The 55,187-nt window shown below is 57.7% G+C and carries 59 protein-coding genes, 1 tRNA gene and 2 pseudogenes (1 of these 62 running past the window's edge); 38 read left to right on the top strand and 24 right to left on the bottom strand.

Annotated elements, in window-relative coordinates:
* The first annotated feature begins 229 nt into the window (after positions 1-229).
* Positions 230-520, top strand: a complete 291-nt coding sequence (locus A7Q00_RS13520; RefSeq protein ID WP_064089825.1) for a hypothetical protein — start codon at positions 230-232, stop codon at positions 518-520.
* A gap of 67 nt (positions 521-587) precedes the next feature.
* Here A7Q00_RS13520 and A7Q00_RS06720 read toward each other — a convergent pair whose 3' ends face one another.
* The 3 genes from A7Q00_RS06720 to A7Q00_RS06725 form a co-directional block, all read right to left on the bottom strand.
* A complete protein-coding gene (locus A7Q00_RS06720; protein ID WP_064089826.1) occupies positions 588-1,268 on the bottom strand; it encodes an ACP-like domain-containing protein in 681 nt (226 codons plus the stop codon).
* 122 nt (positions 1,269-1,390) lie between these two features.
* Positions 1,391-1,567 (bottom strand): hypothetical protein, encoded by a 177-nt coding sequence (locus tag A7Q00_RS13870; protein WP_179946210.1) that lies wholly within the window; start codon positions 1,565-1,567, stop codon positions 1,391-1,393.
* Entirely contained in the window at positions 1,564-1,908 is a 345-nt protein-coding gene (locus A7Q00_RS06725; RefSeq protein WP_064089827.1) for a cupin domain-containing protein, read from the bottom strand. The genes A7Q00_RS13870 and A7Q00_RS06725 overlap by 4 nt, the downstream gene beginning before the upstream one ends.
* Before the next feature lie 253 nt (positions 1,909-2,161).
* Between A7Q00_RS06725 and A7Q00_RS06730 the strand changes: the two genes are divergently transcribed.
* The 5 genes from A7Q00_RS06730 (at position 2,162) to A7Q00_RS06750 (ending at position 6,255) form a co-directional block, all read left to right on the top strand.
* Entirely contained in the window at positions 2,162-2,491 is a 330-nt protein-coding gene (locus A7Q00_RS06730; protein ID WP_064089828.1) for a LapA family protein, read from the top strand.
* 4 nt (positions 2,492-2,495) lie between these two features.
* Positions 2,496-3,674 (top strand): lipopolysaccharide assembly protein LapB, encoded by a 1,179-nt coding sequence (gene lapB, locus A7Q00_RS06735; protein WP_064089829.1) that lies wholly within the window; start codon positions 2,496-2,498, stop codon positions 3,672-3,674.
* A gap of 18 nt (positions 3,675-3,692) precedes the next feature.
* Positions 3,693-4,202 carry a DMP19 family protein gene (locus tag A7Q00_RS06740; protein WP_082887780.1) on the top strand — a complete coding sequence of 170 codons (510 nt, stop codon included), beginning with the start codon at positions 3,693-3,695 and terminating at the stop codon, positions 4,200-4,202.
* 85 nt (positions 4,203-4,287) lie between these two features.
* Complete coding sequence (gene pyrF / locus A7Q00_RS06745; protein WP_064089893.1) at positions 4,288-5,025, top strand: orotidine-5'-phosphate decarboxylase; 738 nt, start codon at positions 4,288-4,290, stop codon at positions 5,023-5,025.
* A 450-nt stretch (positions 5,026-5,475) separates the two neighbouring features.
* Positions 5,476-6,255, top strand: a complete 780-nt coding sequence (locus A7Q00_RS06750) for an amino acid ABC transporter permease (RefSeq protein ID WP_064089830.1) — start codon at positions 5,476-5,478, stop codon at positions 6,253-6,255.
* 67 nt (positions 6,256-6,322) lie between these two features.
* Here A7Q00_RS06750 and A7Q00_RS06755 read toward each other — a convergent pair whose 3' ends face one another.
* From A7Q00_RS06755 to A7Q00_RS06765, 4 genes are all read right to left on the bottom strand, one after another.
* Complete coding sequence (locus A7Q00_RS06755; RefSeq protein ID WP_064089831.1) at positions 6,323-7,900, bottom strand: glycosyltransferase family 2 protein; 1,578 nt, start codon at positions 7,898-7,900, stop codon at positions 6,323-6,325.
* 167 nt (positions 7,901-8,067) lie between these two features.
* Positions 8,068-8,811, bottom strand: coding sequence for an SAM-dependent methyltransferase (locus tag A7Q00_RS06760; protein WP_064089832.1), 744 nt, complete (start codon positions 8,809-8,811; stop codon positions 8,068-8,070).
* Positions 8,812-8,869: 58 nt separating this feature from the next.
* Complete coding sequence (locus tag A7Q00_RS13525; protein WP_179946211.1) at positions 8,870-9,094, bottom strand: hypothetical protein; 225 nt, start codon at positions 9,092-9,094, stop codon at positions 8,870-8,872.
* A gap of 269 nt (positions 9,095-9,363) precedes the next feature.
* The gene (locus A7Q00_RS06765) at positions 9,364-9,954 is read right to left on the bottom strand and encodes a Maf family protein (RefSeq protein ID WP_064089833.1); all 591 of its coding nucleotides are present in this window, start codon (positions 9,952-9,954) and stop codon (positions 9,364-9,366) included.
* A gap of 54 nt (positions 9,955-10,008) precedes the next feature.
* Between A7Q00_RS06765 and A7Q00_RS06770 the strand changes: the two genes are divergently transcribed.
* The 10 genes and pseudogenes from A7Q00_RS06770 to A7Q00_RS06815 all read left to right on the top strand — a co-directional run bounded on the left by A7Q00_RS06770 (position 10,009) and on the right by A7Q00_RS06815 (position 16,157).
* Positions 10,009-10,512: a YceD family protein gene (locus A7Q00_RS06770; protein WP_064089834.1), complete on the top strand. Its 504-nt coding sequence runs from the start codon at positions 10,009-10,011 to the stop codon at positions 10,510-10,512.
* 35 nt (positions 10,513-10,547) lie between these two features.
* A complete protein-coding gene (gene rpmF / locus A7Q00_RS06775; RefSeq protein WP_003824258.1) occupies positions 10,548-10,727 on the top strand; it encodes a 50S ribosomal protein L32 in 180 nt (59 codons plus the stop codon).
* Positions 10,728-10,952: 225 nt separating this feature from the next.
* Positions 10,953-11,486, top strand: a complete 534-nt coding sequence (locus tag A7Q00_RS06780) for a phosphoribosyltransferase (protein WP_064089835.1) — start codon at positions 10,953-10,955, stop codon at positions 11,484-11,486.
* A 96-nt stretch (positions 11,487-11,582) separates the two neighbouring features.
* The gene (gene plsX / locus A7Q00_RS06785) at positions 11,583-12,638 is read left to right on the top strand and encodes a phosphate acyltransferase PlsX (RefSeq protein ID WP_064089836.1); all 1,056 of its coding nucleotides are present in this window, start codon (positions 11,583-11,585) and stop codon (positions 12,636-12,638) included.
* 36 nt (positions 12,639-12,674) lie between these two features.
* Positions 12,675-13,418 carry a triose-phosphate isomerase gene (gene tpiA / locus A7Q00_RS06790; protein ID WP_064089837.1) on the top strand — a complete coding sequence of 248 codons (744 nt, stop codon included), beginning with the start codon at positions 12,675-12,677 and terminating at the stop codon, positions 13,416-13,418.
* A gap of 14 nt (positions 13,419-13,432) precedes the next feature.
* The gene (secG, locus tag A7Q00_RS06795; protein WP_064089838.1) at positions 13,433-13,771 is read left to right on the top strand and encodes a preprotein translocase subunit SecG; all 339 of its coding nucleotides are present in this window, start codon (positions 13,433-13,435) and stop codon (positions 13,769-13,771) included.
* Between the two features lie 19 nt (positions 13,772-13,790).
* Positions 13,791-13,876 (top strand) — tRNA-Leu (locus A7Q00_RS06800).
* Between the two features lie 223 nt (positions 13,877-14,099).
* A pseudogene (locus A7Q00_RS06805) lies at positions 14,100-15,316 on the top strand (tyrosine-type recombinase/integrase).
* A 143-nt stretch (positions 15,317-15,459) separates the two neighbouring features.
* A complete protein-coding gene (locus A7Q00_RS06810; protein WP_064089839.1) occupies positions 15,460-15,732 on the top strand; it encodes a type II toxin-antitoxin system Phd/YefM family antitoxin in 273 nt (90 codons plus the stop codon).
* Positions 15,733-15,734: 2 nt separating this feature from the next.
* Positions 15,735-16,157 (top strand): type II toxin-antitoxin system VapC family toxin, encoded by a 423-nt coding sequence (locus tag A7Q00_RS06815; protein ID WP_064089840.1) that lies wholly within the window; start codon positions 15,735-15,737, stop codon positions 16,155-16,157.
* A gap of 576 nt (positions 16,158-16,733) precedes the next feature.
* Here the strand turns inward: A7Q00_RS06815 and A7Q00_RS06820 are convergent.
* Positions 16,734-17,624, bottom strand: coding sequence for an NAD(+) kinase (locus A7Q00_RS06820; RefSeq protein WP_064089841.1), 891 nt, complete (start codon positions 17,622-17,624; stop codon positions 16,734-16,736).
* Between the two features lie 238 nt (positions 17,625-17,862).
* On the opposite strand from A7Q00_RS06820, the gene miaA reads away from it, so the two are divergent.
* Positions 17,863-18,816 (top strand): tRNA (adenosine(37)-N6)-dimethylallyltransferase MiaA, encoded by a 954-nt coding sequence (gene miaA / locus A7Q00_RS06825; RefSeq protein WP_064089842.1) that lies wholly within the window; start codon positions 17,863-17,865, stop codon positions 18,814-18,816.
* Positions 18,813-19,337, top strand: coding sequence for an RDD family protein (locus tag A7Q00_RS06830; protein ID WP_064089843.1), 525 nt, complete (start codon positions 18,813-18,815; stop codon positions 19,335-19,337). The genes miaA and A7Q00_RS06830 overlap by 4 nt, the downstream gene beginning before the upstream one ends.
* Before the next feature lie 346 nt (positions 19,338-19,683).
* On the opposite strand, the gene A7Q00_RS06835 is transcribed toward A7Q00_RS06830, so the two are convergent.
* Positions 19,684-21,897, bottom strand: a complete 2,214-nt coding sequence (locus tag A7Q00_RS06835; RefSeq protein WP_156503767.1) for a RelA/SpoT family protein — start codon at positions 21,895-21,897, stop codon at positions 19,684-19,686.
* A 152-nt stretch (positions 21,898-22,049) separates the two neighbouring features.
* On the opposite strand from A7Q00_RS06835, the gene A7Q00_RS06840 reads away from it, so the two are divergent.
* Positions 22,050-22,640 (top strand): adenine phosphoribosyltransferase, encoded by a 591-nt coding sequence (locus tag A7Q00_RS06840; protein WP_064089844.1) that lies wholly within the window; start codon positions 22,050-22,052, stop codon positions 22,638-22,640.
* A gap of 176 nt (positions 22,641-22,816) precedes the next feature.
* The gene (azu, locus tag A7Q00_RS06845; protein ID WP_064089845.1) at positions 22,817-23,386 is read left to right on the top strand and encodes an azurin; all 570 of its coding nucleotides are present in this window, start codon (positions 22,817-22,819) and stop codon (positions 23,384-23,386) included.
* A gap of 126 nt (positions 23,387-23,512) precedes the next feature.
* On the opposite strand, the gene A7Q00_RS06850 is transcribed toward azu, so the two are convergent.
* On the bottom strand, positions 23,513-24,238 hold the full coding sequence (locus A7Q00_RS06850; RefSeq protein WP_064089846.1) for a phosphatidylserine decarboxylase: 726 nt from the start codon (positions 24,236-24,238) through the stop codon (positions 23,513-23,515).
* Between the two features lie 592 nt (positions 24,239-24,830).
* Positions 24,831-25,391, bottom strand: a complete 561-nt coding sequence (locus A7Q00_RS06855; protein ID WP_064089847.1) for a hypothetical protein — start codon at positions 25,389-25,391, stop codon at positions 24,831-24,833.
* Between the two features lie 182 nt (positions 25,392-25,573).
* Between A7Q00_RS06855 and argG the strand changes: the two genes are divergently transcribed.
* The 8 genes from argG to A7Q00_RS06890 all read left to right on the top strand — a co-directional run bounded on the left by argG (position 25,574) and on the right by A7Q00_RS06890 (position 35,655).
* The gene (gene argG / locus A7Q00_RS06860) at positions 25,574-26,920 is read left to right on the top strand and encodes an argininosuccinate synthase (RefSeq protein WP_064089848.1); all 1,347 of its coding nucleotides are present in this window, start codon (positions 25,574-25,576) and stop codon (positions 26,918-26,920) included.
* A 173-nt stretch (positions 26,921-27,093) separates the two neighbouring features.
* Positions 27,094-28,278: a GTPase HflX gene (gene hflX / locus A7Q00_RS06865; protein ID WP_064089895.1), complete on the top strand. Its 1,185-nt coding sequence runs from the start codon at positions 27,094-27,096 to the stop codon at positions 28,276-28,278.
* 150 nt (positions 28,279-28,428) lie between these two features.
* The gene (glnD, locus tag A7Q00_RS06870) at positions 28,429-30,987 is read left to right on the top strand and encodes a [protein-PII] uridylyltransferase (RefSeq protein WP_179946212.1); all 2,559 of its coding nucleotides are present in this window, start codon (positions 28,429-28,431) and stop codon (positions 30,985-30,987) included.
* An 89-nt stretch (positions 30,988-31,076) separates the two neighbouring features.
* The gene (locus A7Q00_RS14160; RefSeq protein WP_281179005.1) at positions 31,077-31,202 is read left to right on the top strand and encodes a hypothetical protein; all 126 of its coding nucleotides are present in this window, start codon (positions 31,077-31,079) and stop codon (positions 31,200-31,202) included.
* A 33-nt stretch (positions 31,203-31,235) separates the two neighbouring features.
* Positions 31,236-32,351, top strand: a complete 1,116-nt coding sequence (locus tag A7Q00_RS06875) for an NUDIX domain-containing protein (RefSeq protein ID WP_342668420.1) — start codon at positions 31,236-31,238, stop codon at positions 32,349-32,351.
* Between the two features lie 79 nt (positions 32,352-32,430).
* On the top strand, positions 32,431-34,014 hold the full coding sequence (purH, locus tag A7Q00_RS06880) for a bifunctional phosphoribosylaminoimidazolecarboxamide formyltransferase/IMP cyclohydrolase (protein WP_064089849.1): 1,584 nt from the start codon (positions 32,431-32,433) through the stop codon (positions 34,012-34,014).
* Between the two features lie 80 nt (positions 34,015-34,094).
* On the top strand, positions 34,095-34,823 hold the full coding sequence (locus A7Q00_RS06885; RefSeq protein ID WP_179946213.1) for an HNH endonuclease: 729 nt from the start codon (positions 34,095-34,097) through the stop codon (positions 34,821-34,823).
* Positions 34,824-34,938: 115 nt separating this feature from the next.
* Positions 34,939-35,655, top strand: a complete 717-nt coding sequence (locus A7Q00_RS06890) for a DUF6348 family protein (RefSeq protein WP_064089851.1) — start codon at positions 34,939-34,941, stop codon at positions 35,653-35,655.
* A gap of 79 nt (positions 35,656-35,734) precedes the next feature.
* Here A7Q00_RS06890 and A7Q00_RS06895 read toward each other — a convergent pair whose 3' ends face one another.
* Complete coding sequence (locus A7Q00_RS06895) at positions 35,735-36,430, bottom strand: Bax inhibitor-1 family protein (protein WP_064089852.1); 696 nt, start codon at positions 36,428-36,430, stop codon at positions 35,735-35,737.
* A gap of 204 nt (positions 36,431-36,634) precedes the next feature.
* Between A7Q00_RS06895 and aroE the strand changes: the two genes are divergently transcribed.
* The 7 genes from aroE (at position 36,635) to A7Q00_RS06925 (ending at position 41,254) form a co-directional block, all read left to right on the top strand.
* Positions 36,635-37,450 carry a shikimate dehydrogenase gene (gene aroE, locus A7Q00_RS06900; protein ID WP_064089853.1) on the top strand — a complete coding sequence of 272 codons (816 nt, stop codon included), beginning with the start codon at positions 36,635-36,637 and terminating at the stop codon, positions 37,448-37,450.
* A gap of 180 nt (positions 37,451-37,630) precedes the next feature.
* Entirely contained in the window at positions 37,631-38,101 is a 471-nt protein-coding gene (gene queF / locus A7Q00_RS06905) for a preQ(1) synthase (protein ID WP_064089854.1), read from the top strand.
* 22 nt (positions 38,102-38,123) lie between these two features.
* Positions 38,124-38,252, top strand: coding sequence for a hypothetical protein (locus A7Q00_RS14165; RefSeq protein WP_281179006.1), 129 nt, complete (start codon positions 38,124-38,126; stop codon positions 38,250-38,252).
* 174 nt (positions 38,253-38,426) lie between these two features.
* Positions 38,427-38,849 carry a hypothetical protein gene (locus A7Q00_RS06910; protein WP_064089855.1) on the top strand — a complete coding sequence of 141 codons (423 nt, stop codon included), beginning with the start codon at positions 38,427-38,429 and terminating at the stop codon, positions 38,847-38,849.
* Between the two features lie 80 nt (positions 38,850-38,929).
* Positions 38,930-39,550, top strand: a complete 621-nt coding sequence (locus tag A7Q00_RS06915; protein ID WP_064089856.1) for a hypothetical protein — start codon at positions 38,930-38,932, stop codon at positions 39,548-39,550.
* 102 nt (positions 39,551-39,652) lie between these two features.
* Complete coding sequence (locus A7Q00_RS06920) at positions 39,653-40,372, top strand: 7-cyano-7-deazaguanine/7-aminomethyl-7-deazaguanine transporter (RefSeq protein WP_064089857.1); 720 nt, start codon at positions 39,653-39,655, stop codon at positions 40,370-40,372.
* Positions 40,373-40,576: 204 nt separating this feature from the next.
* Entirely contained in the window at positions 40,577-41,254 is a 678-nt protein-coding gene (locus A7Q00_RS06925) for a M48 family metallopeptidase (RefSeq protein ID WP_064089858.1), read from the top strand.
* A gap of 262 nt (positions 41,255-41,516) precedes the next feature.
* On the opposite strand, the gene A7Q00_RS06930 is transcribed toward A7Q00_RS06925, so the two are convergent.
* The 7 genes from A7Q00_RS06930 to A7Q00_RS06960 all read right to left on the bottom strand — a co-directional run bounded on the left by A7Q00_RS06930 (position 41,517) and on the right by A7Q00_RS06960 (position 47,296).
* Complete coding sequence (locus tag A7Q00_RS06930; protein ID WP_064089859.1) at positions 41,517-42,503, bottom strand: IS110 family RNA-guided transposase; 987 nt, start codon at positions 42,501-42,503, stop codon at positions 41,517-41,519.
* A 213-nt stretch (positions 42,504-42,716) separates the two neighbouring features.
* Positions 42,717-43,217 (bottom strand): DUF3592 domain-containing protein, encoded by a 501-nt coding sequence (locus A7Q00_RS06935; RefSeq protein WP_064089860.1) that lies wholly within the window; start codon positions 43,215-43,217, stop codon positions 42,717-42,719.
* 148 nt (positions 43,218-43,365) lie between these two features.
* Positions 43,366-43,980 (bottom strand): peptide chain release factor H, encoded by a 615-nt coding sequence (gene prfH, locus A7Q00_RS06940; RefSeq protein WP_064089861.1) that lies wholly within the window; start codon positions 43,978-43,980, stop codon positions 43,366-43,368.
* 3 nt (positions 43,981-43,983) lie between these two features.
* Positions 43,984-44,649 (bottom strand): hypothetical protein, encoded by a 666-nt coding sequence (locus A7Q00_RS06945; RefSeq protein WP_064089862.1) that lies wholly within the window; start codon positions 44,647-44,649, stop codon positions 43,984-43,986.
* Positions 44,650-44,653: 4 nt separating this feature from the next.
* The gene (locus A7Q00_RS06950) at positions 44,654-45,349 is read right to left on the bottom strand and encodes a hypothetical protein (protein ID WP_064089863.1); all 696 of its coding nucleotides are present in this window, start codon (positions 45,347-45,349) and stop codon (positions 44,654-44,656) included.
* A 4-nt stretch (positions 45,350-45,353) separates the two neighbouring features.
* Positions 45,354-46,493 (bottom strand): RNA ligase RtcB family protein, encoded by a 1,140-nt coding sequence (locus A7Q00_RS06955; RefSeq protein WP_064089864.1) that lies wholly within the window; start codon positions 46,491-46,493, stop codon positions 45,354-45,356.
* Between the two features lie 446 nt (positions 46,494-46,939).
* Positions 46,940-47,296, bottom strand: a complete 357-nt coding sequence (locus A7Q00_RS06960) for a hypothetical protein (protein ID WP_064089865.1) — start codon at positions 47,294-47,296, stop codon at positions 46,940-46,942.
* 512 nt (positions 47,297-47,808) lie between these two features.
* Between A7Q00_RS06960 and folP the strand changes: the two genes are divergently transcribed.
* Positions 47,809-48,651, top strand: a complete 843-nt coding sequence (folP, locus tag A7Q00_RS06965) for a dihydropteroate synthase (RefSeq protein ID WP_064089866.1) — start codon at positions 47,809-47,811, stop codon at positions 48,649-48,651.
* A 183-nt stretch (positions 48,652-48,834) separates the two neighbouring features.
* Here the strand turns inward: folP and A7Q00_RS06970 are convergent, their stop codons facing one another.
* The 4 genes and pseudogenes from A7Q00_RS06970 to A7Q00_RS06980 form a co-directional block, all read right to left on the bottom strand.
* Positions 48,835-50,082, bottom strand: coding sequence for an MFS transporter (locus tag A7Q00_RS06970; RefSeq protein WP_064089867.1), 1,248 nt, complete (start codon positions 50,080-50,082; stop codon positions 48,835-48,837).
* 11 nt (positions 50,083-50,093) lie between these two features.
* A complete protein-coding gene (locus tag A7Q00_RS06975; protein ID WP_064089868.1) occupies positions 50,094-50,501 on the bottom strand; it encodes a hypothetical protein in 408 nt (135 codons plus the stop codon).
* 125 nt (positions 50,502-50,626) lie between these two features.
* Positions 50,627-50,742, bottom strand: a pseudogene (locus tag A7Q00_RS14295) (IS5/IS1182 family transposase); the annotation flags it as partial.
* Positions 50,743-51,078: 336 nt separating this feature from the next.
* Positions 51,079-53,079 (bottom strand): TonB-dependent receptor, encoded by a 2,001-nt coding sequence (locus tag A7Q00_RS06980; protein ID WP_064089898.1) that lies wholly within the window; start codon positions 53,077-53,079, stop codon positions 51,079-51,081.
* 177 nt (positions 53,080-53,256) lie between these two features.
* Here A7Q00_RS06980 and A7Q00_RS06985 point away from each other — a divergent pair, with 177 nt between their 5' ends.
* Positions 53,257-53,844, top strand: coding sequence for a TetR/AcrR family transcriptional regulator (locus tag A7Q00_RS06985; RefSeq protein ID WP_064089869.1), 588 nt, complete (start codon positions 53,257-53,259; stop codon positions 53,842-53,844).
* A gap of 92 nt (positions 53,845-53,936) precedes the next feature.
* Here A7Q00_RS06985 and A7Q00_RS06990 read toward each other — a convergent pair whose 3' ends face one another.
* Entirely contained in the window at positions 53,937-54,512 is a 576-nt protein-coding gene (locus tag A7Q00_RS06990) for a TetR/AcrR family transcriptional regulator (RefSeq protein WP_064089870.1), read from the bottom strand.
* 173 nt (positions 54,513-54,685) lie between these two features.
* Between A7Q00_RS06990 and A7Q00_RS06995 the strand changes: the two genes are divergently transcribed.
* Positions 54,686-55,187 carry the 5' portion of an HlyD family secretion protein gene (locus A7Q00_RS06995; RefSeq protein WP_064089871.1) on the top strand. The gene runs 482 nt beyond the window's last position, so 502 of the gene's 984 nt are visible here — the first part of the coding sequence; it begins with the start codon at positions 54,686-54,688; its stop codon lies beyond the right edge, outside the window.

Below are 55,187 nucleotides of genomic sequence, written 5' to 3' on the forward strand. Positions count from 1 at the left end.
TGCGGTTTGGCTGATGTTTTTGCATTGTTCGTAATAGTTTAAAGCTTTGTTCCTTAAGTCCGCAGAGTATGCCATGGTTAGACCTTCAAAGTTGAATATTGTACTATTTTGTTTTTAATTTACTATAACAAAAATCAGGACAAGGCGGCGAGCCGCAGACAGTACAGATAGTACGGCAAGGCGAGACAACGCTGTACTGGTTTAAATTTAATTCACTATACTTACTGCCATGCGTACACCCTTCAAACTCAATGCTTCCCTGTGGGAGCTGCCGTCTGCTCACATCGGCGATATTCCCAGCAAGCACATCGACACTACCCTCCGGCAGCATCCGTGCATCCACTTATCCGACTACACCCTGGCGCCGAATGCGGATATGTGGACGCTTATGTTTCAAGGTAACGATTTTATCGTGATCAACGATCTAGCCGAAGGCTTGAGCATCCGCTTTACCGATTCCGCACAAACCGATTTGGCAGAAAAGCTGCTGGCCATCATTGAGCCCCCAAAGGCTACCTGAAACACCATAGCCAAACAAAACAGGCACAACCGCAAAGTTGTGCCTGCTTGTTTATCCGCCACTCCGATTAACGGGCAGGAGAACAATCTTTATACAGCATTTGGCCATTGGGCGCGCTCACGATGATGTCTTGGCTGCGGTAGTTGGCCGAATCCATGGCATTGGTGGTCAGGCGGTAGCCGTTGGCGCTGAATACAGTGTCCACATTGTCGGAAGCCGACAGGTTGTACGGCAGGCGCAGATTGCGGTTGTTCACGCGCAGTTCGGCGCTGGTGGGCACACCGGCAGAGTTGAAGCGGTAATTCACATTCAAACGACGGCCTTGTTGGCAAACATAGGCCACGCTGCCGCTGCGGGCTGAAGCGGGCGGAGCTTGGCGGGCAGGCTCGTTTTGGCGCGGATTACAGTCTTTATACAGGAATTCGCTGCGCGGCGAGAGGATGCTGATGCCTTCTTCGCTACGGTAGTTGCGGGCGGTAAGCACCGGGCCGGTCAGGTTGTAGCCGGCACGGTCTTTAAACGCAGTGCCTGTGCTGTCAGAGCGGCGCGCATCGAAAGCCATGTTGCGGTTGCTGCCGTTGAGGCGGGCGCGCGCAGACACGGGTTTGCCGCGGCTGTTGAACTGATAGCTCACATCCACCTGTTTGCCTTGTTGGCAGACATAAGACACGGTGCCGCCGGCGGCGAATGCCGGGGCAGCGATGCCCACAGCCAAAGCAGCTAATACAGTTGATTGCCAAAATTTCATTTTCAAACTCCCTTCATGTTGGAATGTCATTAGCGTTCTCTAGGCGGGTCGGCCTTTTTCGTGGCCAAAACCCGATGCAGAACAACGGATGCATTGTAACAGACTGTTTTTTTAAACTACGGTTAGCCCCAAGTTAAAGTATGTAGCGGCTTTATGGGCAATTCATTTTTCAGGTAGCCTGAAATCAAAGCAAAGGCTACTTGAAAACAGCCGTATCCAGCCGCCATTTTATTTTCAGGCAGCCTCAACAAAACAGGCGCGGTTCGGCATACCGCGCCTGCTGCTTTATCCAAACTCAATCCACGTTCACCATCACCAGCAACATCCGGCAAGTGCTCACGGCGCTCAGCGCATGGCGCTCGTTCGGGGCGAGATACACCACATCACCCGCATGCAGGATTTCGTGGCGCGCGCCGATGGAGAAATCCATCTCGCCTTCCAGCAGGGTAACCACCACGGCCTTGGTGGAAGTATGCTCGGTAAGCACTTGGCCGGCATCCAGCGTAAAAGCCACCACGCGCAGCAAATCGTTGTTCAGCACGGTGCGCGAAGTGGTGGCCTGCTCGCTCACAGGCAGCGCCTGGTTCAGGCCGAGTTTGAATAGGGATTCGGATACGGGGGTTACAGCAGTTGCAGACATCAGATTGCTCCTTATTTGTTAACGGGTGGGAGAAAAATCCGGCCGGCAGGGTTTGATTGGATATTTTATTATTGTTTGAAATGGTTAGCCGCCTAATGCAGGCCAGCTGGCGGCAAACTTAATAAGTTGAAACCATCATAACATATTTTCAGGTAGCCTTCCCGCTGCCCGGCAGGCTACCTGAAAACCCCCAAATAGTTTACACTTCGCCATTGATATCCATTCCCGCCCGCAAGACGAAAGGCCTAGCCTCATGAAACTGTTTTCGCTCATCATCAAACTGCTGCTTTTGGCGGTTTTTATCATTTTAGCTGCATTCAACACCCATATCGTCAGCTTCAGCTACCTGCCCGGCAGCGAAATCCGAATGCCGCTAATCCTGCTGCTCTTGGCGTTTTTCGTTATCGGCGCGGTGTTCGGCGTATTTTCCATGTTCGGCCGCCTGCTCGCTTTGCGCCATGAAAACAACCGCCTGCGCAACGAAGTGCGCAAAAACGCCCGCATCGCGCAGGAGCAACTGCAAACGCCCGCGCCTGCCGATGCCGCCCAGCCTGTGCCCGACGCCGCCCCAGTGAAGGAATAGGCGCATGGACGGCAATATTTGGTGGTGGCTCACCCCGATTATCCTGCTGCCAGTCTTCTTTGCCATGGGCTGGTTTGCCGCCCGGGTAGACATGAAAGCCGTGCTCAAGCAGGCCAAATCCGTGCCCACCGCGTTTTATGCCAGCCTGGATGCCCTGGTAGACCGCAATCTCGGCAGCGCCGCCCGCCACCTGGCCGACATGACCGAGCTGCTGCCCGCCGGCGACAATGCCCACGAGCTGCACCTCACCCTGGGCAAACTCTACCGCCAGCGCGGCGAAAACGACAAAGCCATCCGCCTGCACCAAGCTCTGCTCGAAGCGCCCGAAACCGTGGGCGAAAAGCGCAACCAAGTGCTGTTTGAGCTTGGGCAAGACTACCAAAGCGCCGGTCTGGTAGACCGTGCCGAGCAGATTTTCCTCGGCCTGCAGCAAGGCAATATGGCCGCCCAAGCCCGCCAAGTGCTGCTGAATATCTACCAACAAGACCGCGACTGGGCCAAAGCCATCGACACCGCCCAGCTGCTCAGCCACGACGAACAAACCTACCGCTTCGAAATCGCCCAATTCTATTGCGAGCTGGCGCAAGCCGCCCTGTTCAAATCCGACTTCGAGCAAGCCCGTGCCAATATTGCCAAAGCGCTGGATGCTAACCGCAAATGCGCCCGCGCCAACATGATTCTCGGCGATTTGGAGCAAAAACTGGGCAACTACCCCGCCGCCGTGGCCGCCTACACCGCCATCGAAAAACAAAACTATGCCTACTTGAGCATGGTGGGCGAAAAACTGTATGACGCCTACGATGCCCAAGGTGAAGCCGCCGCCGGCCTCGCCGTGCTCACAGGCTACCTGAAAACCTTTCCCCAGCTTGATTTAATCAATGTGGTGTACGAAAAATCACTGCTGCTCTACGGTGAAGAAAAAGCGGCCGAAACCGCCGTCGAACTCGTGCGCCAAAAGCCCGACCTCGGCGGCGTATACCGCCTGCTCGGCCTGCGCCTGAACAACCTCGACCCCGCCTGGAAGAGCGATGCCGACATGATGCGCGGCGTAATCGGGCGCACCCTGCAGAAAAACGTGATGTACCGCTGCCGCCACTGCCACTTCAAATCGCAAGTATTCTTCTGGCACTGCCCCGCCTGCAACAAGTGGGAAACCTTCACCCCCAACAAAATCGAAGTTTAGCCCCGAACGGAAAACAAAATGCCCGATAACATGATGACCATCAACCAAATGTACCGCATGCTCAACGTGTGGACACACCGCATCCGCCACAGCGACCGTTTCATCGAACGCTACAGCGGCGCCCAACGCGCCCTGCTGGCCTACCTCAGCCTCGACCTCCTGATGGAAGACGACGGCTTAGTGCTGCTGATTGCCAATGGCCGTGGCAAACACGCCCTCGCCCCCGAAACCGCCGAATACCTGCGCCAATGGGGCGTTCGCGACACCCCCGACATCATCGACCGCGCCCGCATCCTTTACCAACAGCATGGCGAGGCCATCCAAGCCGCCACCCGAAACGGCAGCAGCATTGAAGAGCTGCGCGCACAATTCCCCCAGTTCGACGAACTCGATGCCGACTACTGCCTCGTGTGCGAAGACGACTTCTGCACCGTCTGCCCCTATGTCCGCCGCCACCCCGCAGAATTTGCCGAGCTGACCGCCGCCGCAGGCGAAATCGGCAGCCCCATGCCCCCGCTTGATGCTTAATTTCAAAGGCTACCTGAAACCTATTCCCCAGCAACACGGCTTTCAGGTAGCCTTTTCCATTCCAATCCCATCCGCCCCCATCCCCATGAACCCTCTTATCCTCGATTCCGCCGCACCCGCCCGCCGCATCCCCGTTATCGTCGCCCTCGATTTTGCCAACGAAGCCGATACCCTCGCCTTCGTGCGCCGCCTCAGCCCCGATTTGTGCCGCCTCAAAATCGGCAAAGAGCTGTTTACCGCCACCGGCCGCCGTCTGGCCGAAGCCCTAATCAACCAAGGCTTCCAACTCTTCCTCGACCTCAAATACCACGACATCCCCAACACCGTGGCCGCCGCCTGCCGCGTGGCCGCCGACATGGGCGTGTGGATGGTGGATATGCACACCGCCGGCGGCCGCCGCATGATGGAAGCCGCCGCCGAAGCCGTGGCCAACCACCGCCAACGCCCCCTGCTCATCGGCGTAACTGTGCTCACCAGCATGGAACAGGCCGACCTCAACGAACTCGGCCTCAATGCCCCCATTGCCGATTGGGCATCCCGCTGGGCCGCCCTGGCGCAGCAATCCGGCCTCGACGGCGTGGTCTGCTCCCCGCACGAAGCCGCCACCCTGCGCCGGCAGCGCGGCAGCGAATTTGTGCTGGTTACGCCCGGCATCCGCCCCAACCCCGGCGGCAACCAAGACGACCAGCGCCGCATCATGACCCCCGCCCAAGCCCTCGAGGCCGGCAGCAGCTACCTCGTAATGGGACGCCCCATCACCCAAGCGCCCGACCCCGCCGCCGTGCTGGCCGAAATCAACCGCCTGGCCAATCCTGCCGACTAAGCAGCCAATTGCAATCAGGCTACCTGAAAATGAAGCCCAAAGAAGCCTGGATTTATAGTGAATTAAATTTAAATCAGGACAAGGCGGCGAGCCGAAGACAGTACAGATAGTACGGCAAGGCGAGCCAACGCTGTACTGGTTTAAATTTAATTCACTATAACAAACCCGCTTCGTTCGTTTGAACTGCGTTGAAGCTTCGTTTTCAGGTAGCCTTTATAGTGGATTAAAATAAGAATGGGACAAGGCGGCGAGCCGCAGACAGTATGAGCAATACGGCAAGGCGAGCCAACGCCGTAGCATTCTTATTTTAATCCACTATATTCATTTTGCCGCCAACCATCCCCTTTCCGGCCACTTGCCGCCAACTGACAAGCCCGCCGTTTTCTTGTACAATCCGCCCCTTATTTCGTCAAAATCCGTAAACAATTCTGCAACTGAGCTAAGATTTCTATGAGCAGCGAAACCGGCCTTATTCAACTGTTTTCCCAACATTTTCCGATTATCTACGAATATCGCCAAATGTTCTTCTTCGGCGTGCTGGCCACCATCGGCATCGCCGCCATCGCCACATTTTTCGGCGTTATCCTAGGCCTATGCAATGCGCTGATCCGTGTAATTAAAATCGAAAAAGGCAATGCAGTTACCCGTGGCATATTATGGCTGCTGCAGCAATGCTCACGCCTATACGTGACATTTTTCCGGGGTACGCCGCTGTTTGTACAGATTCTCGTGTGGTATTTCGTTTGGTCGCCGATACTGGTACACCCGCAGCACGGCCTTCTTATTGACGGGGATTTGGCCCGACAGTTGCGACAAAATTACGGCGCATTGATTGCCGGTGTACTTGCCTTATCAGTCAACTCCGGCGCATACATTACCGAAATCTTCCGCTCCGGCATCAAATCCATCGACCGCGGCCAAATGGAAGCCGCCCGCTCGCTCGGTTTGAGCTACGGCCAAGCCATGCGCTACATCATCCTGCCACAAACCGTCCGGCGTATGCTCGGCCCTTTGGGCAACGAATTCATCACCCTGCTCAAAGACAGCTCGCTCTTGGCCGTCATTGCTGTGCCCGAACTGGCTTATGCCGCCAAAAGTGCGGCCGGACGCTTCTCGACAATGGAAGAACCGTATTACTTTATCTCCCTGATATATCTACTGCTGACTATCGTATTGGCCTGGTTCTTCGCCCGCTTGGAGAAAAAATACAATACCGACGGCAACCGCTAACCACCTGTTTCCAGCAACCAAAAGGCTACCTGAAAATTTCAGGTAGCCTTTTTATCATCTGCAGTGCTTACTCTGCGGGCAAAAACTGATCCACGCCATTCTCGCACCACACCAACTTCTGCTCCTGAGCAGCGGCCAGCAGGCGGTCGTTTTCCGGCAGGGCGGCGCGTTCGGCTTCGGGGTGGTAGAGGTGATAGGCTACGGCGGCGAATTTCAGGTTGGCGCGTTGGCCGCCGTTGTTGAAAAAGCGGGCGACAAATTCGCTGTCTTCACGCCCCCAGCCGACAAAATCGCTGTTGAAGCCGTTGATTTTCAGCGCATCTTCACGGAAGAAAGCCATATTGCAGCCGCGGATGCCGTGGAAATCGTCGCAGGTTTCGCGGCGCAGGATGCACTGGGAAAGCCATGGCAGGCGACAGGCGGAGAAGCGTTTTTCAAAACGTTTTTCCAAGCCCTTTTCATACCATTTGAGCACGCGGTAGTTGGCAGGATTGGCCAGCAGCTCGTTGGTTTTCTCGGGCGTGAGGATCACACGGCTGCCCTGCACAAACAGGCCTTTCTTGGCGGCGCGTTTGTGGTCGGCGATAAATTCGGGATGCAGCAGCATATCGCCGTCGATAATCACGATATAGTCACTACCCGCCTGCGCCAAGGCGCGGTTGCGCGATTCGGCCAGGCGGAAGCCGTCGTCGGGCTGCCAGGCGTGCAACAGCGGCACGGGAAACTGCGCCCGATAGCGTTCGACCACGGCACGGGTATCGTCGCGCGAGCCGTCGTCGGCCACAATCACTTCCTGCGGCAGCACGCGCTGCGCCTGCACCGAGCGCAGCACGGCTTCCAGCGCGTCGGGGCGGTTATAGGTGGTGATGATGAGCGACACGGTAAGCCGCTGGTTGGCTTCGTGCAGCTTGATGTATTTGTAGTAGGCGCCGCTGGCGTTGGCAAAGGCAATCGTCCAGCCGTCTCCGCCGTCGAGCATGCCGCGTTTCAAAATATAGTTTTTGAAAAACGCCGCCGCGCCGTGCCCTACTGCGCCGAGCACGGAAGCGCGCCGTTTGAATTGCTGCTGCGCGGCAAACAAATCGGTGTAGTGCTGCATTTTGCTGATGAGGGCGGCGGCGCCGTCGAACGAATAATGCAGAAGCGGATGTTTTTCAGGTAGCCTAACCACGCTGCTGCCAGCCGGTTCGATCAGGGATTCGTGCACTTGGTTGTCGTTGAAGCGCACGGTTTGGCGGTGGTAGAGACGTTTCACCCAATCCGGATACCAGCCGCAGCTTTTGATGGGGCGGCCGCGATAATGGTTCAGGCGCGGCAGGGCGTAGATTTTGCCGCTGTCGCTCCAATCAAGCGCGCAGATGGCTTCCACTTGCTCGGGCGGCAGGATTTCGTCGCTGTCGATATTGAGCACCCAATCGTTGCGCGCCAAACCGGCGGCCAGGTTTTTCATCAGGCCGAAGCCGATAAAGTCGTGATGGTGCACGGCCACATTGGGGCAGCGGCGGGCAATGTCGAGCGTGCGGTCGGTGGAGCCGTTGTCGAGCACGATGATTTCGTCAAACGCGGCCAGCGCGGCCAGGCAGGCTTCCAAGTGCCGCTCGGCATTTTTCACCAGCATGGTGATGCTCACGGGGATGGGGGTCATAAGGCCTCTTCTATTGAATACGATTGGATGGCAAAGGCTACCTCAAAGCGAAGCCTTAACACCGTTAAAACAAACGAAATGAGTTTCTGCGAAGCTAAAACGAGCAAATCGGGTTTCGCCAAAAACAAGGCGTTCAAAAGCAGCCGAGCCAAGGTTTCAGGTAGCCTCTACCGCCGTTTGCGGGCAGGCGCAGGCATTTGCCTGGCAGCGTACACCACAAATACGGTCGGCTGCTTGTGCAGGTCGGGCAGTTGCGGCTGTTTGCGCCATTCACCCGCCGTCATGCTGATGATGCGCTGTTCCGGCAGGGTGAGGTTGCTGGCGGCGCACAGCAGGGTATCGGCTTGCAACGTGGTTACGGCATCGGCCAGCAGGGCGTTGTTGCGATAGGGAGTTTCGATAAAGATTTGGCTTTCGTTGCGGTGCTGCGAATCCTGCTCGATGGTTTTCAGGTAGCCCACCCGCCCGGCAGAATCGGCGGGCAGATAGCCGCGAAAGGCAAACTGCTGGCCGTTGGCGCCGGAAGCCATCAGGGCCAGCATCAGGCTAGACGGCCCCACCAGCGGCCACACGGCAAATCCGGCGCGATGCGCCAGCGCCACCAGTGCCGCGCCGGGGTCAGCCACCGCGGGGCAACCGGCTTCGCTGAGCAAACCCATGCTGCGGCCTTGGTGCAGCGGTTGCAGCAAATCGGGCAATTCGGCGGGTTCGGTGTGTTTGTTTAACGTGCGCAAGTTCAGCTCTTGCAGCGGGGCGTTCAAGCCGAAATGGCGCAGGCAGGCGCGGGCGGTTTTCTCGCCTTCAACCACGAAATCGGTGAGCCCGGCCAGAAGCTTTTGCTCGTGCGGCAGCAGGCAGGGGGTGTCGGGGCTGCCTAGCGGGGTGGGGATAAGGAATAAAGTGGGTTGCATAGTTTTGTTGCTGGCTTAGAAAAGGTTACCTGAAAAATCAGCATTTTTCGGGGTCTGCCTATTCATGCAGACTTAAAATAAATTCATCAAAAGAATTGGCGATTCTGTCTATAAAACCATCTGCATAAACAATACACACTGAGCTATCGGCAGGGTTGAAACTAATAAACCCTGTATCGTACATGCCAAAAGCACGCATCCCTCTTACTTCATTCGGTGAAAACACATCAGGTGCATTAAAGCAGATATCCACCTCGTTGCATGCCAAATGATCGGCAATCACGGAAGGCATCAGATAATTGGGAGAATCGGAAAAATCTTGTTGGAATATAGTGTTGCTGTCCCATTATCGAGACAAACAAATATTCATCGTTATCTGTTCTATTGTCAGGCTTAAATTGGGCATCAGCCAAACCTTTTGGATACCGTGCTAAAAACTCCATGTATGCACCGGGAAATAGATTCTCTACCTTATCCATCATGCCACTCCACTCTGAAACCGATACAGTTCCTTCAAATCTATTAAAGTTAAAATTTCAGCTAGCCCCAAGCTTACAAAACTGCCACTCCTTCGGCCTGCAAAAAATCAATCAGCCGAAAAATCGGCAGGCCGATGAGGGCATTGGGATCGCTGCTGTCGATGCGTTCAATCAGCGCACCGCCCAAACCTTCGCTTTTCGCGCTGCCGGCGCAATAAACCGCATCCGGTTCGCGCTCCAGATAACGGGCGATTTGCTGCGCGGTAAGCGGACGCATCTTTACCGTGGTGGTATCCACATGGCGGTGCAGGCTACCTGAAAACGTATTGAACACACACAATGCGCTGTAAAAATGCAGCTCTCGGCCAGCAGTTTCAGCCAGCATTTGTTGTGCTTTCGCCACGTCCATCGGCTTGCCCAACTGCCGCCCGTTGCAGCAGGCCACTTGGTCGGCACCGATAATCAAATGCCGCGGGAAACGCACGGCCAGCGCACGGGCTTTGGCCTCGGCCAAGCGTTGGGCAGTTTGGCAGGGCGTTTCTCCGGGCAGCGGCGTTTCATTGCAATCAGGCGCGGCGGTGTCAAATTGCAGGCCGAGCTTGGCCAGCTGCTGCCGTCGGAACAGCGAAGAAGAAGCGAGGACAATCGGCGGAGCTGTGTTCATAAACCGTATTAAAATATTGACGTTTCAGACGGCTGATTATATCATGACGCGTTTATGTCAGACCCTATTTTGATTGATCCGAAAGCGCTGGCCAAACAGGCGCAGCATCTGGCCGGCCAAATCCGGCTGAGCGAGATGGATGAGCGCGTGAGCCGGCACGAGTTTTTGGCCGAACGGCAAACGCCGGTGTCTTTTGCCTTACAGGGTGGTTGCGACAAACGGCAGCGCCTGTATTTGGATTTGTCGGTTTCGGCGCAGTTGTCGCTGGTTTGCCAACGCTGCATGCAGCCGCTGCCCTTTGCTTTAAACGAACAGGCGCGTATCGTTTTGTTCGACAGCGAAGAAGCGCTGGATGAAGCCATGGCGGCCGAAGAAGAGCTCGAAGGCATGCTGCCGGAGGCGCAGTTGGATGTCGGCACGCTGGTGGAGGAGCAGATTTTGATGGCGCTGCCGTATGCCCCCTGCCACGAAAGCTGCCATTCTGATAAGCTCGATGCCGTCAATCAAGATCGCCCCAATCCGTTTGCTGCTTTGGCGGCGTTGAAAAGTGGTCGTTAATTATTTTATTCAGGTTTATCTCAGGAGTTTGCAACATGGCTGTTCAACAAAACAAAAAGTCCCCCTCCCGCCGCGGCATGCACCGCGCCCACGACGCGCTGACCGCTCCCGCCCTGTCTGTAGACAGCGCCACCGGTGAAGTACACCGCCCGCACCACATTTCTGCCAACGGCATGTACCGTGGCCGCAAAGTGGTGAAGGCCAAAGACGAGTAAATCAGCCATAGGCCGATTCCAAGCCAGCAGATTGCCCTTAGCAATTACTGGCTTTTTTGCATTGCAAACATAGGGCGGCAAAGCAAACTGAATTTTCAGGTAGCCTGAAACGGCCACTGCCTTGCCGATTAGTTGCCCTCCATTCAGCAGCTGTTTACAATCTGCCGTTACGCAGATGCTTCAACAACGACAGTCCCACTGCGCCGACCCAACAAAGGATTAAACATGCCGGAAAAAATCTGGTACACCTACGACGAAATTCATCAAGCCATCCGCCAATTGGCACAAAAAATCCAAGCTTCCGGCACCCGCTACGATGCGATGATCGCCATCGGCGGCGGCGGTTTTATCCCCGCACGGATACTGCGCAGCTTCCTCAATATTCCAATCTACGCCATCACCACCGCCTATTACTGCAACGACCAAGGCCACGCCACCCGCGATTCCGTGCAGAAAATCCAATGGCTCGACCCCATGCCGGAAAGCCTGAAAGGCAAACACGTTTTGGTGGTAGACGAAGTGGACGACAGCCGCGTTACCCTGCAATTCTGCCTCGAGCAGCTGCAACAAGAAGACTTTGCCTCGATGGGCGTGGCCGTATTGCACGAGAAAATCAAAGAGAAAAAGGGCATCCTCCCGCCCGGTATCGCCTATTTCAGCGGCTTGGTTACGCCCGATTGGTGGATCAACTACCCCTGGGATGCCGACGACATCACCGAGCACAACGCACTGGCCGCCCAAAAACCGCAACTGCCCTAAGGGCTACCTGAAACCATCCGTCCGCCGCTATCCCATTCTATTTTTCAGGTAGCCTCACGGCACGGCACACGGAATACAACGGAAGCACAGAATCCAATGATTACTTTAGCCATAGACGCAATGGGCGGCGATGCCGGCCTCACGGTTACCATTCCCGCAGCCTTGGCCTTCCTGCAAGAAAAAAGCGATGTCAAACTCATTCTGGTGGGCAATGAAGAAGCCGTCCGCGGCGCGCTGGGCGAGCACGCTTCACACGATCGGTTGCAAATCATACATGCCAGCGAAGTGGTGGGCATGGACGAAGCCCCGCAGTCGGCCTTGAAAAACAAAAAAGACTCCTCCATGCGCGTAGCCATCGGCCAGGTGAAAGAAGGAGCGGCGCAGGCCGCCGTATCCGCCGGCAACACCGGCGCACTGATGGCTACTGCCCGCTTCGTGCTCAAAACCCTGCCCGGCATCGACCGGCCGGCGATTGCCAAATTCATGCCCTCCAAAGGCGGCGGTCTCGCCCTGATGCTGGATTTGGGCGCCAACGTGGATTGCTCCGCCGCCCAACTGCTGCAATTTGCCGTGATGGGTGGCGAACTGTTCGGCGCCATGTATCCGCGCAACAGCCAACCGCGTATCGGCCTGCTGAATGTCGGCACTGAAGACATCAAAGGCGGCAGCGTGATTAAAGAAGCACACCACCTGTTGCAACAAAGCCCGCTGAATTTTGTCGGCAACGTAGAAGGCAACGCCGTGTTCAGCGGCGAAGTCGATGTTGTGGTGGCCGACGGCTTCACCGGCAACGCCGTATTGAAAGCCATTGAAGGCGCGGTTAAATTCATCGGCGGCATTATCCGCGAAGAATTCAGCCGCAACTGGCTGAACAAACTGGCCGCCCTGCTGGCACTGCCCACCCTGCGCGGCTTCAAAAACCGTCTCGACCCGCGCAAATTCAACGGCGCCATCTTCCTCGGCCTGCGCGGCATCGTAATCAAAAGCCACGGTGGCGCAGACGTAGAAGCCTTCAAATATGCTCTGCTCGAGGCCTACCACGAAGTCGAATCCGGCTCCATGGCCAAAATCGAACAAGGCATCGCCACCCAAATGGCACGCCTGGCTGCCGCCGCAGAACAAACCCAACCCGCAACCGGCCCTGCAGAGTAAGCCCAGACCATCCCGCAACCGAAAGGACGGCACAGCATGAATTGGCAACAACCTTGGATTATCGGCAACTGGAAAATGAACGGCCGCCGCAGCTCGACAGCGGCATTCGCCCAAGCATGGGCGACACAAAGGCTACCTGAAAACGTCAGCACCGGCATTGCCGCCCCCCTGCCCTATCTTCTCGATTTAAAACAAGCCGCCCCCTCCCTGCCCGTCGGCGCACAAGATGTCAGCCGCTTCGATAAAGACGGCGCGTTTACCGGCGAAACCTCCGCTGCCATGCTGGCCGACCTTGGCGCACAATTCGTGCTGCTCGGCCACTCCGAACGCCGCCAGTATTTCGGTGAAAACAACGAAACCCTCTCCGCCAAATTAAACAACGCCTTAGCCGCCGGCCTCATCCCGATTCTGTGCGTGGGCGAAACTCTGGCCCAACGCCAAGCTGCGCAGGAACAGGCCGTAGTGGCCGAGCAACTCTCCGTATTGCGCGGCAAAGCCATGCCCCACATCGCCGTTGCCTACGAGCCGGTGTGGGCCATCGGCACCGGCCAAGTGGCTTCAGCCGAACAAATTGCCGATATGCACGCTTTTATTTACGCAGAACTCTTGTCTTTCGCCAACAAGAGTGCTAATATCCGCGCTCTTTACGGCGGCAGTGTCAATGCACAAAATGCACAAACCATCCTGACCCTGCCAAATGTAGACGGTGCCTTAGTCGGCGGCGCATCCTTGCAGGCCGACAGTTTTGCCGCCATCGTTCAAGCTGCAGCAAAACAATAAATAGCGAAACAAACATGGAAGCTTTCAAAACCCTTATTATGATTATCGGCGGCTTTGCCTCGATTGCCGTCATCGGCTTGGTGCTGATGCAGCAAGGCAAGGGGGCTGATGCTGGTGCCGCTTTTGGCACGGGTAGCGCGCAAGGCGTATTTGGTTCTGGCGGCAGCGCCAACTTTCTCAGCCGCAGCACCGCTATCGCCGCTACTGTATTTTTCTGCTGTTGCTTGGCACTCAGCATTATTTCATCCAAGCATGGCAGCAGCAAACTTGGTTTGGATGCACCCGCTGCACAACATCACGCTCCGGCTGCTCCTCAACCTGCAGCAGCCAGCCAGCCGGTTATTCCGGAGTAAAAACGAATTCTGATTTTCAGCCGACATGGTGGAATTGGTAGACACGCTATCTTGAGGGGGTAGTGACCGTAGGTCGTATGAGTTCAAGTCTCATTGTCGGCACCATCAAGCAAAAACAGCCCAAATTTTCGGGCTGTTTTTTTACGTCTATCGCCATCCAATGCAATTAGCCAAATTCAATACAGGCAAGGCTTTCAGGCTGATTCAGCCTATCCTTTCCCCCTCCCTATTCAGCTAATCCCGTCTAATGCCGTCTAATTGAATTGCCCCTTTTATGGGGGTATGATTGGGGGTATCCAGAAAATACCCTCAAAAATATACCCCCAGAATGCCCCTGAACGACCGCCAAATCAAGAACGCGAAACCTACCGGCACAGGAAAAAAGCCAAGCTGTTTGACGGTGGTGGTCTGTATCTGGAAGTTACCCCGGCAGGCGGTAAAATCTTCCGCCTGAAATACCGTATCGACGGCAAGAAAAAAACGCTGACTATCGGCAAGTATCCTGCCGTTTCCCTCTCCGAAGCACGGCAGACTGCCGAAAACGCCCGCCGTCTGCTGTCAGACGGGCAAGACCCCGCTGCCGCCAAGCAACAGGAAAAACAAGAGCGAAAAGCTGCCGCCCTAAATACCTTTGAAGCCCTTGCCCGCCGTTGGCATGCCGACAACCTGCACCGCTGGCAGCCCATCCATGCCGAACGCATCCTTACCAACATGCAAAAAGACGTGTTTCCCTATATCGGGCAAATACCGCTGGCCGAAGTGAGCGTTTCCGACGTGAAAAACGTTATTGCCGCCATTGTGGCACGCGGCGTCAATGTAACCGCCGAGAAAGTGCGGCAATGGATAGGCGCGGTGTACACCTATGCCGCCATGCTGGAGATAACCGACCGCAACCCCGCCGTACCGCTACACGGCCACTTCGAGAAAAAGACTACCCGCCATATGCCCGCCCTACCCCGTGAAGAGCTGGCCGAGTTTTACCGCCGCTTGATACTGGCCGATATTGACCCGGCAGATAAAATTGCCTTGCTGCTGACTATGCTGGTGTTTGTGCGCAATACCGAACTGCGCGGTGGACAATGGGTGGAAGTAGATTTTACAGCGGCGCAATGGATTATTCCCGCCGAACGCATGAAGATGAAACGTAGCCATACTGTGCCGCTTTCCGATTGGGCGCTGGAGCTACTGCAGGAACTGCACGGCCTAACCGGCAATACTCCCTATCTATTTCCCAGCCGCACCAAAACCACCGGCTTTATCAGCGATGCCACCCTAACCCGCATCATTGAGCGCCTAGGCTACAAAGGCATAGCCACCCCTCACGGCTTCCGCAGTTTGGCAAGCAGCATCCTGAACGAGCAAGGCTACAACCCAGATGCCATAGAACGCCAGTTAGCGCATGAAAAAAGCAACCGGATTAGAGCCGCCTATAACCGGGCGGAGTATCTGGCCGAGCGGCGGAAAATGATGCAATGGTATTCGGACTATCTGCGGGAGCGATACCGCCAAGCCCAAGCCATGATTGCAACAGACGGGGCTACCTGAAAAACAAAACACCAGCGAGTGGGCTGGTGTTTTATTTGCTTCGCATTATCCTTAACCCCGCCTAACGCCGTATAACGCCGTATTGCGACCAATAGCACATAGTAGTAACATCACGGCAAGAAAAGCTATAGGAGGGAAATATCATGCCCGCCATTATGACCAGCCGGGAGTTTAATCAGCACACCTACCGCGCCCAGCAAGAGGCAGAAAAAAGCCCTGTTGTGATTACCAACAGGGGCAGGCCGGCGCATGTACTGTTGAGCTATGCCGACTATCAAAAATTGACCGGAGGCCGCCGGAGCGCACTAGAGGCGCTGCAAAGCCTGAATTATCCCGATACCGCCGCCGATATAGAGCTGGAAATTCCCCCGCGCAGCAAAGCGCAACGCCAACCAGTGAATTTTACGGAGGATTAGCCGTGTATCTGCTGGATACAAATGCCATTAGCGAAATGCGGAAAATCCGACACGGTACGGCAAACAAGGGTTTTACCGCTTGGCTGGCCGCCACCGATAGCGGCACCTTCTACACCAGCGCTATTGTTGTAATGGAACTTGAGCGTGGCATATTGCGTATGGAGCGCAAAGACCCTGCACAAGAGCAGGTATTGCGGGCGTGGTATAGCGCCATCATGGCGGGGCTATTTGCCGGCCGCATTCTGCCGATAGATGAGCGAACCGCCGCTGTTTGTGCTGCCCTGCATATTCCAGACCCCGCCCCGGAAAATGATGCGTGGATAGCCGCCACGGCCAAACAATACGGGCTGGTATTGGTAACACGCAATACCGCCGATTTCCAAGGCAGCGGGGTAAGGCTGCTTAACCCATTTGAGGCTACCTGAAAACCACTACCCACAGCACCAGCCCCCGCGCTGGTGTTTTTCTTTGTCTAGCCTTGGCTCCGCCATGCCCTCCAGCCGACCGCCTGCCTATTTTCTCCCGCTTCTCTATCCAAAATTACCCAAAATCTGCCCAAATTTGCCCATTTTTTAACCAGTTTTAAGCTGTTTTGAGCAAAATGCCGTGAGGCCGCCTTATGCCGGGCTAGTCCGCCTTACACCGGTTTTATTCGTTCCAAAATGGGCATCCCCTTACCTTTTTCAGCTGCCGGCACGCCAGAAAACAGTATTTCAAGCCTGCCTGTTGCCAAACGAGCAAAATATAGAACCCTACAAACATTATTCAGACCGTTTCAATATTCGGCAAACGCCCTACAGCGCCTCTTCCTGAAGCCCGCCAAACTGCTGAAAGTGCCTGGTAGATACTTTTTGGCAATTAAGGCCTAACCCCAACCGCCTCCAACAAACCAAATAGGCAAAACTAAAGGACAAATAGGATAGTTTTATCTCATTTATCCTTTAGTTAACCCTAAATATCAGCAAAGCAGTTATGGATTGGGCAAACACCACCGCCATCTGCTAAACCAACTGTTCGCCCCAATGCAGTTTCTGGCGCAGGGTTTTGTAGTATTGGTAATCGGTGGGGTGCAGCACGCGCAAGGTGTTGCGGTAGCGGCGGATGGTGAGCCGGTTCATGCTGTGCAGGTCGATGTGGGATTGGCCGTCGCAATGCACGCGGGCGTTGTCGGCTTTGGTGATGAGGATTTCGATTTCGCAGCTGTCGGGCACCACGATGGGGCGGTTGGTCATGGATTGCGGGCAGATGGGCACGAGGGTGAGGGCGCGCAGGGTGGATTGCAGAATCGGCCCGCCGGCGGCCAGGGCGTAGGCGGTGGAGCCGGTGGGAGTGGACACAATCAGCCCGTCGGAGCGTTGGGTGTAGACAAACTCTTGGTTGATAAACACTTCAAATTCAATCATCTGCCCTAATCCGCCACGACTAATGACTACTTCGTTGAGGGCCAGTTCGGTGCAGTCGGATTCGTCGTGGCGCTGTACGGTGCATTCGAGCATGATGCGCTCTTCAGACAAATATTGGCCGGCGAGCATGCGCGAAATATCGGCAATCATGTTTTGGCGCGGCACTTGGGTGAGAAAGCCTAAATGCCCCAAATGCACGCCCATGATGGGGATGCGGTAGGGGGCAAGCTGGCGGGCTACGGATAAGAATGTGCCGTCGCCGCCGAGCACCAGCACCAAATCGCAGCAAGTGCCCATGTCTTCTTTGGCTACCCGTCGGCAGCTTTCGGCCAGCGGATTGGCAGACAAATCGTTACCGCATTCTTCGTCCAGCAACACTTCGATGTTGTTTTCCAGAAAGAAGGCCACCAGCTCGCTCAGGGTTTCGCCCAGTTGCGGGGTGTTGGGGCGGGTGACGATGCCGATGCGGTGAAATTGGCTGTGTTTCATGGGGAAGACGGGGAAATTGGTGTTAGGCCGAACTCTACCTGATTTTCAGGTAGCCTGAAAGGCGGAAGCGGCTAAGCCGGCACCGCAGCGGTGTGCGGGCATCTATATTTTGTTTTTTATCATGCGGCTGATAGAATGCCGCGCCGTGTGGTTTTGTGTTTCAGGTAGCCTTTTGGGTGTAGCCATAGGCTACCTGAAACATAAGGCTGAACTATCCATTTCTTTTTCAGGTAGCCCCATGCCGCAATCCGCCCCGCCGCAGGCACTCGCCCTGCTCGGCCCCACCGCCGCCGGCAAAACCGCGCTCGCGCTTGCCTTGGCCGAACAGCTGTCGCTGGAAATCGTCAGCCTCGATTCCGCGCTGATTTACCGCGGCATGGACATTGGCACCGCCAAGCCCACTCCGGCCGAACGCGCCGCCGTGCCACACCACCTCATCGACATCATCAACCCGCCGCAAAGCTACAGCGTGGCCGATTTTTTAGCTGACTGCCTGCGCCTGTGCCGCAAAATCCGCGCACGCGGCCGCCTGCCGCTGATTGTGGGCGGCACCATGATGTACTACCACGCCCTCGCCAACGGCCTCAACAGCCTGCCCGCCGCCAATCCTGAAATCCGCCGCCAACTGCAAGAGCAAAAACAGCAACACGGCCTGCCTCATCTCTATGCCCAACTGCAACAGGCCGACCCCGCCACCGCCGCCCGGCTCAAGCCCGGCGACAGCCAGCGCATCGAACGCGCATTGGAAGTGTGGCTGCTCACCGGCCGGCCGCTCAGCCAACACTTTGCCGAGCAGCCCGGCGCCGCGCCGTCGCTCTCCCTGCGCAGCATCGCCCTGATTCCAGCGCAACGCGAACGGCTGCACCGCAATATCGAACAACGCTTCCACGCCATGCTGGAGCAAGGCTTCCTCGAAGAAGTGCGCCGGTTGCAAGCGCAATATCCCGAGCTCAATCCCGACTACCCCGCCGTGCGCTGCGTGGGCTACCGCCAAGCCTGGGCGCACCTGCGAGGCGAAACCGACCGCAACACCTTCATTGCCCAAGGCATCGCCGCCACCCGACAGCTCGCCAAGCGCCAGCTCACCTGGCTGCGTAAACTGCCCGCCGATTTGGTGATCGACCCGTTTTCAGGTAGCCTCCGGCAACACAGTCAAACCATTCATTCTTTTTACCAACAACACTTCGCATGAGCATTCCTGCCCCCGCCTCTTTCCGCCGCCGTTTCGCCGCCCTGTGCTACGAAGCCTTGCTGCTGGCCGCCGTAACCTGTGTAGCCTTTATCCCTGCCGCCGCCGCCAATATGGCGTTGCATACTGTGCCGCTGCTGGCCGAAACGGCCGTAGCACTGATCATCCTAGCTGTGTGGTGGGGCTATTTCCGCCTTTGCTGGCACAGCCCGCGCGGGCAAACCCTGCCGATGAAAGTGTGGCGGCTGCAGCTGCAAACCCCCACAGGCAGCCGCCCCAGTTTGCGCCAACTGCGCCTGCGCTTCATCTGGGCCACCGTACTGCTTTTGCTGCTGCCGCTCGCCTCCTTCGGCATCCTGCGCCAGCTCACCCCCCTGCCGCCCCGAACCGTGGCCGGCATGGCATTGGCGTGGTGGATATTGCCCATCGGCTTCGCCCTTATCCACCCCTCCCGCCAATTTCTCTACGACTACCTTGCCGGTACGGTTTTAACGGGCAAAGGACGGGAAGAGCCCCTTCGCTGAATACTTCCCTTCATACCGCTTGCCGCACTAGCCGCACCATACAAATAAAGGCACGATAGCAAAGGCTACCTGAAAACGCTTGGTTATTTTCAGGTAGCCTTTTGCCCGCACCGGGCTTGCGCCTACAAGCTGCCCGCGCCGGTTATCGCCCAACCTGCTGCCTGCGGCTCACCGCCTCTTATCAACAGTTCAGTTGGCTTGCCTATATGCCTTCAAGCAACACCTCTTTTGGCAACAGCTCACCCTCCTACGCCAAACTCTCCATACGGGCAGAAACAGCAATAAAAGGCTACCTGAAAACACTCAATTGCATTTTCAGGTAGCCTTATCCCAGCAAACCGCCTGCCTACAGCCTGCTCACGCCGATTACGCCTTTCACGTTGGCGAGGCTGGCGAGCACATGCGGCAGGTCGTCCACCTGATGTACTTCCAGCGTGAAGCGCAGGCTGGCCTGCAGGTTGCGCGATTGGGTTTGCACGGCGGTCACGTTGAGTTTGTGCCGCGCCAGCGCTTCGGAAATATCGCGCAACAGGCCGTTGCGGTCTTGGGCGGATACTTCGATGTCCACGGCAAACACCTGCCCTTCCGGCACGCCCGCCCAGCAGGCCGGCACGACTTTTTCAGCCGCCTCGGCGGCGAGCTTCTGGAAAGCGGCACAGCCGATGCGGTGGATGGAAATGCCGCGCCCGCGCGTTACGAAGCCGGCGATTTCGTCGGGCGGGGCGGGTTTGCAGCATTTGGCCAGCGTGGTGAGCAGGCCGGATTCGCCGTCCACCAAAATGCCGCCTTTGCCGCCGGTTTCTTTGATGCGCGACTGTTTGACGATGCTCTCGGTGCTCACGGGCGCGGCAGGCGGCTCGGCCAGCAGGCCGCAGGCTTTCTGCACGGCGCGGGGCATGATTTCGCCGTGTGCCACGGCGGTGTAGAGTTCGTCCGGTTTTTTGAAGCCGAGCTTTTCGGCCAAAGCCTGCATATTGGGCTTGGGCTGGACTTTGAGCAGGGTTTTTTCCAGCTGCAGCCGGCCTTGTTCGCGCACACTTTCGGCGTTTTGGCGGCGGATGTGGGCGCGGATTTTGGCGGCGGCTTTGCTGCTTTTCACCCAGCCTTCATACAGCCAGTTTACGGAGGGCTCGCCCTCTTTGGCGGCGATGATTTCCACACGCTGTCCGTTCTCCAGCGGGGTGGAGAGCGGCACGATTTGGCCGTCTACCTTTGCGCCGCGGCAGCGGTCGCCCAGGCTGCTGTGCAGGGCGTAGGCGAAGTCGATGGGGGTGGCGCCCACGGGCAGGGAGAGCACCTTGCCGTGCGGGGTGAGCACATAAATGGTGTCGTTGAAGAGCTCGGTTTGGAAGGCGGCGGCGAGGTCGGCTTTGCCGCTCTCGGCCATGTTCTCGCGCCAATCCAAGAGCTGGCGCAGCCAGGCGATTTTCTGCTCGTATGCGGAATCACCTTTGCCGCCTTCTTTATAACGCCAGTGCGCGGCCACGCCGAATTCGTTGAATTGGTGCATTTCTTTGGTGCGGATTTGCACCTCGATGCCTTTGTCTTCCGGGCCGACAATCACGGTGTGCAAGCTTTTGTAGCCGTTGCCTTTGGGGTTGGCGATGTAGTCGTCGAATTCGCCGGGGATGGGCTGCCACAAGCTGTGCACGATGCCCAGCACGGTGTAGCACTCGGGCACGCTGTTCACCAGCACGCGCACGGCGCGGATGTCGTAGAGCCCTTCGAAATCAAGCTTTTTCTTCACCATCTTGCGGTAGATGGAGTAGATGTGTTTGGGACGGCCGGCCACGTCGTAATCGCGGATGCCGTATTTGGCCAGCTCGGCTTTGAGGATGCCGAGGAAGTGGTCGATATAGTGCTGCCGCTCAGGGCGTTTTTCGTCTAGAAGTTTGGCGATGCGGCGGTATTCTTCGGGGTTTTGGTGGCGGAAGCCGAGGTCTTCGAGCTGCCATTTGAGCTGCCACACGCCCAAGCGGTTGGCCAGCGGGGCGAAAATATCCAGCGTTTCTTTGGCAATGCTGCGTTTTTCCGGGCTGTCGGGGCAGCTGCCGAGGTATTGCATGGTGCGGGTGCGCAGGGCGAGTTTGATCAGCACCACGCGGATGTCGGACACCATGGCCAACAGCATTTTGCGCATGGTTTCGGCCTGCGCGGCACGCTCTTCAGGCGTGGCCAAGCCGTCCACGCGGGCGAAGTGGGTGAGCTTCTGCACTTGGTCGATACCTTGTACCAGACCGCATACGGTTTGGCCGCATTGCTCGGCTACCTGAAGCTGCCAATCCCCGCCCTGCTTAGACATGCCCGACAATATGGTGGCGGCCACGGCTTCGGGCAGCAAATCGAGCTGTGCCACCATCTGCGCCGCGCCCACGGTGTGCGGCAGCAGCGGCTCGCCGGCATAGGTTTGCGCGTCGGCAGGGTAGTGCGCCTCGGCCAATGCGAGCGCCTGCTGCAAAAGTACGCGGTCGGCCTCATTTTGCTGCGCGGCATAGTCTTTCAGCCAGGCCAAACATTCTTGCTGGCCGGTTATATGCGTGTCGGAATAGCCGGTCTCCATGGTTTCCCCTTTTTTGCGGTATGAGACTTGATTGTAACCAAAAATCCGACAAGAAGGGTCTGGTTAATGCAGGGAGTTTGATGCAGGTGCAATTTTATTTGGAGAAATGGTAAGATTCGCGCTTCGCACAGGCTACCTGAAAGATACCCGCTATGCTGTTCCATCCCGAAGTCATGACCGTTGAAATGCTGGCGCAGAAAATCCGCAAAATCCCCAACTGGCCGCAGGAAGGCGTGCTGTTTCACGACATCACCCCCGTGCTGCAAAGCCCGGAATATTTCCGCCTGCTGGTGGATTTGCTCACCTACCGCTACATGACGCAAGACATCGATGTGGTGGCTGGGCTGGACGCGCGCGGCTTCATCATCGGCGCCGCGCTGGCCTATCAGCTCAACGTCGGCTTTGTGCCCATCCGCAAAAAAGGCAAGCTGCCCTTCACCACCCTTTCCGAAAGCTACGCGCTCGAATACGGCGAAGCCACCGTGGAAATCCACACCGACGCCATTAAAGACAACGCCCGCGTGTTGCTGGTGGACGACCTCGTGGCCACCGGCGGCACCATGCACGCCGGCATCACGCTCATCCGCAAGCTCGGCGGGAATGTGGTGGAAGCCGCCGCCATCCTTGAATTCACCGACCTGCCCGGCGGCGACCGCGTCCGCAACGAAGGCGTGCCCCTGTTTACCCTGTATCAAAACAGCGGCGCGGTAACAGAAGAGCATACCGCGCCGCAGGCCGGTTAAAAACCGCCCATACCCATATCCGGCTTTCAGGCTACCTGAAAGTCGGATGGTTTTTGATGGGGCAGCATTTTCTGCCGCCGTGATAAAACAACGCCGTATCGGCAGTATCAAAAGGCAGGGCAGTTCGCTATAATCGCCCACGCAGTATTTACCCGTGTTTTGATAAGGACCATGCTATGAAACTGTATCTTCCCCTGATTGCCGCCGCCGCTCTGGCGCTGGCTGCCTGCGGCGGCGAAAACGCCCCCAGCGCGCCCGCTTCCGAAGCCCACCACGACCACGCTGCTTCCGCCGCCTCCGCCGCTTCCCAAGCCGCACCGGCCTCTGAAGCCGCCTCTGCTCCCGCCGCAGCTGCCGAAGGCTGCTCAACATTGGTGGAAACCGGCGACAGCATGCAGTACAACACCGCCGAAATCAACGTGCCCAAAGGCTGTACCGACTTCACCGTTACCCTCAAACACACCGGCAGCTCGCCCAAAACCGCGATGGGGCATAACATCGTGATTACCGCTGAAGGCGACGTGAACGGCGTGAACAACGACGGCGTAGGCGCAGGCCCGGACAACGATTATGTGAAACCCGGCGACGAGCGCGTAATCGCCCACACCAAACTCATCGGCGGCGGCGAACAGGCCTCCGTTACCTTCCCCGTGGCCAAACTGGCCGCCGGCACCAACTACAAATTCTTCTGTTCCTTCCCCGGCCATGCCGGCGTGATGAACGGCGTGGTGAAACTGGCAAATTAACATCCAACGGTTTGCCCAAACAGGCAAAAGGCTACCTGAAAATTCAGGTAGCCTTTTTTACTGGCCGGATATGGATGCCAGAAGGCCGGTTTTTCAGGTAGCCTGATTTTGAAAGGCCGTGCCCGCTTACTCCGGCAGCACCTCTTCCGCCGCTTCCTGCACCAAGGCCGAAGCTGTTTCGATAACGGTTTGTTCGCCATTGGCTTCCAGCGGCAAACGAGCCAAAACAGTTTCGCTGGCACGCACTTTTTCGCCGATGGCCACTAGCGGCACGGCATCGGTGGGCAGATACACATCCACCCGCGAGCCGAAACGGATAAAGCCGTAGCGTTGGCCGCGCGTGATTTTTTCGCCCGGCTGCACGTAGCACAGAATGCGCCGCGCCACCAAACCGGCCACCTGCACAAAGGTCAGCTCGCGCCCACTTTGGGTGGTGGCGAACACCGCATTGCGCTCGTTTTCCGTGCTGGCCTTATCCAGCGCGGCGTTTACGAATTGGCCGGGGAAGTAATCCACCTGCGTTACCGTGCCGTCAACCGGCGCGCGCTGGGAATGCACGTTGAACACGTTCATAAACACGCTGATTTTCAGCGCGGGCACTTTGCGGAACGGGTCTTCGGCACGCTCCACCACCACAATGCGCCCGTCGGCCGGGCAGAGCACGGCTTCCGGATCGGCCGGAATATCGCGCGCCGGATCGCGGAAAAACTGCACAGCAAACACGGTGAACACCCAAAACGGCAGCGACCACCAGCCGCAGCAAAAGCTCACCAGCACGCTCAGCAGCAGCCCGCCCAAAATAAACGGCCAGCCTTCCCGCGCAATCAGCGGATGGGGGTAGAAACGGTTCACGGCATATCCTTTTTGAATTGAGTTGGAATGGGGCGGGATTATACAAGATACGGGGTAGAGGGAAAGCGGCTTGCGCCAAATCGATGAGGCTACCTGAAAGCATGAGCTTCAACGAAGTTAAAACAGCCCCGCCTGCATTTTCAGGTAGCCTCATAGTTTTACTCATCTGCGTAGGTTAAATTTTTAGTAGCTTGTACAAAGCGCAGACGCCCTCTACGTTGATACCCTATTAACCTTTGCGCCTCATGCCGGCGCGGGCACTTTCTTTTCTTTGCTTCGCTAAAGAAAAGAAAGCAAAAGAAAGGCAACTGCGGGCACGGGTTTGGCTTTGCCAAACTTCCCTCACTGCACACGGTTTTTCGGGCAGGCTCGCAACTTGCGGCTTCGCCGCTTCAAACATGCAAGCCCTTGTTTCCCGAAAAACCGTGCTCCGTTCGGCTGTGCCAGCAGAAGAGGATATAGCCCAACCGTTTCCATTCAATATTCTGTGTTTGATTCAGCAAGAACTTTAATCGATGAGGCTACCTGAAAGCATGAGCTTCAACGAAATTAAAACAGCCCGTCTGCGTTTTCAGGTAGCCTCAGTGCCCTTTCACCACTGCTCGCCGCGCTCGCCCGTGCGGTCGCCCCAGGTTTCGTCCGGTTCGTAGGGCAGCACCAGCATGGCCGTGAGCCAGCCGCCAACCGCAAACAGTGCGGGCAGCACATACCACGGCGGCGCGGCCATCAGCTGATTAATGGCCTCGGCGGGGAAAGGCATTGCCTCGCCCAAAATGGCGGCAACCAGCCGGTTGAATTCCGGCAGCACATTCACGCCCGCCAGTTGCGGCAGGGCATACAATGCCGCCGTCAGCAGCGTCCACACCAAAGCCGACACCGCCCGCCCTTGCAGATTGTTTTGCCAACCCAGCCGCTGCGCCAGCGCGCCGGTGAGCAGGGCAGGCAGTGCGAGCAGCCACAGGCCGTGGACAGCCGAGATCAGCACGATACTCGGCCCTTTAAGCCCCGCCAGACGCAGCAGCATGACCTGCGGCGACTGCCAGCCAGCCTTCCACAGCAGCGCCAGCACGCCGTAGAGCAGCCCGCAGAAAAACCCCGAACACAGCACATACCAAACCATCATTTTCCGCAGCGGCGGATTTTGCCGGCTCATTTGCCCGCTCCTTAGATAACACAAAAGGCGCACAGGCTACCTGAAAGCGCCATGCGCGTAAACCGGGCTGGCTTTAACTTCGTTGAATCCACGCTTTCAGGTAGCCTGTTCCGGCTGGACAAGTTCATGCGTTTAGGCACACAATCCCAGCCTTCAACCATCTTGCCAAACAAAGGAGCATCATGAGCCAGAACAACGCCACCATTCTGCAAACCCTGCCTGTTGGCCAAAAAGTCGGCATTGCCTTCTCCGGCGGCCTCGACACCTCCGCCGCCCTCCTGTGGATGAAACTCAAAGGCGCGCTGCCTTATGCCTACACCGCCAACCTCGGCCAGCCCGACGAAGACGACTACAACGCCATTCCCAAAAAAGCCATGGAATACGGCGCACAAAACGCCCGCCTGATTGACTGCCGCGCCCAGTTGGCGCACGAAGGCATTGCCGCCATCCAATGCGGCGCGTTCCACATTTCCACCGGCGGCGTGCCCTATTTCAACACCACGCCGCTCGGCCGCGCCGTCACCGGCACCATGCTCGTTTCCGCCATGAAGGAAGACGATGTGAACATCTGGGGCGACGGCAGCACCTACAAAGGCAACGATATTGAACGCTTCTACCGCTATGGCCTGCTCACCAATCCCGCGCTGAAAATCTACAAACCTTGGCTCGACCAGCAATTTATCGACGAACTCGGCGGCCGCCACGAAATGAGCCAATTCCTCATCGCCAACGGCTTCCAATACAAAATGTCGGTAGAAAAAGCCTATTCCACCGATTCCAATATGCTCGGCGCGACGCATGAAGCCAAAGATTTGGAGTTTCTGAACAGCGGCATCAAAATCGTCAAACCCATCATGGGCGTGGCGTTTTGGGATGAAAGCGTGGCAGTGAAGGCCGAAGAAGTGCGCGTGCGCTTTGAAGAAGGCGTGCCGGTGGCCTTGAACGGCCAAACCTTTGCCGACGCAGTGGAATTGTTCCTCGAAGCCAACCGCATCGGCGGCCGCCACGGCCTCGGCATGAGCGACCAAATCGAAAACCGCATCATCGAAGCCAAATCGCGCGGCATCTACGAAGCCCCGGGCATGGCGCTGCTGCACATCGCCTACGAACGCTTGGTAACCGGCATCCACAACGAAGACACCATCGAACAATACCGCATCAACGGCCTGCGCCTCGGCCGCCTGCTCTACCAAGGCCGCTGGTTCGACAGCCAAGCGCTGATGCTGCGCGAAACGGCACAACGCTGGGTGGCCAAAGCCATCACCGGCGAAGTAACGCTGGAACTGCGCCGCGGCAACGACTATTCGATTCTGAACACCGAATCGCCCAACCTCACTTACGCGCCCGAACGCCTGAGCATGGAAAAAGTGGAAAACGCCGCCTTCACCCCGCTCGACCGCATCGGCCAGCTAACCATGCGCAACCTCGACATCACCGACACCCGCGCCAAACTCGGCATCTACGCCGACAGCGGCCTGCTCTCGCTGGGCGAAGGCTCGGTGTTGCCGAAACTGGGCAAGGGTAAGTAAACCCGGGCTGTATAGAAGGCTACCTGAAACGAAACTGCCGAAGGCAGCCGAGTTTCTGCGAAGCCAAGATTTTCAGGTAGCCTCATCAACGAAAGGCTACCTGAAATTGCTTTCGGGCAGCCGCCTGCTCATGCGCTATAATGCCGCATCTTCAATCCATTCCGCCTGATGCCATGTCGCGCCGCCCTCCTTTCCAGCCCGACAAATCCCTCAGCCGCCCCGAGCGCGTATTGCTGGTGGGCGTGATGCTGGCCGACAGTTTCTCCGGCAGCAACGAGCAGCGCGCCCGCGCTTTTCAAAACGTGTTGGACGAAGCCGCTGAGCTGGTGCGTGCCGGCGGCGGGGAGTTGGTGCACGTTTCCACCGCCCGCCGCGACCGCCCCAGCGGCGCCTTGTTTGTGGGCACGGGCAAAGCCGAGGAGCTGGCGGCCGAAGTGCGGGCACACAATATCGAATTGGCCGTGTTCAACCACGAGCTCACGCCCACGCAGGAGCGCAACCTCGAAGAGAAGCTGCAATGCCGCGTGCTCGACCGCGTGGGGCTGATTCTCGCCATTTTCGCCCAGCGCGCGCAAAGCCAGGAAGGCCGCCTGCAAGTGGAGCTGGCGCAGCTCACCCACCTCTCCGGCCGTCTGGTGCGCGGCTACGGCCACCTGCAAAGCCAAAAAGGCGGCATCGGCCTCAAAGGTCCGGGCGAAACCCAGCTCGAAACCGACCGCCGCCTGATCGCCCAAAAAATCACCACCCTGAAAAAACGCCTTGCCGACGTGCGCCGCCAGCGTGCCACCCGCCGCAAAGCCCGCCAGCAGGGCAGCCTGCCCACTTTCGCCTTGGTGGGCTACACCAACACCGGCAAATCCAGCCTGTTCAACCGCCTCACCAAAGCCGACGTGCTGGCCAAAGACCAGCTCTTCGCCACGCTCGACACCACCGCCCGCCGCCTGTATCTCGACCGCGAGCACAGCATCATCCTCACCGACACCGTAGGCTTCGTGCGCGACCTGCCGCACCGCCTGGTGGCTGCTTTCTCCGCCACGCTGGAGGAAACCGCCCAAGCCGACGTCTTGCTCCATGTGGCCGACGTTTCCCAGCCCGACTACGAGCAGCGTATGGAAGACGTCAACCGTGTGCTGGCCGAAATCGGTGCCGCCGATGTGCCGCAGCTCTTGCTGTATAACAAAATCGACCTCCTGCCCGCCGAACAGCAACAGCCCGGCATCCTGCGCAGTAAAAGCGGCCAAATCGCCGCTGTGCGCCTCTCCGTTACCCAAAGCCTGGGCTTGGACGACTTGCGCCAGGCATTGATTGAGTGGGCGGATACGCATAGCAAGGCATCAGGCGGCAAAGAGGCTACCTGAAAAAGCCTTAAACCCCTGTCATCCTGTTATACCGTTTTCAAGCAGCCCCTACCGCCATACAGGCTACCTGAAATTCGCTTTAGGCAGCCTCCTTTCCATTCCACCCCGCCGCCCCAAGGCCACCATCGCCCCCGTCCGAGGAATCCCACCATGCCGCAATCCCCGCAGCTTTTGGCGCAAGAGCTGGCCGAGCACAAACGGCAAATCGTTGCCGACTACCGCCGCCACCGCAGCCCGCAGCGTTTTTTTGCCGACCACACCGCCCTGCTCTCCCACACCGTTACCGCGCTGTGGCGGCAGATGCAGCCGACAGGGGAGCTGGCGCTGCTGGCGCTGGGCGGCTTCGGGCGCGGCGAGATGTATCCGCATTCCGATGTGGATTTGGGCATTGTGGCGGCCGATTCCCTGACTGAAACGCAGCAGCGGCAAATTGAAACTTGGCTGCAAACCTTGTGGGACATGGGGCTGAATCCCTCGCTGAAAACCGGCAGCGTGGCCGAGCTGTGCGCCGGAGCGGCAGAAGATTTAACCGGCGACACCTCGCTTTTGGAAGCCCGCCTGCTCCACGGCAGCCGGGAATTGTTTGCCCGCCTGTGCCGCGATTTAGACGTGCAGCGCGACCTAACGGCCTTTGCCGAAGGCAAACTGCTGGAATTGCAGCAGCGGCACCTGAAAGCGCAAGCAGGCAGCAGCCTGGAGCCGAACCTGAAAACCTGCCCCGGCGGCCTGCGCGATATCCACACCATGCTCTGGCTGGCGCGGGTGCAGGGCATTTCGCCGCAACTGCACCGCCTCGCCCGCCAAGGCATCCTCACCCGCACCGAAGCGGCCATGCTGCGCCGCAGCCACCGCAGCCTGGCACGCATCCGCATCGAGCTGCACCTGGCCGCCGGCAAGCCGCAGGAGCAGCTGCGTTTCGACTTGCAGCCGCAGGTGGCCTACGCGCTGGGCTACACCGATGAAAGCAAACAAGTGCGCAGCGAGCGGCTGATGCACACGCTCTACCGCGCGGTGAAAACCGTGAAGCAGCTGGGCGGCATCCTGCTGCCGATGCTGCGCGGGCGCATTTCCTCGCCGCTGCCGCGCGTGGTGCTGGATTTGGACGAGCACTATTTCCAAGTAAACAACCTCATCGCCGTACGCGACAAAACTCTGTTCCGCCGCGAGCCGCAGCATATTTTCAAGGTGCTGGAACGGTGGCAGCAATACAGCGACCTCTCCGGCCTCTCCCCCGAAACCCTGCGCTCCTGGTGGCAGGCCGTGCAAAAAATCGATGGCCGCTTTTATGCCGATCCGGCCAACCGCCGCCGCTTCGTGGGCTTCTTCCGCCACGGCGGCGGGCTCACCCACCTGCTGCGCTTCCTCAACCTCTACGGCGCGCTTTCGCACTACCTGCCCGAGTGGGGCAAAATCGTCGGCCTGCTGCAACACGACCTGTTCCACGTTTACCCCGTGGACGACCACATCCTGATGGTGGTGCGCAATATGCGCCGGCTGGCTCTGGAAGCGCACAGCCACGAGCTGCCTTTTGCCAGCGCCCTGATGCACGCCTTCGAGCGCAAACCCGTGCTGTATTTGGCCGCCCTGTTTCACGACATCGCCAAGGGGCGCGGCGGCGACCACGCCGAACTGGGTATGGAAGACGCCCGCCGCTTCGCCGCCGACCATTTCCTGAGCCAATACGAAACCGACCTGCTCGTGTGGCTGGTGGGCAACCATCTTTTCATGTCGCTCACCGCGCAGAAAGAAGACATCCAAGACCCGGCCGTGGTGGCCGCCTTCTGCCGCCGCGTGCAAACGCCCGAGCGGCTCACCGCGCTTTACCTGCTCACCGTGGCCGATATGCGCGGCACCAACCCCAAAATCTGGAATGCCTGGAAAGCCAGCCTGCTCGAAACCCTGTTCCGCTCCGCCCTGCAATACTTCGGCGGCCAAACCACCAGCCGCGATATGGCCGTGAGCCGCCGCCAGCAAAAAGCCCGCCAGGCCTTGGCCGAAGCGGGCGTGGGCGAAGCGCAAAGCCGCGAACTGTGGCAACAGCTCGGGCAGGCCTATTTCGTGCGCCACAGCGCCGATATCATCCTGTGGCACTTGCCCCTGCTTGCTGCCGATGCCGCAACGCCCCAAGCCCACATCCGCCCCCTAAGCGCAACCGGCGGCCTGCAAGTGATGGTGTTCATGCCCAACCGCGACCGCCTGTTTGCCGGCTTGTGCCGCCTGTTCGGCCGCCACCAGCTCGGCATCCTCGCCGCCCACGCCTACGTTACCGACCACCAATACATTCTCGACACCTTCGTACTGCAACTGCCCGCCAACTGCCTGCCCGGCGACATCGAGCGCATCGGCAGCCGCCTGCAGCAAGCATTAAACCAATTCGTGCACCACCCGCCTGCCGCCGCCGAGCCCGCCCCAGCCCCCCGCCAGATGAGCCGCCGCCTGCGCCACCTGCCCATCGCCCCGCGCATCACCCTCTCCGCCGAAGAAACCGCCGGCGCCTACACCCTGGAAATCATCACCGCCAACCGCGCCTTCCTGCTGGCCGACATCGCCGACGTATTCGCCCAACTCAACATCAGCCTCAGCTACGCCGCCATCGCCACCTTCGACGAACGCGTGGAAGACAGCTTCCTAATCCGCCACCCCCAGCTGGCCGACACCGCCTTCCAGCTCAAACTCGAACGGCTGCTGCTGGAGCGCATCGGCGGCTGAACGCAGGCTACCTGAAACCCTTAAGTACGGCTTCGCACCCGCCCTCCGCAACGGCAAAGGCTACCTGAAAACCAATATACGCGAACCGTATGCTTGTTTTCTCTGCTGCTTCCGATTTTCAGGTAGCCTTTAAGGGCAAACAGCCCCCTGCCCTATCCGTCCCGGAGGCTGCCGGCCGCCAAACCGTCGTTGCCCCGGCCCGCCCGCTCCAGTAAACTGCCCGCGTTTGTATTTCTCCCCTCCACACCATGCCCCAAGCCCTCAACCTCCGCAACGGAACCATCACCTACGACAATTTCTTCTGGCTGCTGGAGCACGCCGATAAAAACCCGGCCGACCTGCTTTTAAGCGAAGACCTGCTGCAAATCAGCTTTGGCGGCGGGCAATACCTGCTCGATGCGGGCTGGTATGGCTTCGGCCCGCGCGGGCGGTTTGGCGTGATGCTGGTGGAAAACCAAGATTGGGAACATCCGCTGCGCCAAGAATACACCCGCGAAATCAGCCGCCTGCCTGCCCTGCTGCAGGAATGCATCGACTGGCTCTGGCACACCCGCATCGCCCCGGCCGAGGCCGATCCCCGCCCGCTGCTGCAAGTAGTGGCCGGCATTGTGTATAACGATCGCGGCGAGGTGCTGCTCAGTTCGCGCCCCGCAGGCAAGGCCTATGCGGGTTATTGGGAATTTGCCGGCGGCAAGGTGGAGGCGGGCGAGGGCGAACTGGCGGCATTGCGCCGCGAGTTTGCCGAAGAACTGGGCATTCAAATCCGCAGCGCCGTGCCGTGGCTCGCCAAAACCCACAGCTACGAACACGCCCATGTGCGGCTGCATTTTTTCCGCGTGCCGGCCGACGGCTGGCGCGGCGAATTGCAGGCGCGCGAAGGCCAACAATGGCGCTGGCAACAGCCGGGGCGTTATGATGTGTCGCCCATGCTGCCGGCCAATGCCGCGCTGCTGGCGGCGCTGGCTTTGCCCATGCAGTTTTCAGGTAGCCTGAATGAGGGTTTGCACGCGGCAGACGGTTTTTGCGTGCTGCCGCTTCATGCCGCCAACCCGCCGCCGGGCAGCCGCCTGCTGGCGGACTTAGCCGATTTGGCCGCCGACACGCCGGACGGTGTGCGCCGCTGGCCGCTGGTGCACTCGCCCGGCGGCCTTGCCGCCGCTGCCGCCGCCCAAGCCGAAGCCGCCGTGTGGCCGACAGATAACGCAACCGCGGCGGAACAAGCCTGCGCCGCGCTGGCCGAAGGCGTGCCGCTGCCGCTGGTGCTGCTGCCTGCCAATGCGGCGCTGGCAGCGCGTTATGCCGAGCGCTGGCTCGCGGCGGGGGCGCAGGCGGTGGTGCGCGGCAGTGAAGATAATTTCAGGTAGCCTTTGCAATGCCTTTATAATGACGGCCGAAGTTTTTCAGGTAGCCTCCTCCCTTCCCACCACCTCACAAGGAATCCCCATGCTCCCCACAATCAAACGCGCCCTCATCAGCCTTTCCGATAAAACCGGTGCCGTTGAATTTGCCCGCACGCTCGACAAGCTCGGCGTGGCCATCCTCTCCACCGGTGGTACGGCCAAGCTCTTGGCCGATGCGGGCATTCCCGTCATCGAAGTGTCCGACTACACCGGCTTCCCCGAAATGCTCGACGGCCGCGTGAAAACGCTGCACCCGAAAATCCACGGCGGCATCCTCGGCCGACGCGATCTGCTTGATCACGTTGCCACCATGGAAGAGCACGACATCGGCAACATCGACCTCGTGTGCGTCAACCTCTACCCCTTCGCCGCCACCATCGCCAAACCCGGCTGCACGCTGGAAGACGCGATTGAAAACATCGACATCGGCGGCCCGACCATGGTGCGCTCCGCCGCAAAAAACTGGAAACACGTCGCCATCGTTACCGACACCGCCGACTTCCCCGCCATCGCCGCCGAAATGGAAGCCAACGGCGGCGCGTTGAGCGACAAAACCCGCTTCAACCTGTCGCGCAAAGCGTTCAGCCACACCGCCCAATACGACGGCATGATTTCCAACTACTTAACCTCGCTTTCAGACGGCGTCTTGAGCGGCACGCCCGAAGTCGGCGAATTCCCAAGCCAGTTCAACCAAAGCTGGATTAAAGTTCAAGACATGCGCTACGGCGAAAACCCGCACCAGCGCGCCGCGTTCTACCGCGATGTGTACCCCGCCGCAGGCAGCCTCGCCGCCTACAAACAACTGCAAGGCAAAGAATTGTCGTACAACAATATCGCCGATGCCGATGCCGCATGGGAAGCCGTCAAGTCCTTCGACGCGCCCGCCTGCGTGATTGTGAAACACGCCAATCCGTGCGGCGTCGCCGTCGCAGCCGATACCTTGACCGCCTACAAACTCGCCTACGCCACCGACACCACCAGCGCGTTCGGCGGCATCATCGCCTTCAACCGCGAAGTGGACGGCGCAACCGTGAAACAGATTACCGACAACCAGTTTATGGAAGTCCTCATGGCGCCCAAGTTCACCGCCGAAGCCCTCGAAATCGCCGCCGCCAAGAAAAACGTGCGCGTGTTGGAAGTGCCGCTTGAAGCAGGCGCGAACCGCTTCGAACTCAAACGCGTCGGCGGCGGGCTGTTGGTGCAAACGCCCGACATCCACCGCATCAGCCGCGCCGATTTGAAAGTCGTCTCCAAACGCCAACCGACCAAACAGGAATGGAACGATTTGCTGTTCGTCTGGAACGTCGCCAAATACGTCAAATCCAACGCCATCGTGTTCGGCAAAGGTGGCCAGACCTACGGCATCGGCGCAGGCCAAATGAGCCGCGTGGACAGCACCCGCATCGCCGCCCGAAAAGCGCAAGATGCAGGCCTAGACTTACACGGCGCATGTGCCGCCTCTGATGCCTTCTTCCCCTTCCGCGACGGCGTGGACGTGATTGCCGAGCAAGGCATCAAAGCCATCATCCACCCCGCAGGCTCGATGCGCGATCAGGAAGTCTTCGACGCGGCGGACGAACACGGTATTGCGATGGTAGTAACGGGCGTGCGCCATTTCAGGCATTGAGTTTTCAAATAGCTTTAATGTATGATAAGGCTACCTGAAAACTGTATTTCCTAACTTTTTTGATATTGATGGAGAAAAAAATGGCAATAAAAAATCAGATTCCTTTATCGGATTATTCATGGCTGGATAAATGCAACAAAGAAACTTTTAAAACTTGGACAATTCCCAATCCAATTAAAAGCAACTATACAGATGGGGAAAAAAGAGAGTTTCTGATTGAATTTAATGGATTTTCTTTTCATGATTATCTTTCCATTTCAAGCGGATGCGAAATTTACCTGCCATCCCATCTTAGCCAAATTATCGAAACCGAGTGGGAGAGAGAGTCAACCATTTCCGTTGTTTTTACTGCGCTAGATTTATTGGGAAGTCCAAAAATAGGAGATAAAATCACCGACAGTAATTCTGCCAAAGGTTGGGATGTTCTACGTACTGCAAAAGTTCGACTCGGCCATGCTAAATTTAAAAAGGGGCTGACAGATTATTGGGAAGATAAATGTGCTGTTCTTGGAATTAAAAATCCTATCGGCGGAAAATTTTTAATTGCTTCTCATATTATTCCTTGGTCAATTGCTAATGAAAACGACAAGGTACAGCAATTTAACGGGCTATTATTATCTCCGCACCTAGATCGCCTATTTGATGCGGGCTATATTAGTTTTGATGATCATGGCAAGCTTCTTTATAAGCCAGAATATAGCGAATTATTGAAACAAATGGCTATTCCTTCCGCTAGTAAACTTCGAAAATTAGATAAACGGCATATCCCATTTTTACGGAAACATCGAGAAATTTTTGATTTTGAATAAAATAAAGGCTACCTGAAAACTTTATAGCGAATTAATTTATAAAAGGTTTTGTCGGATACAAGTATCCGACAAAACTATGATTACTGCTTTTTCAGGTAGCCTCAAGAACAAACCCATGGAACCTCAAGAACTCGATACCCTAGATCTCAACGAAGCCCTCGCCGAAATCCTGCAAGCCCACGGCTATGCCTGCCAAACGCGGGGCGACAAAATCCTGCCCGATTTCGCCGTGCCCGTGCAGCTCGAAACCTGGGTGTTTCCGCGCGAACACGCCAACGGCGTGGTGGTGAGCCGTTTCGATGTCGGCATCACCCTGCCCGACGGGCGCGAACTCTACGAATGCTGCGGCGACATCGGCGAGAATCTGGAAGAAGCCGTTTCGCGCAACCTGCACAGCTTCTGTACCAACAGCCTGCATGTTTTGCTGGACGCCTTCAACCCCAACGAAAACCATTGCCCGCACAAAATCTGGACAGCCCGCAACGGCAACCGTTTCCAAGCCATTTTGGGCGACTGGACAACGAAAAAACTGGGCGAAGACACCGACGGCGATGATGCAGAAACCATCGGCAACATCATCCCCGAAGCGCTGGAAAGCACGCTGCAAACCATCATCTGTCATCAAAACCTCACAGCGCAGTATCACTTAATCCGCTTCTTCTACGCCCAATCGGACAACGAAACGACGAACGTGGAATTTATGATCGACAACCAAGACGATGCCGCCGAAGAAGAACAACAGCTTGCCGCCCTCCCCTGGCCGCGCCGGGAAGCCTATTACAGCGTGCGCCGCTGCATCATGCTCAAGCCTTTGGATGAAGGCCGGGCATAAGCCCCTATCGTTTTGCCATAAAGAAAGGCTACCTGAAATTTTTCAGGTAGCCTTTTGCTCAAATACGACTTACATCGGTTTAGTCTTCGCCGGCAAATGCCAACAGCAGGCGCAGGAGGCCGGTGAAGATGTTGTAGATGGCAACAAACAGCGTGAGCGCGGCGCTGATGTGGCTGTCTTCGCCACCTTCAATGATCACGCGCACCTGCCACATAATCAGCACGGAACTCACAATCACAAACAGGGCGGATACAGTGAGCGAGAGCGCGGGAATCTGCAGGAAGAAGCTGGCTACCATAGCAATAGCGGCCACCACAAAACCCACGGTAACGAAGCGGGCGATGCTGTTGGTTTGGAAGGTGGGCGATTTGGCCATGGCCGCCATGCTCAGGAACACAGCGGCAGTCATTACGGCGGCGATGCCAATGAGCTGGATGCCATTGGAAAGCGCCAGGCTGTAGTTCAAAATCGGGCCCAGCGTGAAACCGAGGCCGAAAGTGAGCACCATCAGCAGGGCAGCACCCACGTTGCTGTAGCGGTTTTTCTCAATCAGAAAGCTCATACCGTAGAAGAAGGCGAAGAAAATGCCCAGGGCAACCCAATAGTTGCCGGTGAAGCTGAACAGGCTCAGGCCGGTGGCCATGGCGACGAACGCGCCGGCAGCCGCCGGAAGGAACGAGAGCCCGAGCAGGCCGTAGGTTTTGCGCAAAATGGTGCTTTGCGCGGAAACGCTGCCGCCCACATCGGTGTAATCGTAAACATTGCGCGGTTGCATGTGGAAAAACTCCTATTAAATATCAATTAAAAGAAACGAATGTGGATTGTAGCAGCAAATACGCCGTTTGCAAAAAATTCAGCCGTCCGCCGCCGCTGCCTGCTTCAGCAGTCAAACAGCAAGATGGGGCAACAGGGCAGGTTTGCAAGCGTTGCAGCATATATTTGGCTATAATTCAGCACTTTCTATTCCCTGCCGCACACCATGCCTGCTCCCCGCTACGCCGTTTTCGGCAACCCCGTGGCCCACAGCCGCTCGCCTGCCATCCACCAAATGTTTACCGCACAAGAAGGTACGGCGATCGAATATGAACGATTACTGGCCGAGCCGGGCTGCTTCGCCCAAGCTGCCGCCGCCTTTTTCGCTGATGGCGGCGCGGGCGCAAATGTAACCGTGCCGTTTAAAACCGATGCCTGCGCCTGGGCAGACAGCCTTTCCGAACGCGCCCGTGCCGCCGGCGCAGCCAATACCTTAATCAAACAAGCTAACGGCAAAATCCATGCCGACAATACCGACGGCATCGGTTTGGTGGCCGATATTAGCCACAATTTTCAGGTAGCCCTAGCGGGCAAACGTATCCTCATCATCGGCGCGGGCGGTGCAGCGCGCGGCGTGATACTGCCTCTCTTCGAATGCCACCCCGCCAGCCTCACCATTACCAACCGCACCGCGGCCAAGGCGCAAGAGCTGGCTGCCATTTTCGGCATTCGTGCTGCCGAGTTGGGCGAGCTACCTGCCGCCGGTTTCGATATCATCATCAACGCCACCTCCGGCAGCCTGAGCGGCCAAGTGCCCGCCATTGCCCCTGCCGTGTTCGCCCAATGCGAACTCGCCTACGACATGGCCTATGGGCGCGAGCCTACCGCCTTTATGCGTTTCGCTGCCGAAGCCGGCGCACAACGCAGCGCCGACGGCTTGGGCATGCTGGTGGAGCAAGCCGCCGAATCCTACCGCCTCTGGCGCGGCTTCTCCCCCGAAACCGCCCCCGTACTCGCCGCCCTGCGTGGGGGAGAAATTTAGCGCGAACCTGCCAAAGGCTACCTGAAAACTTGGCCTCGCAGAAACTCAGCTTCCGGCGGAAACTGCATTTTAACTTCGTTGAAGCCGCGCTTTCAGGTAGCCTAAAAATCCTTTATAATCCGCCCCTTTTTCCAAACCGCGGTTCGCAACCCTCCCGCGTTACCAAAACTAAGGACTCCCATGCGCAACAAAGAAGAGCTCAGCGGCCTCTCCCTGCTGGGCAACACCGGCACGCAATATCCCTCAACCTACGCCCCCGAAATCCTCGAAGCGTTCGACAACAAACACCCCGGCAACGACTACTTCGTCAAGTTCGTTTGCCCGGAATTCACCAGCCTGTGCCCGCTCACCGGCCAGCCCGATTTCGCCACCATCCTCATCCGCTATATCCCCGACATCAAAATGGTGGAAAGCAAATCGCTCAAGCTCTACCTCTTCAGCTTCCGCAACCATGGCGACTTTCACGAAGATTGCATCAACATCATCATGAAAGATCTCATCAAGCTGATGAACCCGAAATATATTGAAGTGTTCGGCGAATTCACCCCGCGCGGCGGCATTGCCATCCATCCGTTCGCCAACTATGGCCGCCCCGGCACACCGTTCGAGCAAATGGCGCGCGAGCGGCTGTTTAAATACGATAGGCAGTAAGCCTGCGGGCTACCTGAAACTCATGCCGATTGCTGAAATTAAAAATCGTGCCGCCTCTCTTCCCCCGCTGGATAACGAAGCATTGGCTGCCGAAGTTCAGCGGCTGAAACAGCCCGGCGCGGCATTGCCGGCCTGTATTCCCTTTGTGTAAGCCAACCGCCGCATCAGCCTGAACGAAGCCAAATGACTCGCCCTCTCCCTGCTGGTTTTCGGCAATTTTTGAACAGGCCTGCCAAATCGTGCAGGCAGAGTTTGAGCAGGAAACATAGCAGCCATATTTTCAGGTAGCCTCTACGCCTATCTCCTAAAATTTATAGAAAACATCATGCCCCACATCCTTCCCACCCACTACGCCGGCCAGCCCCTGCCAGCCGAATACCTCGCCATGATTAGTCAGGCACATGCCATCCAAGTGTATGAAACACCTGAAGGTAAAAATGTGGATTTCGAACCGCCTAGGCTATTGTGCAAAACAGACCACAATGGCCTGCCCTACTACGCAGACCTTTCCGATCCCGAGTTCTACTTCAAAGCCACCGAAACCAGCAGCGATTGGCCGCAATTATCGCTGGAAGAAATACAGCAGGGCTTTACCATCGGCAGCCACAACGAAGGCCGCTTGTTCCTCCTGCCCAACCAATCCGTTTGGCTGATTTACAGCGATTTGTTCTACCAAAAAATTGCCGACCACTTCAGCCAATGGTTTGCCGGCCTCAGCTTTTCCTTTGAAGCAGGCGGCGGAGATTAAGTTTCTCCATCTAAGGCTACCTGAAAATAAAGCCTTAACGTGGTTACCTAAAAAGTCCAAGCTCCTGCGGATATGGAACAATGAAACCAACAGTCTACGAAACGGTACGCCTCCTGCAGCAAACCATCCCGCTGCCGGTTCAGGCGGTATTGGCTCTGCTCAAGCAACACGGTAGTCCTGAAGCCGCCCGCGCCGCCTACCGTGCCGACCAAATCGCCCATATCAGCCAAACTGCCGGTTGCAGTGAAACCGAAGCTGCCGAACACTACGACAAACACCAAGGCAACACCGAACGTGCCATCCGAGCCATCCTCCGTACCCCCGTTTATTTGGGCGAACCCGTTATCAACGGTGAAAAATCCGGCTACGCCATCACGCCCTTGGATGAAAAAGGCAACGAGGCTGCGGGCAGGCATGCCTTTATCCAATCCGAAAATTTCGAGCCGGTCAAGCCTCTGTTTGCGCCGTATTTCCCACGGCAATGCCCGCTTTCTGGCCAAGAAGAGCACGGTTTGAACCCCACGTCGGACAACTATTTCCCGGCCGCCCAATGCCTGGAAATCGCCGACCGGCTGCGTCAAACCGCCTCCGGGATGCCGGATAACGGAACCACCCGCTTATTCCTAGCCGTTGCCGCCTATTTGGAAACATCCTGCCGCCAAGCCGATTGCCGCTACCTCGACTTTTACGGTACGCTGTAGCCTGTCGGGAAGGCTACCTGAAAACCAACCCCTTCCCCAACCCCGCGCGGTTCGCAACCCTCCCGCGCAGATTTTTATCTAAACCAAAACTAAGGACCATTCATGCAAAACTACCGCTTCACCCCCGCCCAACAGCAGCAAGCCCTCCGTTGGCTCGTTTTCTTCCACATCCTGGTGATTGCTGCCAGCAACTATCTCGTGCAGTTCCCCTTCAGCGTCACCCTGCCCAACGGCTTCGAAGTGCATTCCACCTGGGGCGCGCTCAGCTTCCCTTTCATCTTCCTCGCCACCGATTTAACCGTGCGCATCTTCGGCCAAAGCCTCGCCCGGCGCATTATCTTCTTTGTTATGTTCCCCGCCTTGCTCGTTTCTTATGCCTTTTCCGTGCTGTTTCAAGAAGGCGCGTGGACAGGCTGGAGCGCGCTTGCCGTGTTCGTGATGCCCGTGTTCCGCATCGCCCTGGCCAGCTTTGCTGCCTATGCCGTCGGTCAAATTCTCGATATTGTCGTGTTCAACCGCCTGCGCCAGCTGAAATCTTGGTGGATCGCCCCCACCGCCTCCACCTTCGCCGGCAACGCCGTGGATACCGTGCTTTTCTTCTCCATCGCCTTCGCCGGCAGCAGCGATGCCTTTATGGCCGCCAACTGGCCGCACATCGCCTTTGTCGATTACCTGTTCAAACTCGTGATCGGTACACTCTTCTTCCTACCCGCCTACGGCCTCATCCTCAACATCCTCACCCGCAAGCTCACCACCTTGCACCAAGCTGTTGCCACCGAAGCCGTATCCGCCCAGCCGGAAGCCGCCGGCCAATCCAATTAAACTTTCAGGTAGCCTTTTGTTTGTTCAAAGGCTACCTGAAACTAAAACCGTAGGCCGGGCATTCATGCCAAACAACTGTCAGGCGAAAATATCGGGCATAAGCCTGCCAGCCGTCGGCTGATGTGGCTGCACCGGTATAAATATTTTCAGGTAGCCTAAGGCTACCTGAAACCATATTCCCTTACACCAATCCTAAAACCCGCCATGCCCCTCCTCACCCACACCCTCGCCAACGGCCAAACCATCCAACTCCACCTCAGCCGCCGTGCCAAGAAAAACATCATCCTGCGGGCGTACAGCGAACACAGCCTGCGTCTCAGCATCCCTCCACAGCTAAGCATGCCCGAGTTGCGCCGCTGGCTACAACACAACGAAACCGCCCTGCAGCAAATGCTCCGGCGCAGCCCCGCCCCAGCTACTGCCCCCAGCCACCTCTGGCTCTACGGCCAGCCGCACCAACTGCAATCCCACGCCCAAGCCGCCATCCAAATCCAGCCCGGCCGCATCCTCCTGCCCGCAGCCGAATGGACGCAACAGCAAGCCCTCCTGCGCCAACACCTCCAGCCGCTGGCCGAAGCCTACCTCCTCCCCCGCCTCGCCACACACGCCCAGCGCCTGCAACTCATTCCCGAGCACACCGCCCTCAGCCGCGCCAAAACCTTCTGGGGCGTATGCCGCCGCCGCAATATCCGCCTCAACTGGCGGCTCGTCGGCGCGCCCGAATACGTGGCCGACTATGTTTGTGTGCACGAACTCTGCCACCTGCGCCATCCCAACCACAGCCCCAACTTTTGGGCAGAAGTCGAACAACACACCCCGCACCGACCCGCCGCTACCGACTGGCTCAAACAGCATGGCCGCGATTTATTCCTACTGGGCTAAAACAATTTTCAGGTAGCCTTTCCGTTGCTAAATTTGTAGGGTGCGTGCGAAACGCACGCACGCGGTTGGAATAACAGCAACGGCGTTCGCGTCTGCGGCGCACACCCTACACGCCCCCCAAGCAGCCGATAAATCGGATGAAGAAAGGCTACCTGAAATTTCAGGTAGCCTTTGCGTTGCAGACAAACACGGCGGTTTAAAAGCGCAGCAAGAGTAGCAACTGTATTTTTCACCCCGTCGGGCAAAAATACCAAAACTCAAATCAAGCCGTTTGGATACCGTTTTCGGTGGTACCGTTTTCGGCAAAGTAATCACGCATCCGGGCATTCAATATCGTCAACAGTTTGCGCATACATGCCGTAACGGCAACCTTATACGGCTTACCCTTGGACAACAGGCGCTGGTAAAAATCCCGAATAAGCGGTTCAAAACGTGTCGCTAACACGGTGGCCATATACAGCGCCTTACGCACCGCAGACCTTCCGCCAAAGCAGCAGCTTTTGAATTTGGTTTCCCCGCTCTCCCTCGGGTGCGGGGCAATACCGACCAGACTCGCTATCCGTTTGTGGTTCAGCCGTCCCAATTCGGGCAGCATCGCCATCAGCGTAGCCGTCGTTATCGAACCGATGCCTTTGATTTGTTCCGCCACTTTGGCTTTGCCGTCAAAATGTGTGTGGGTGTGGTCATTGATTTGTTTGTCCAAGTCGTCAATCAGCCGGTCAAAATGGGCAATCAGTTGTTTGACGCTTTCGACTTGCGTTTCGTGAACCTGATGCAGACGGTTTTTCTCGGCCGTCCGCATATCCACCAGCTGGTTGCGGCGGTTGACCAATGCTTCCAACACTTCTTCCGCTTCGGTGGGCGGTTGGTAGAGCATGGTTTGCCAACCTTCTTTCTGTGCCGTCATCTGTGCGAAGAAGGCGAGCATTTGGGCATCTTTGGCATCGGTTTTGGTCAGCGACTGTGATTGGGCAAACTGATGCGTCTGACGAGGGTTGGCGATGATCACGGCTATGCCTGCGCGGTGGATGGCTTTGGCGGCGGGGATTTCGAGACCGCCGGTACTTTCCATGGCGACGAGGGCGACCTTGTGTTTTTTAAGGTATTCGACGGTATGGGCGATTCCTTTGGGGTTGTTGGTTTCGGTTTTGGTTTTAGACAAAGACGAAACGGCGATGACGAAGTTTCGTTTGGCGATGTCGATGCCTGCGTAATTGTGTTGGGTACTCATCATAAACCTGCCTTGCATTCGGTTGTGTTGTCTGGCAACTGTCCGGTTGTGTCGATGGGTTGCCCGACCGCTCCCTGAGCTACGCAACGGTTGTTTGCCTTGGTCGGATGCGGGCGGCGGCGGGCGGTTTGTTGCTAGGATACGGAAGTTCCGATATACAAGGTTGGGTTAGCCGCTGGCGTAACCCGACAAATAAAGTGGAATGTTGGGTTTACCAACCCAACCTACCGACTACCGACTGCGTCTGCGGTAATCCGTATCGTCATCGCTGTCTTCATCTTCGTCATAATCTTCATACTGATTTTCGCGGCGCGCCTTCACCACCGTCATGACAATAAAGCCGTATGCCACCAGGGCGGTCAGGAACGATTGCCAAAGGCTGGCGTCCGCCCCGTTTTGGCAGCGGACGCGTTTGGGGTTGTTCGGCAGATAAAGGCACTCGATATCCTCGCCCGCTTTCAGTTTGTCCAACTCGCCGGTGCTGATGCTGATGTTGTTCACCGTTACCGGCGTGCCTTCCGCCGTGGTGTAGTTCAAAGACACGGTGTAATACACTCCGCCGCCCCTGCGTTCCCTGTGTTCGGTGTATTCGTTGGTGGCGGGCGTGAACATGGCCCTTTGCCCTTTTTCGCGGAATTGGCTGTTTTCCTTCATCGAGTGGAAGCCCATATACAGGAACACTGTGCCAAGCACAAAAGCGAGCACGCAATATAAGGTTGACTTTGAATTCATAAATGATACCTAATTGATTTTTTTAGAAGTTTAAAAGCGCGCGATTATAACAGATTTCGGCACGGCAACAAGTGCAGGCTGCCTTATTCAAGCCGAATGGGGAAAGGCTACCTGAAATTTCAGGTAGCCTTTCCCATTGCCCGCGCCATCAAGCCTGTTCGCGGAAATCTTCCCCCTTAAACACCCGCCTCGGGTTGCCGCGCTCCACTTGGTAGAGCGATTTGTGCGCATCGGCAGCGTGTTGGCGCAGGGCGGTTTGGTGGTGTTCGGCCAGCTTGAGCGCGAGCAGTTCCAGCGCGCGTTTTTTGTTGGCGTGCTGGCTGCGCTCGCCCTCGGCGCGTACGGCGATGCCGCTGGCAAGGTGGACGGCGCGCACGGCGGATTCGGTTTTGTTCACGTGCTGCCCGCCTTTGCCGCCGGCGCGGCAGGTTTGGAATTCGATGCCTTCGTTTTCCGGCAGCACGGGAATTTCAGGTAGCCTGAACACGCCGATATACCAGTTTTTGCGCGGGTGCTGCGGCCGCAGCGGGCTGGGGCACACCCATTGCAGCGTGCCCTGCCAGCTTGCGGCCAGGCTTTCGGCACGGCTGCCGGAGAGCTTGAGCACGGCGGAGAGGATGCCGTGTTTGCTCGGGGTTTGTTCCAATATTTCGGCCGCCACGCCAGCCGCTTCGGCCTCGCACAGGATTTTTTGCAGGGCAAAACGGGCAAACATCTGGCATTCGGCCGGGCCTTGGGCGGTGGAAATTTGCAGATAAATCATGGTTTACTTCCTTTTCATCTTTGGCCGGAACAAATGCTTGGCATCGAAGCCTTTGTTGCCGATTTTGTCTTGGTCGGGCACGCTCGGGCTGGTTTCGGCCTCGTTTTTGAGCTGCGAGAGGTATGCGCAAAGGTGTTGCCACACGATATCGGGGTCAATGTAGATACCGAGTGCGGAGAGCTGGGGGTTGGCGTAATAGGCAAACCTGCCTTCCTGCCAGCTGCGCAATCCGGTTTCGCACTCCAGCAGCAGCGGCGCGGCGGGCAATTCCTCCCGCGAGACTACGGTTTCGGCCTGGAATTTTTCGTTTGCACTCAATAAGTAGTCTCCATATTGCGGCAGGCAATATTCGCCGCCGTCGTGAAAACGGATTTGGGGGTAAATATCCCGGCCGGGATGCGACGGGCGGCGGATCACCTCGGCCACGTCGAACGAGGTGTAAACGCGCGCGCCCGTGTTGAACAAATACACGCGCAGCCTGCCCACATACAGCGCCGACATGGTCACGCACGCGCCGTATTCCTTCTCCCACCCGGCGGGCGGCTCGGGCAGGCCGTGCGGGATTTCGGCATCCGGGCTCTGGCGGCGGTCGAACACCAGCACGGGGTCGATGCCGTATTTGGCTACTTTGTGGTCGTAAAAGTCTTTAAATTTACTGATGATTTTCACGGCATCATTTCCTTTTCATTTTCGGCCGGAACGAATACTTGGCATCAAAGCCTTTGTTGCCGATTTTGTCTTGGTCGGGCACGGGCGGGCTGGTTTCGGCCTCGCTTTTGAGTTGCGAGAGGTATTCGCAAAGGTGCTGCCACACGATATCGGGGTCGATATACACGCCGAGGCCGGAGAGTTGCGGGTTTTCGGCAAAACTTTGGCGGCTGTTGAGCCGGGTGGGCCGGTTTGGGTCGGCGTAATAGGCGAGCAGCAGCGGCATATGGCGGTATTTGGCGATGATGGGATGGCTACGGCTGCAGCGGCGGGGGCTGAAGTCGGGCGTTTGGCTGTGGCGATACCCCGGCCAGTAGTAATTATGGCATTGCGGCAGGCAGTATTCGCTGCCGTCGAGGAAGCGCACCATGCTCAAGGGAAATCGGTGGCGGCGGTGTTGCAGATACACGGTATCAATGTCGTATGAGCTGTACACCTGCTTCTCGACGGCAAACAGGAACACGCGCAGATTGCCGATATACAGCTCGGACACCACGGCGCACGCGCCGTATTCCTTCTCCCACTCGGCAGGCGGCTTAGGTAGGCTGCGCAGGATTTCAGCATCTGGCGGTTGGCGGCGGTCAAAAACCAGCACGGGGTCGATGCCGTATTTGGCCACTTTGTGATCGTAAAAATCTTTAAATTTACTGATGATTTTCATGCCATCACTCCCCGCAGCCGCCGTTGGTTTTGTAGGTGAGCACCGGCTTGAGGCGGGCTATCGGCTCGATCAGGCCGGTCTGCCGCATGGCTTCGATGATGCTGTCGATGTTTTTGTAGGCCTGAGGGGCTTCTTCAAAAATCAAGGCTTTGTCGGCGCACACCACGATGCTGCCGAAAGTGGTGCGGCGCAGGCTGTCGGCACTGTATTTGTGCGACAGGCGGCCTTTGCATTCGCCGCGCTGCCATTTCCGCCCCGCACCGTGGGCGAGCGAATTGAGGGAGACCGTGCAATCAGCGGCCGGTTCGACTAAATAGCTGTAGTCGCCGCGCGAGCCGGGAATCAGCACCAGGCCGCAGTCGGACGGGGTGGCGCCTTTGCGGTGCAGCCAGCCGGTTTCGCCGCCGATTTCGGTGTGCTGCAGGAAGTTGTGGTGCACATCGAGCAGGCGGCGACCTTCGGCATGCCACCGCTCAAACATGCGCTCGGCAATCAGCAGGCGGTTGGCGCAGGCAAAGGTCAGCGCATCGTCGTGTTCGGCCAGGTAGGCGGCGGCCTCGGGGCTGTTTTCAGGTAGCCCTTGATGGCCGTGCGCGTCCACATGGCGGCGCAAAACCTGCTGGCCGAGCCCGCGCGAGCCGCTGTGCACGAACAGTTGCAGGCAGTCGGTATTGAAGTTTTCAGGTAGCCTTTCGGGGCGGTAAACAGTATCTACGGTTTGCAGCTCGGCAAAATGGTTGCCGCCGCCGATGGTGCCTAAGGCTACCTGAAAAGGATGCTGCGGCAGGATGCCGTTAATCCGTACCTGCCAGCTTTCATTCAGCGGCGCATCAATGCTACCGAGCTGTTTGGCCAACTTGGCGGGTTTGGCTTTGTGTGCAGGCAAATCGGTTTGCCACAGCGCCATGCCGCAGCCGATGTCGTTGCCGATGAGCGCGGGATAAAAACGGCCGAGGCTGAAAAATGCCGCGCCGATGGGATAACCGCGCCCGGCGTGCAAATCGGGCATACCGGCCACCCGGCGCATCTGCGGCAGGCGGGCGGTGGTTTGGAGTTGTTGGACGGCGTTGCCTTCAATCCAGGTGTTTGAATCGGCTATTAAAACAATGTTTTCAGAAATGATTTGGGGATTTTGTGTGCCCATAATGTACTTTCTTGCGGCGGATAAATCCGTTTGCGCACGGCTCTGCCAAGCACGCGTAAACGCGGCGGCAACAGCTCGAAACGGCAAATAAATTTATCCGCAGAATGCAAACAGCAGGCGCGGCAAAGCAGCGCATCAAATGCAGTTTGTAAAATAGGGAGAAAGCAGCCCGAAGCGGGCGGCACAGAAAAAGGGAATGGCCTTAGGCTTCTGAGCTGCAAAGGATTGAGCGGAGGATTGAAGTGTACGGCATAGCCAGCTCCTTTCTTTGCAGTGGTGAATGAATCATGAAAACCCGCGCATAGTAGCGGCCGGATACCGGCTGCGGCAAGTGCACGGCAGAAAAGGCGGGAGGATTGTTGTATTTTTCCCGCACCATACCAGGTGTAGAAAACAATAAAAACCGGCTGTCTAATCCATCAGACAGCCGGTTTCGAATATGGCAATTAGCCCAAGTTGCGTTCGGCGTTAATCAGGGAACGGCGAGCCAGAGCCAAGTTGGCTTTGCTTTTATCCAATACAGAATACAGGAAGAGGCCGTCATGACGCGGCAGCGGGCGCAGCAGGTGGTACTGGGTGCCCAAAGTCATCAAAATGTCTTCAACTTCATCCTTCAAACCAAGCATCTGCATGGTTTTCTTTTTGGCACGAATTACCTCAGTGTTACCTGCGGCAGCAATTTCCAAATCGATTGAGGGGCTGCCGCCGCCGGCCAACAACATGCCGCTGGAGTAATCCACGACTGCGGCAGCCAGAGCGCCATCCACGTTCAACATTTCCGCTACGGTTTTATCGTAATTCATTTTCGACAAGATCTCCACAAAAACAAAATAAAAACAAATAATTTAAGCTTCCCGAAACCAATTCATACTCTCTACTTTGTAACTCAGGAAGGTTTGGCAGGCTTTATTATCCAAACAACATCGCCCACTTCTATTAGTGAGTTGGACTAGGCAGCTGGCTGAAAAAGCTTTTCCGCCCTGCCCAACGCTGAATCGCAGTATATGCCTTTTGCTTTTCAAAGTAAATATTAACACCGACATAATTGTATGTATTTGATGCATGACAATTTCGGGCACACCCACCTTGGCATCATAATATGCTTGTTTTTTATCCCATAAAGCCAAAACTGCCCATACGTTTGCCACCGTCAAACACTGCCCGGACAGCCTATCTTTTACACGACATAACCGTTTTTCCAGCCCGTCCCACTCCCCATCCGCCACTCCCCCATCTCTACCCTAGCACGGCAAAGAAGACCTTTGCACCATGCAGGCTTATAATTCCGCTTTCCTTCTTTTTCAGGTAGCCTCACATGACACAACCCACCTGGCAAGCCGGGCGTTTCCGCATCGACTTATCCGCGCCCAAAATCATGGGCATCGTCAACCTCACCCCCGATTCCTTCTCCGACGGCGGCACTTATTCCCGCAGCGCCCGCGCCGCCCTCGCCCATGCCGAACGCCTGCTGGCCGAAGGCGCGCACATTCTCGACATCGGCGGCGAATCCACCCGCCCCGGCGCCGCCCACGTTCCCCCCGAAGAAGAATGGGCGCGGCTGCAGCCCGTTGTGGAAGAAATCGCCAAATGGAACGTCCCCCTCAGCGTGGACACCCGCCGCAGCACCATCATGCAACGCCTGCTTGGCGACGGCCTCTCCGACATCATCAACGACATATCCGCCCTGGCAGACGGCGGCGCCATCGAACTGCTCGCCGCCCACCCCGACACCGGTATCTGCCTGATGCACATGCAGGGTTTGCCCGAAACCATGCAAAACAACCCGCAATACCAAGATGTGGTGGCCGAAGTGGCAGGCTACCTGAAAGCCCGCGCCCAAGCCTGCCGATCCGCCGGTATCCGCTCCGAACGCATTGTGCTCGACCCCGGCATCGGCTTCGGCAAAAACCTCCAACACAACATCCAACTCATGCGCCACCTGCCCGATTTGCAAGCGCAAACCGGCCTGCCCCTGCTCGTCGGCGTATCGCGCAAACGCATGATCGGCGAAATCACCGGCGAGGCCGAACCCGCCCAACGCATCCACGGCAGCGTGGCCGCCGCCCTCTATGCCGCAGAACGCGGCGCCGCCATCCTGCGCGTACACGACGTGAAAGCCACTGCCGACGCGCTGAAAGTGTGGCAGGCTTTGCGTTAGGCTGTTCCAGCATTAAAAAGGCTACCTGAAAACCATTTTTCAGGTAGCCTCTTTCCTGCTAATCAGCCCGCCGAACTATAGTGGATTAAAATAAGAATGGGACAAGGCGGTAAGAATGGGACAAGGCGGCGAGCCGCAGACAGTATGAGTAATACGGCAAGGCGAACCAACGCTGTAGCATTCTTATTTTAATTCACTATATCTTTCCGAACCGTATTCAAACAGCTGCCCGCTGAAGGCGAAGGCGGCGCACACCAGCAGCGCCAAGACTGCCGCCACGCTGTAGGAAGCAGGATAGCCCCACTGTTCGGCCAGGCGCAGGCCGGCGAAGCCCGCGGCGTAGGTGCCGGCCAGCAGCACGGAGAATTGCAGGCTGCTATCCAGCGCGGCGGTGGCGGGCTCGGATTTGTCCATCATCAGCGCCAGCATCACGGGCAGCAGCAGGGTGTAGCTCAGGCTCAGCGCCACGATTTGCAGCGGCGGCAGCCAATGGTGCAGCGCGGCGGCACGGTCTATCCAGGCAAAGGACGCCACCAATGGCAGTTGCAGCGCGCACAGCGCGGTTACGATGCGCCGCCGCGACTGCTTGCGCGCCAGATAGCCCGCCAGCGGCGTAACCGTCATGCAGGCAAGCGGGATGGCCACGGCCAGAATCGTGCCGGTTTGCGCGGGGCTGAAGCCCAAATCGCCCAGCTTGGGCACGAAGGTGGCGGCAATCCAGGCATAAGGCGTGGCGGAGGCGGCCAAAAGCAGCAGCCAGCGCAGGCCGCGCCCGGGAAGCCGCCAGAAGCCGAGCATGCGGGCAAACAGCGTGCCGAACCCGGCGGTGGGCGGCGTATCGGCCTCCGGCTCGCGGTAAAACCACACTTGCAGCAGCAACAAAACGTTGAACAGCAACACCAGCCCCATGGCGGCCTGCCAGCCCAAGCGGCGGAACACCAGCAGCACCAGCGCGCCGCCAATCATTTTCCCGGCGCGGGCGGCAACGGTTTGAATCACGCCGCCGAAACCGCGCTCGCGGTAGGGCAACAAAACGCAGCTTAAGCCGAGCACAGCGCAGCCGTAGAGCGTGCCGCAGGCGCACAGCAGCAGGCAGGCGGCGGCCAGCGGCGGGAAGCTATGCAGCGGGTTGATGGCGAGCAACACCAGCAGGGCCAGGCCGATGCCGCCGAGCGACACCAGCATCCAGCCGCGAAAGCGCCCGCAGCGGCCGATGCGGTAGCGCTCGATCAGGGTGGAAAACAGGATTTTGCCGCTCTCCACGCTGCCGATCAGGTAAATCCAGCCTAGCTGCTTCAGGTTGAAGCCGCCGCTTTTGAGGATGGTCATCAGCGCCACCAGATAAAAGCCGATGAGGGTGAATTTGTAGGTGCCGGCGGTGGCGAGCAGCAGCCAGTCGCGCCGGTTCGGACGGGATGAATCGTGTGCCACGGGCGGCCTCCTCAGGCTTTTTCCGGCCTGAAGGCGGCCAGCGCGGCTTCGGCGCTGCGGATGGCGGCGGCGTAGTCGGCTTCCACAATGTAGTTCACGCCGAGCGTGGGCGCCATTTTGCCCGACTGCTGCCGCATCAAGTCCAGCTGTTGGGCATCGGGCTCGATCAGCAGCATGGCGGCGCAGCGTTCGTCCAGCAGCGGGCGGTGGGCGCGTATCCAATCGAGATAGAGCTTGCGGTCGGCCACAATCTGGGCTTCTTCCTTTTGCAGGCGCATCGGGGCGCACACGGTGGCCAGGCGCGGGTGGCTTTGCAGCAGCACTTCGAATGCGTCGAGCCAGGCGGCAAACAGGGAAACGCCGACCAGGTCGGTGTAAAAAATGGTGCCTTGGGGCAGGGTTTTGACGGGGGTGAACATGGTGGATTCCTTTTTGGTGTGGATTTGGTGGTTTCAGGTAGCCTCGATGCCTTTGCAGCCGTGTTGGGGTGGGGCTACCTGAAAACGTAAACTTTCGCGGAGTTCAAACCAACTCTGCTTTTTTATAGTGAATTAAATTTAAACCAGTACAGCGTTGCCTCGCCTTGCCGTAACGTGTGTACTGTCTGCGGCTCGCCGCCTTGTCCTGATTTAAATTTAATCCACTATAGGTAGCCTTTGCCGCCTTATGCCGCATGGGGCTACCTGAAAAGGGAAGCGCGGCAAAATGCCGTCCTGCGGTCTGACTATCCTCTCTATCCAACGGAAAAGGGCGGGCAGGCGGCGCCAGCGTGCCGCAGGCGGGCTACCTGAAAAGGAAGCAGGGCAGCAGGGCGGGATAAAACCTGCACTTGCAGTGTTTCAGGTAGCCTGATCGTGCCGCGAACAGGCTACCTGAAAATTATTCGGCCGCGTTCGCTCCGTTGAAGTTCGCGCTTTAGTTCCGCAGAAACGGCCTCATTCGTGGGTTGCGTGTTAACTTCGTTGAAGCTGTGCTTTCAGGTAGCCTCCGTTTTGCCTAAAACCGCCATTCGGTGCTCACGCCGATGGCGCGGGGGCGTTGGTAGAGCGAGTCGTGGCGGTCGTTGGTGGACACGAAGATCGGGCGGCGGCTGTTGAACACGTTGTCGGCATACATCGATACGCGGCCGTGTTTGAAGTTGTAGGCGGCGTAGAGGTTGAGCTGGCCGTAGCGCTTGATGCGCCCGACTTCGGCGTTGTTGGCGGCGGAGTAGTAGCCGCCGCTGAAGCGGGCGTCGCCGCCGGCCTCCCAGCCGGAGGGGTGCTTCCAGGCCACGCCCAAGGTGGCGGTGTAGCGCGGGGCACGGCCTAAGCGGTTGCCTTCGATGCCGCTGCCGGGATAGCGGCGGATGTCGGTGTGCAGAAGGCCGAGCCCGGCGGTGAGGCGCAGGCTGTCGAGCGCCTGCCAGCCGGCCTGAATTTCCGCACCGTAGGTTTGCACGCTGTTGGCGTTGCGGATCACCACGGAGTTGGGTCCGAGGTAGAAGGGGAGCTGCATGTCTTTGTAGCGGTTGGCAAAAAGGTTGCCGCTCAGCTCGATCCGCCGGTCGGGCGTGCGCCAGCGGGTGTAGAGCTCGATGTTGTTGATGTATTCGGGCTGGTAGGTGTAGGTGAGCACGGGGCGGCCGAAGGTGATGCCTGCGCCGCCTGGGTTGTAGCCGCGCGCGAGTTTGAGGCCGACGGTGAAGTGTTCGCCCGGGCGGTAGGAAAGGTCGATTTTGGGCAGGAATACGGTTTGGCCTTTGTCCAAATCCAGGTGCAGGCTGGCACCGCCACCGTGGCGTTGGTGCTCTTCGCGCTCAAGGCGGCCGGCAAGGGTGAGGTTCCATTGCGGGGCGAACTGCCAATCGGCTTCGGCAAAGGCGGCATACACGCGGTTGGCGTCGCTGAACTTGTTGCGCCCGCCCACGCTGCGGATGTCTACGGTTTCGTCTTGGCTGCTGCGGAAGAAATACAGCCCGGCCAGGCCTTTCACGCTGCCGCCTTCGGGGCGGTAGTGCAATACGGGCTCCCACTGCACTTCATGGCCGCGCAGGGTGGCGGGCACACCTTGCGGGTGTACGGACATGGGCAGGTGGATGCGGTCGTTGTCGTAACGGGCGTACACCAGCTTGTTTTCGAGCTTGAAGCTGTCGCTAACCTGCCAGGAAACGTCCCAAATGCCGGAGCGGGAGCCGGTTTCAAATACGGGCTTCTGCGGCAGGAAACGGGCACTGGCGGTGTTGCCCATGATTTCGTTTTGCGGGGCGCGCGATTTGATGTAGTTGAAGGTGAGGCGGCTGAGGAAGTTGGGATAGGCCTCGGGCGTGAAGAGCAACTTGAAGCGGATATTGGTGTTTTCCACGCGGCGCGGGTTGCCTGCGGGGTCGTAATGCACGAAGGGCTCGTAACTTTCGCGCTGCTGGCGCTCGGCGCTCAGGCGGAAGGCGAGGTTGTTTTTCACAATCGGGCCGGATACCATCAGCGCGCCGTTGCGGGTTTTCTGGTTGCCCACGCCCAAGCGCACCGCGCCTTCCCATTCCTGAGTCGGGTCGTTGGAACGCATCACGATGGCACCGGCCACGGCGTTCTGCCCGCGCACCAGGCTCTGCGGCCCGCGCAGGACTTCGACCTGCCGCATATCCCACAGCGATTGCGTGCCGAAGGCGTATTCGTTGTAAGTGGCGGAGCGGCCGTCTATCGACAAATTCAAACGCGGCCGCGTACCGGCGAAGAAGGCCACCGCGCCCACCGCCGGGCCGGAACCGTCCACGCCGCGCACGGTGGGCAAATCGTTGCCGCTGCCCAAATCCACGGTATTGACGGTTTGTTTGAGCAGGTCGGTGGCGGAAAGCTTGTGGCCGCTGCGGTCGATATCCGGCGCGGTGAACACATTGTGCGACGTGCCGGTTTGGAACACGGTGCGGCTGCCGCGCTCGCCGGTCACCACAATATCGGGCAGTTGCGCGGCGGCATCGGTTTCTTCAGCGTGGGCGAAATACGGGGCGGCGGCCAGCAGGGCAAGCAGGCAGGCATTGAGTTTCACTGCGGTTTTCTCCTTTGTTGGTTCGGCTCGGCGAGCGCAATAAAAATTTACAGATTTACATTAAACATACATATACTGTAAATTATAGAAAGCAACAAAAGATAATGCAAGCGATTATCGAATGCTTGCCAATAAGAAAGGGATTCCCACATGCCCCACAGCAAAAAACGGCAGGCACTGCGCGAAGCAGCGAAAAACCTGTTTTACACCCAAGGCTTTGCCGCCGTTTCCGTAGAAGCCATTTGCACCGCCGCCCACACCAGCCGCGTAACCTTCTACAAATACTACTCCGGCAAAAACGCACTGGTGCAGGAACTGTTTGCCGAACAGAAAGAACAGGTACGCAACCGGCTCGAAGGCCTGCTGGCACAGCAATGCAGCCTGGAAGAAGCCGCTGCCGCCCTATTCGCCATCCAACGCGAATCCATGGCCGAACTCTATTCCGCGCCCGTACTCGACGACATCGCCAACGTGGCCGATTTGGAGCTGGAACGCTTCTTTCACAGCATGGAAGAAGAGAAATATCAGTTTATGCGCAGCTTTTTTCACACCCTGCAACAGCGCAAACTCATCCACCACAGCCTGCCGCCCGAACTCATCGACCTATTCATCCGCCAAATGGACAGCCTCATGCGCCACCCCGGCCTCGCCGAACTCTACGCCCCCGCCCCGCAACGCCTGCCGCAGGATATATTGCAACTCCTGCTCTACGGCCTCACCAGCCGGGAAGCAGAATAAGGCCGTCCTGCTAAACAAAAGGCTACCTGAAATTTTCAGGTAGCCTTTGACGTTACGGTGGGCAAGCATCAAACCCAATATTTCGTTCCGCCTCACGGCAGCAGCAGCCGGCTCATTTCCGTCCAGGCTTGGCGGACTTCGGGCAGGTGCAGCGGCAGGTCGCGGCTGAAGAAGTAGCTCATGCTGCCGAGAATGAGGGTGGCGAGCATATCGGCCTGGTAGTCCCAATCTTTGCCGGGGTCGGCGTTGGGCAGGGTGTGGGCAAAGCGGAGGAATTGCTGTTTAATCAGTTTGTGCATATCGCGATAGAGGTGGTGGCGGCGGGTGTCCACTTTCCACAGGGCGAGGATGAGGCGGCGGCGGCTGTGTATCCAGTCGGAGGCTTCGGGCATCATGTTGAGGAACACATCAAAACTGCCGGCCTGGAAGCGGGTGATAATGTATCGGCCGTATTCGGCTTTGAAGTCGGCAATCATCTTGCCGGCCAGGTCGCTTTTGCCGGAGTAGTATTTGTAGAAGGTGGAACGGTTTACCGGGGCGCGTTCGAGGATATCCTGCACGGCGATTTGGGCGAAGGGTTTTTCGTGCAGCAAATCCACAAAGGCTTCGCGGATGGCGCGGTGGGTTTTGATGATGCGGGGATCGGTATAAGTTTCGTTTTCGCTCATGTTTGCTCTTTCGCTTCAGGTAGCATCTGGAGCATTTTGCGTTTATCTGTGCGCTTAAGCAACTTTTTTACTAATTTCGTATGCTTAATGATACGCGGAATTGCTTTTTAATGGTATGCAGCTCTGTATTGGAGACTTACACTCAAATCATTCTTATTGCCGAGGTATTCTTGATGAAACGCCTACCCAAATCTCTGCTTTTCCTGCTGTCGCTTGCTGCACTTGTCGGCATCGGCTTTTTTGCATTCCGCCAATATGCCGCGCCCGATCCGTTGGCGGGCATCGCGCATGCCAACGGGCGGCTGGAGTTTGCCCGCATGGATGTGGCCAGCCTGTATGCCGGGCGGGTGGAAGAAATAACGGTGAGCGAAGGACAGTTTGTGGAAGCGGGCACGGTGTTGGCGCGGATTTCTTCGCAAACCGCCGAGGCGCAGCTTTCTGAAGCGCAGGCGGGCAAGACGCAACTGGAGCAGACGGTGCGCCGCGCACAGGCGCAAATCGAGGCGCAACGCCAGCAGCTGCGAACCGCGCAGATGGAGGCAGACAACGCCCGCCAGCTGTTCCGCGACAATTTAATCTCGCAGGCCGAACTCAACACCCGCTTGGCACAGCGCGATGCGGCGCGGGCGGCGGTGCAGGCGGCAGAAGCGGCGCGCAACGAGGCGCAGGCCGGCG

Source organism: Eikenella halliae (assembly GCF_001648475.1).
In the GTDB taxonomy this organism is placed as follows: Bacteria; Pseudomonadota; Gammaproteobacteria; order Burkholderiales; family Neisseriaceae; genus Eikenella; species Eikenella halliae.

What these genes read in the sequence shown, in the direction of transcription:
- A7Q00_RS13520 (WP_064089825.1), top strand. Translation starts at nt 230, where the DNA reads ATGCGTACACCCTTCAAACTCAATGCTTCCCTGTGGGAGCTGCCGTCT.
- A7Q00_RS06720 (WP_064089826.1), bottom strand. Translation starts at nt 1,268, where the DNA reads ATGAAATTTTGGCAATCAACTGTATTAGCTGCTTTGGCTGTGGGCATC.
- A7Q00_RS06725 (WP_064089827.1), bottom strand. Translation starts at nt 1,908, where the DNA reads ATGTCTGCAACTGCTGTAACCCCCGTATCCGAATCCCTATTCAAACTC.
- A7Q00_RS06730 (WP_064089828.1), top strand. Translation starts at nt 2,162, where the DNA reads ATGAAACTGTTTTCGCTCATCATCAAACTGCTGCTTTTGGCGGTTTTT.
- lapB (WP_064089829.1), top strand. Translation starts at nt 2,496, where the DNA reads ATGGACGGCAATATTTGGTGGTGGCTCACCCCGATTATCCTGCTGCCA.
- A7Q00_RS06740 (WP_082887780.1), top strand. Translation starts at nt 3,693, where the DNA reads ATGCCCGATAACATGATGACCATCAACCAAATGTACCGCATGCTCAAC.
- pyrF (WP_064089893.1), top strand. Translation starts at nt 4,288, where the DNA reads ATGAACCCTCTTATCCTCGATTCCGCCGCACCCGCCCGCCGCATCCCC.
- A7Q00_RS06750 (WP_064089830.1), top strand. Translation starts at nt 5,476, where the DNA reads ATGAGCAGCGAAACCGGCCTTATTCAACTGTTTTCCCAACATTTTCCG.
- A7Q00_RS06755 (WP_064089831.1), bottom strand. Translation starts at nt 7,900, where the DNA reads ATGACCCCCATCCCCGTGAGCATCACCATGCTGGTGAAAAATGCCGAG.
- A7Q00_RS06760 (WP_064089832.1), bottom strand. Translation starts at nt 8,811, where the DNA reads ATGCAACCCACTTTATTCCTTATCCCCACCCCGCTAGGCAGCCCCGAC.
- A7Q00_RS06765 (WP_064089833.1), bottom strand. Translation starts at nt 9,954, where the DNA reads ATGAACACAGCTCCGCCGATTGTCCTCGCTTCTTCTTCGCTGTTCCGA.
- A7Q00_RS06770 (WP_064089834.1), top strand. Translation starts at nt 10,009, where the DNA reads ATGTCAGACCCTATTTTGATTGATCCGAAAGCGCTGGCCAAACAGGCG.
- rpmF (WP_003824258.1), top strand. Translation starts at nt 10,548, where the DNA reads ATGGCTGTTCAACAAAACAAAAAGTCCCCCTCCCGCCGCGGCATGCAC.
- A7Q00_RS06780 (WP_064089835.1), top strand. Translation starts at nt 10,953, where the DNA reads ATGCCGGAAAAAATCTGGTACACCTACGACGAAATTCATCAAGCCATC.
- plsX (WP_064089836.1), top strand. Translation starts at nt 11,583, where the DNA reads ATGATTACTTTAGCCATAGACGCAATGGGCGGCGATGCCGGCCTCACG.
- tpiA (WP_064089837.1), top strand. Translation starts at nt 12,675, where the DNA reads ATGAATTGGCAACAACCTTGGATTATCGGCAACTGGAAAATGAACGGC.
- secG (WP_064089838.1), top strand. Translation starts at nt 13,433, where the DNA reads ATGGAAGCTTTCAAAACCCTTATTATGATTATCGGCGGCTTTGCCTCG.
- A7Q00_RS06810 (WP_064089839.1), top strand. Translation starts at nt 15,460, where the DNA reads ATGCCCGCCATTATGACCAGCCGGGAGTTTAATCAGCACACCTACCGC.
- A7Q00_RS06820 (WP_064089841.1), bottom strand. Translation starts at nt 17,624, where the DNA reads ATGAAACACAGCCAATTTCACCGCATCGGCATCGTCACCCGCCCCAAC.
- miaA (WP_064089842.1), top strand. Translation starts at nt 17,863, where the DNA reads ATGCCGCAATCCGCCCCGCCGCAGGCACTCGCCCTGCTCGGCCCCACC.
- A7Q00_RS06830 (WP_064089843.1), top strand. Translation starts at nt 18,813, where the DNA reads ATGAGCATTCCTGCCCCCGCCTCTTTCCGCCGCCGTTTCGCCGCCCTG.
- A7Q00_RS06835 (WP_156503767.1), bottom strand. Translation starts at nt 21,897, where the DNA reads ATGGAGACCGGCTATTCCGACACGCATATAACCGGCCAGCAAGAATGT.
- A7Q00_RS06840 (WP_064089844.1), top strand. Translation starts at nt 22,050, where the DNA reads ATGCTGTTCCATCCCGAAGTCATGACCGTTGAAATGCTGGCGCAGAAA.
- azu (WP_064089845.1), top strand. Translation starts at nt 22,817, where the DNA reads ATGAAACTGTATCTTCCCCTGATTGCCGCCGCCGCTCTGGCGCTGGCT.
- A7Q00_RS06855 (WP_064089847.1), bottom strand. Translation starts at nt 25,391, where the DNA reads ATGAGCCGGCAAAATCCGCCGCTGCGGAAAATGATGGTTTGGTATGTG.
- argG (WP_064089848.1), top strand. Translation starts at nt 25,574, where the DNA reads ATGAGCCAGAACAACGCCACCATTCTGCAAACCCTGCCTGTTGGCCAA.
- hflX (WP_064089895.1), top strand. Translation starts at nt 27,094, where the DNA reads ATGTCGCGCCGCCCTCCTTTCCAGCCCGACAAATCCCTCAGCCGCCCC.
- glnD (WP_179946212.1), top strand. Translation starts at nt 28,429, where the DNA reads ATGCCGCAATCCCCGCAGCTTTTGGCGCAAGAGCTGGCCGAGCACAAA.
- A7Q00_RS14160 (WP_281179005.1), top strand. Translation starts at nt 31,077, where the DNA reads ATGCTTGTTTTCTCTGCTGCTTCCGATTTTCAGGTAGCCTTTAAGGGC.
- A7Q00_RS06875 (WP_342668420.1), top strand. Translation starts at nt 31,236, where the DNA reads ATGCCCCAAGCCCTCAACCTCCGCAACGGAACCATCACCTACGACAAT.
- purH (WP_064089849.1), top strand. Translation starts at nt 32,431, where the DNA reads ATGCTCCCCACAATCAAACGCGCCCTCATCAGCCTTTCCGATAAAACC.
- A7Q00_RS06885 (WP_179946213.1), top strand. Translation starts at nt 34,095, where the DNA reads ATGGCAATAAAAAATCAGATTCCTTTATCGGATTATTCATGGCTGGAT.
- A7Q00_RS06890 (WP_064089851.1), top strand. Translation starts at nt 34,939, where the DNA reads ATGGAACCTCAAGAACTCGATACCCTAGATCTCAACGAAGCCCTCGCC.
- A7Q00_RS06895 (WP_064089852.1), bottom strand. Translation starts at nt 36,430, where the DNA reads ATGCAACCGCGCAATGTTTACGATTACACCGATGTGGGCGGCAGCGTT.
- aroE (WP_064089853.1), top strand. Translation starts at nt 36,635, where the DNA reads ATGCCTGCTCCCCGCTACGCCGTTTTCGGCAACCCCGTGGCCCACAGC.
- queF (WP_064089854.1), top strand. Translation starts at nt 37,631, where the DNA reads ATGCGCAACAAAGAAGAGCTCAGCGGCCTCTCCCTGCTGGGCAACACC.
- A7Q00_RS14165 (WP_281179006.1), top strand. Translation starts at nt 38,124, where the DNA reads ATGCCGATTGCTGAAATTAAAAATCGTGCCGCCTCTCTTCCCCCGCTG.
- A7Q00_RS06910 (WP_064089855.1), top strand. Translation starts at nt 38,427, where the DNA reads ATGCCCCACATCCTTCCCACCCACTACGCCGGCCAGCCCCTGCCAGCC.
- A7Q00_RS06915 (WP_064089856.1), top strand. Translation starts at nt 38,930, where the DNA reads ATGAAACCAACAGTCTACGAAACGGTACGCCTCCTGCAGCAAACCATC.
- A7Q00_RS06920 (WP_064089857.1), top strand. Translation starts at nt 39,653, where the DNA reads ATGCAAAACTACCGCTTCACCCCCGCCCAACAGCAGCAAGCCCTCCGT.
- A7Q00_RS06925 (WP_064089858.1), top strand. Translation starts at nt 40,577, where the DNA reads ATGCCCCTCCTCACCCACACCCTCGCCAACGGCCAAACCATCCAACTC.
- A7Q00_RS06930 (WP_064089859.1), bottom strand. Translation starts at nt 42,503, where the DNA reads ATGCAAGGCAGGTTTATGATGAGTACCCAACACAATTACGCAGGCATC.
- A7Q00_RS06935 (WP_064089860.1), bottom strand. Translation starts at nt 43,217, where the DNA reads ATGAATTCAAAGTCAACCTTATATTGCGTGCTCGCTTTTGTGCTTGGC.
- prfH (WP_064089861.1), bottom strand. Translation starts at nt 43,980, where the DNA reads ATGATTTATCTGCAAATTTCCACCGCCCAAGGCCCGGCCGAATGCCAG.
- A7Q00_RS06950 (WP_064089863.1), bottom strand. Translation starts at nt 45,349, where the DNA reads ATGAAAATCATCAGTAAATTTAAAGATTTTTACGATCACAAAGTGGCC.
- A7Q00_RS06955 (WP_064089864.1), bottom strand. Translation starts at nt 46,493, where the DNA reads ATGGGCACACAAAATCCCCAAATCATTTCTGAAAACATTGTTTTAATA.
- A7Q00_RS06960 (WP_064089865.1), bottom strand. Translation starts at nt 47,296, where the DNA reads ATGAATTACGATAAAACCGTAGCGGAAATGTTGAACGTGGATGGCGCT.
- folP (WP_064089866.1), top strand. Translation starts at nt 47,809, where the DNA reads ATGACACAACCCACCTGGCAAGCCGGGCGTTTCCGCATCGACTTATCC.
- A7Q00_RS06975 (WP_064089868.1), bottom strand. Translation starts at nt 50,501, where the DNA reads ATGTTCACCCCCGTCAAAACCCTGCCCCAAGGCACCATTTTTTACACC.
- A7Q00_RS06985 (WP_064089869.1), top strand. Translation starts at nt 53,257, where the DNA reads ATGCCCCACAGCAAAAAACGGCAGGCACTGCGCGAAGCAGCGAAAAAC.
- A7Q00_RS06990 (WP_064089870.1), bottom strand. Translation starts at nt 54,512, where the DNA reads ATGAGCGAAAACGAAACTTATACCGATCCCCGCATCATCAAAACCCAC.